The 54,396-nt window shown below is 71.5% G+C and carries 55 protein-coding genes (1 of these 55 only partly in view); 29 read left to right on the forward strand and 26 right to left on the reverse strand.

Annotated elements, in window-relative coordinates; translation table 11 throughout:
- The 4 genes from ACLBXX_RS15440 to ACLBXX_RS15455 all read left to right on the forward strand — a co-directional run.
- On the forward strand, positions 1-1,410 hold a 1,410-nt coding region (locus ACLBXX_RS15440), incomplete at its 5' end, for a dihydrolipoyl dehydrogenase family protein (RefSeq protein WP_447658751.1).
- A 71-nt stretch (positions 1,411-1,481) separates the two neighbouring features.
- Positions 1,482-1,976 (forward strand): DUF427 domain-containing protein, encoded by a 495-nt coding sequence (locus tag ACLBXX_RS15445; RefSeq protein ID WP_447658752.1) that lies wholly within the window; start codon positions 1,482-1,484, stop codon positions 1,974-1,976.
- A 125-nt stretch (positions 1,977-2,101) separates the two neighbouring features.
- Positions 2,102-2,659, forward strand: coding sequence for a PadR family transcriptional regulator (locus ACLBXX_RS15450; RefSeq protein ID WP_447658753.1), 558 nt, complete (start codon positions 2,102-2,104; stop codon positions 2,657-2,659).
- Between the two features lie 121 nt (positions 2,660-2,780).
- Positions 2,781-4,481: an ABC1 kinase family protein gene (locus ACLBXX_RS15455; protein WP_447658754.1), complete on the forward strand. Its 1,701-nt coding sequence runs from the start codon at positions 2,781-2,783 to the stop codon at positions 4,479-4,481.
- A 49-nt stretch (positions 4,482-4,530) separates the two neighbouring features.
- Here ACLBXX_RS15455 and ACLBXX_RS15460 read toward each other — a convergent pair whose 3' ends face one another.
- Positions 4,531-5,076 carry an AAA family ATPase gene (locus ACLBXX_RS15460; RefSeq protein ID WP_447658755.1) on the reverse strand — a complete coding sequence of 182 codons (546 nt, stop codon included), beginning with the start codon at positions 5,074-5,076 and terminating at the stop codon, positions 4,531-4,533.
- Here ACLBXX_RS15460 and ACLBXX_RS15465 point away from each other — a divergent pair.
- The 3 genes from ACLBXX_RS15465 to ACLBXX_RS15475 are packed head-to-tail and all read left to right on the forward strand — an operon-like array spanning position 5,075 to position 7,592.
- Positions 5,075-5,827 (forward strand): DUF1345 domain-containing protein, encoded by a 753-nt coding sequence (locus tag ACLBXX_RS15465; RefSeq protein ID WP_447658756.1) that lies wholly within the window; start codon positions 5,075-5,077, stop codon positions 5,825-5,827. The genes ACLBXX_RS15460 and ACLBXX_RS15465 overlap by 2 nt on opposite strands.
- Before the next feature lie 59 nt (positions 5,828-5,886).
- Positions 5,887-6,975 (forward strand): phosphogluconate dehydrogenase (NAD(+)-dependent, decarboxylating), encoded by a 1,089-nt coding sequence (gene gnd, locus ACLBXX_RS15470; protein WP_447658757.1) that lies wholly within the window; start codon positions 5,887-5,889, stop codon positions 6,973-6,975.
- Positions 6,972-7,592 (forward strand): GyrI-like domain-containing protein, encoded by a 621-nt coding sequence (locus ACLBXX_RS15475; protein ID WP_447658758.1) that lies wholly within the window; start codon positions 6,972-6,974, stop codon positions 7,590-7,592. Before gnd ends, ACLBXX_RS15475 begins: the two co-directional genes overlap by 4 nt.
- Before the next feature lie 3 nt (positions 7,593-7,595).
- Here ACLBXX_RS15475 and ACLBXX_RS15480 read toward each other — a convergent pair whose 3' ends face one another.
- The 3 genes from ACLBXX_RS15480 to msrB all read right to left on the reverse strand — a co-directional run bounded on the left by ACLBXX_RS15480 (position 7,596) and on the right by msrB (position 9,697).
- Positions 7,596-8,543 (reverse strand): hypothetical protein, encoded by a 948-nt coding sequence (locus tag ACLBXX_RS15480; RefSeq protein ID WP_447658759.1) that lies wholly within the window; start codon positions 8,541-8,543, stop codon positions 7,596-7,598.
- Between the two features lie 135 nt (positions 8,544-8,678).
- On the reverse strand, positions 8,679-9,233 hold the full coding sequence (msrA, locus tag ACLBXX_RS15485; RefSeq protein ID WP_310284961.1) for a peptide-methionine (S)-S-oxide reductase MsrA: 555 nt from the start codon (positions 9,231-9,233) through the stop codon (positions 8,679-8,681).
- Positions 9,230-9,697 (reverse strand): peptide-methionine (R)-S-oxide reductase MsrB, encoded by a 468-nt coding sequence (gene msrB, locus ACLBXX_RS15490; protein ID WP_447658760.1) that lies wholly within the window; start codon positions 9,695-9,697, stop codon positions 9,230-9,232. The genes msrA and msrB overlap by 4 nt, the downstream gene beginning before the upstream one ends.
- A 202-nt stretch (positions 9,698-9,899) precedes the next feature.
- On the opposite strand from msrB, the gene ACLBXX_RS15495 reads away from it, so the two are divergent.
- Complete coding sequence (locus ACLBXX_RS15495; RefSeq protein WP_447658761.1) at positions 9,900-10,364, forward strand: VanZ family protein; 465 nt, start codon at positions 9,900-9,902, stop codon at positions 10,362-10,364.
- Here the strand turns inward: ACLBXX_RS15495 and ACLBXX_RS15500 are convergent.
- Positions 10,339-11,841, reverse strand: a complete 1,503-nt coding sequence (locus ACLBXX_RS15500; protein WP_447658762.1) for a SulP family inorganic anion transporter — start codon at positions 11,839-11,841, stop codon at positions 10,339-10,341. The genes ACLBXX_RS15495 and ACLBXX_RS15500 overlap by 26 nt on opposite strands.
- A gap of 140 nt (positions 11,842-11,981) precedes the next feature.
- Between ACLBXX_RS15500 and ACLBXX_RS15505 the strand changes: the two genes are divergently transcribed.
- The 4 genes from ACLBXX_RS15505 to ACLBXX_RS15520 all read left to right on the forward strand — a co-directional run bounded on the left by ACLBXX_RS15505 (position 11,982) and on the right by ACLBXX_RS15520 (position 16,987).
- Positions 11,982-13,202, forward strand: coding sequence for an MFS transporter (locus ACLBXX_RS15505; RefSeq protein WP_447658763.1), 1,221 nt, complete (start codon positions 11,982-11,984; stop codon positions 13,200-13,202).
- 111 nt (positions 13,203-13,313) lie between these two features.
- Entirely contained in the window at positions 13,314-15,332 is a 2,019-nt protein-coding gene (locus tag ACLBXX_RS15510; RefSeq protein ID WP_447658764.1) for an acyltransferase family protein, read from the forward strand.
- Between the two features lie 73 nt (positions 15,333-15,405).
- Entirely contained in the window at positions 15,406-16,359 is a 954-nt protein-coding gene (locus ACLBXX_RS15515) for an NAD(P)-dependent alcohol dehydrogenase (protein ID WP_447658765.1), read from the forward strand.
- 283 nt (positions 16,360-16,642) lie between these two features.
- Complete coding sequence (locus ACLBXX_RS15520; protein ID WP_447658766.1) at positions 16,643-16,987, forward strand: DUF2200 domain-containing protein; 345 nt, start codon at positions 16,643-16,645, stop codon at positions 16,985-16,987.
- Here the strand turns inward: ACLBXX_RS15520 and ACLBXX_RS15525 are convergent.
- The 7 genes from ACLBXX_RS15525 to ACLBXX_RS15555 all read right to left on the reverse strand — a co-directional run bounded on the left by ACLBXX_RS15525 (position 16,918) and on the right by ACLBXX_RS15555 (position 23,226).
- Positions 16,918-17,775: an FAD:protein FMN transferase gene (locus ACLBXX_RS15525; protein WP_447658767.1), complete on the reverse strand. Its 858-nt coding sequence runs from the start codon at positions 17,773-17,775 to the stop codon at positions 16,918-16,920. The genes ACLBXX_RS15520 and ACLBXX_RS15525 overlap by 70 nt on opposite strands.
- Positions 17,772-18,344 (reverse strand): FMN-binding protein, encoded by a 573-nt coding sequence (locus tag ACLBXX_RS15530; RefSeq protein ID WP_447658768.1) that lies wholly within the window; start codon positions 18,342-18,344, stop codon positions 17,772-17,774. Before ACLBXX_RS15530 ends, ACLBXX_RS15525 begins: the two co-directional genes overlap by 4 nt.
- Positions 18,345-18,374: 30 nt before the next feature.
- Positions 18,375-19,793, reverse strand: coding sequence for a ferredoxin reductase family protein (locus tag ACLBXX_RS15535; RefSeq protein ID WP_447658769.1), 1,419 nt, complete (start codon positions 19,791-19,793; stop codon positions 18,375-18,377).
- Between the two features lie 29 nt (positions 19,794-19,822).
- The gene (locus ACLBXX_RS15540) at positions 19,823-20,356 is read right to left on the reverse strand and encodes a hypothetical protein (RefSeq protein WP_447658770.1); all 534 of its coding nucleotides are present in this window, start codon (positions 20,354-20,356) and stop codon (positions 19,823-19,825) included.
- Positions 20,357-20,440: 84 nt separating this feature from the next.
- The gene (locus ACLBXX_RS15545; protein ID WP_447658771.1) at positions 20,441-21,478 is read right to left on the reverse strand and encodes a sensor histidine kinase; all 1,038 of its coding nucleotides are present in this window, start codon (positions 21,476-21,478) and stop codon (positions 20,441-20,443) included.
- Positions 21,475-22,155, reverse strand: a complete 681-nt coding sequence (locus ACLBXX_RS15550; protein ID WP_447658772.1) for a response regulator transcription factor — start codon at positions 22,153-22,155, stop codon at positions 21,475-21,477. Before ACLBXX_RS15550 ends, ACLBXX_RS15545 begins: the two co-directional genes overlap by 4 nt.
- Positions 22,156-22,239: 84 nt before the next feature.
- The gene (locus ACLBXX_RS15555; protein WP_447658773.1) at positions 22,240-23,226 is read right to left on the reverse strand and encodes an aggregation-promoting factor C-terminal-like domain-containing protein; all 987 of its coding nucleotides are present in this window, start codon (positions 23,224-23,226) and stop codon (positions 22,240-22,242) included.
- 248 nt (positions 23,227-23,474) lie between these two features.
- Between ACLBXX_RS15555 and ACLBXX_RS15560 the strand changes: the two genes are divergently transcribed.
- Entirely contained in the window at positions 23,475-24,776 is a 1,302-nt protein-coding gene (locus ACLBXX_RS15560) for a M18 family aminopeptidase (RefSeq protein ID WP_447658774.1), read from the forward strand.
- Between the two features lie 96 nt (positions 24,777-24,872).
- Here ACLBXX_RS15560 and ACLBXX_RS15565 read toward each other — a convergent pair whose 3' ends face one another.
- Complete coding sequence (locus ACLBXX_RS15565; RefSeq protein ID WP_447658775.1) at positions 24,873-26,501, reverse strand: FAD-dependent oxidoreductase; 1,629 nt, start codon at positions 26,499-26,501, stop codon at positions 24,873-24,875.
- Between the two features lie 152 nt (positions 26,502-26,653).
- On the opposite strand from ACLBXX_RS15565, the gene ACLBXX_RS15570 reads away from it, so the two are divergent.
- On the forward strand, positions 26,654-27,391 hold the full coding sequence (locus ACLBXX_RS15570) for an NUDIX hydrolase (protein ID WP_447658776.1): 738 nt from the start codon (positions 26,654-26,656) through the stop codon (positions 27,389-27,391).
- Between the two features lie 10 nt (positions 27,392-27,401).
- Here ACLBXX_RS15570 and ACLBXX_RS15575 read toward each other — a convergent pair whose 3' ends face one another.
- Positions 27,402-27,977, reverse strand: coding sequence for a DUF2510 domain-containing protein (locus tag ACLBXX_RS15575; protein ID WP_447658777.1), 576 nt, complete (start codon positions 27,975-27,977; stop codon positions 27,402-27,404).
- Positions 27,978-28,222: 245 nt separating this feature from the next.
- Between ACLBXX_RS15575 and ACLBXX_RS15580 the strand changes: the two genes are divergently transcribed.
- The gene (locus tag ACLBXX_RS15580) at positions 28,223-29,896 is read left to right on the forward strand and encodes an ATP-binding cassette domain-containing protein (protein ID WP_447658778.1); all 1,674 of its coding nucleotides are present in this window, start codon (positions 28,223-28,225) and stop codon (positions 29,894-29,896) included.
- A 44-nt stretch (positions 29,897-29,940) separates the two neighbouring features.
- Positions 29,941-30,342 carry a PPOX class F420-dependent oxidoreductase gene (locus ACLBXX_RS15585; RefSeq protein ID WP_447658779.1) on the forward strand — a complete coding sequence of 134 codons (402 nt, stop codon included), beginning with the start codon at positions 29,941-29,943 and terminating at the stop codon, positions 30,340-30,342.
- Positions 30,343-30,406: 64 nt separating this feature from the next.
- On the opposite strand, the gene ACLBXX_RS15590 is transcribed toward ACLBXX_RS15585, so the two are convergent.
- Positions 30,407-31,282 (reverse strand): SDR family oxidoreductase, encoded by an 876-nt coding sequence (locus tag ACLBXX_RS15590; protein ID WP_447658780.1) that lies wholly within the window; start codon positions 31,280-31,282, stop codon positions 30,407-30,409.
- 111 nt (positions 31,283-31,393) lie between these two features.
- On the opposite strand from ACLBXX_RS15590, the gene ACLBXX_RS15595 reads away from it, so the two are divergent.
- The 4 genes from ACLBXX_RS15595 (at position 31,394) to ACLBXX_RS15610 (ending at position 34,815) form a co-directional block, all read left to right on the forward strand.
- The gene (locus ACLBXX_RS15595; protein ID WP_447658781.1) at positions 31,394-31,756 is read left to right on the forward strand and encodes a winged helix-turn-helix transcriptional regulator; all 363 of its coding nucleotides are present in this window, start codon (positions 31,394-31,396) and stop codon (positions 31,754-31,756) included.
- A 35-nt stretch (positions 31,757-31,791) separates the two neighbouring features.
- Positions 31,792-33,024 carry a glycosyltransferase gene (locus ACLBXX_RS15600; protein ID WP_447658782.1) on the forward strand — a complete coding sequence of 411 codons (1,233 nt, stop codon included), beginning with the start codon at positions 31,792-31,794 and terminating at the stop codon, positions 33,022-33,024.
- Positions 33,025-33,112: 88 nt separating this feature from the next.
- A complete protein-coding gene (locus ACLBXX_RS15605; RefSeq protein WP_447658783.1) occupies positions 33,113-33,730 on the forward strand; it encodes a dihydrofolate reductase family protein in 618 nt (205 codons plus the stop codon).
- The gene (locus ACLBXX_RS15610; RefSeq protein ID WP_447658784.1) at positions 33,727-34,815 is read left to right on the forward strand and encodes a DNA glycosylase AlkZ-like family protein; all 1,089 of its coding nucleotides are present in this window, start codon (positions 33,727-33,729) and stop codon (positions 34,813-34,815) included. Before ACLBXX_RS15605 ends, ACLBXX_RS15610 begins: the two co-directional genes overlap by 4 nt.
- A 37-nt stretch (positions 34,816-34,852) precedes the next feature.
- Here the strand turns inward: ACLBXX_RS15610 and ACLBXX_RS15615 are convergent, their stop codons facing one another.
- The 3 genes from ACLBXX_RS15615 to ACLBXX_RS15625 all read right to left on the reverse strand — a co-directional run bounded on the left by ACLBXX_RS15615 (position 34,853) and on the right by ACLBXX_RS15625 (position 36,645).
- Positions 34,853-35,188 (reverse strand): cupin domain-containing protein, encoded by a 336-nt coding sequence (locus ACLBXX_RS15615; RefSeq protein WP_116196053.1) that lies wholly within the window; start codon positions 35,186-35,188, stop codon positions 34,853-34,855.
- A gap of 81 nt (positions 35,189-35,269) precedes the next feature.
- Complete coding sequence (locus ACLBXX_RS15620; RefSeq protein ID WP_447658785.1) at positions 35,270-35,545, reverse strand: DUF7882 family protein; 276 nt, start codon at positions 35,543-35,545, stop codon at positions 35,270-35,272.
- A gap of 158 nt (positions 35,546-35,703) precedes the next feature.
- Positions 35,704-36,645, reverse strand: a complete 942-nt coding sequence (locus ACLBXX_RS15625; protein ID WP_447658786.1) for a helix-turn-helix domain-containing protein — start codon at positions 36,643-36,645, stop codon at positions 35,704-35,706.
- A 208-nt stretch (positions 36,646-36,853) separates the two neighbouring features.
- Between ACLBXX_RS15625 and ACLBXX_RS15630 the strand changes: the two genes are divergently transcribed.
- Complete coding sequence (locus ACLBXX_RS15630; protein ID WP_447658787.1) at positions 36,854-38,548, forward strand: Na+/H+ antiporter; 1,695 nt, start codon at positions 36,854-36,856, stop codon at positions 38,546-38,548.
- Between the two features lie 15 nt (positions 38,549-38,563).
- Here the strand turns inward: ACLBXX_RS15630 and ACLBXX_RS15635 are convergent, their stop codons facing one another.
- The 3 genes from ACLBXX_RS15635 to ACLBXX_RS15645 form a co-directional block, all read right to left on the reverse strand.
- Entirely contained in the window at positions 38,564-39,172 is a 609-nt protein-coding gene (locus ACLBXX_RS15635; RefSeq protein ID WP_447658788.1) for a TetR/AcrR family transcriptional regulator, read from the reverse strand.
- Between the two features lie 66 nt (positions 39,173-39,238).
- The gene (locus ACLBXX_RS15640) at positions 39,239-39,595 is read right to left on the reverse strand and encodes an SPW repeat domain-containing protein (RefSeq protein ID WP_447658789.1); all 357 of its coding nucleotides are present in this window, start codon (positions 39,593-39,595) and stop codon (positions 39,239-39,241) included.
- Positions 39,596-39,711: 116 nt separating this feature from the next.
- Complete coding sequence (locus tag ACLBXX_RS15645) at positions 39,712-40,743, reverse strand: LLM class flavin-dependent oxidoreductase (RefSeq protein ID WP_387138799.1); 1,032 nt, start codon at positions 40,741-40,743, stop codon at positions 39,712-39,714.
- A gap of 134 nt (positions 40,744-40,877) precedes the next feature.
- Between ACLBXX_RS15645 and ACLBXX_RS15650 the strand changes: the two genes are divergently transcribed.
- Positions 40,878-41,831: an aldo/keto reductase gene (locus ACLBXX_RS15650; protein WP_447658790.1), complete on the forward strand. Its 954-nt coding sequence runs from the start codon at positions 40,878-40,880 to the stop codon at positions 41,829-41,831.
- Between the two features lie 24 nt (positions 41,832-41,855).
- Here ACLBXX_RS15650 and ACLBXX_RS15655 read toward each other — a convergent pair whose 3' ends face one another.
- Positions 41,856-42,308, reverse strand: a complete 453-nt coding sequence (locus tag ACLBXX_RS15655) for a MarR family winged helix-turn-helix transcriptional regulator (RefSeq protein ID WP_376008368.1) — start codon at positions 42,306-42,308, stop codon at positions 41,856-41,858.
- 137 nt (positions 42,309-42,445) lie between these two features.
- On the opposite strand from ACLBXX_RS15655, the gene ACLBXX_RS15660 reads away from it, so the two are divergent.
- The gene (locus ACLBXX_RS15660) at positions 42,446-43,666 is read left to right on the forward strand and encodes an MFS transporter (protein WP_447658791.1); all 1,221 of its coding nucleotides are present in this window, start codon (positions 42,446-42,448) and stop codon (positions 43,664-43,666) included.
- Positions 43,667-43,685: 19 nt separating this feature from the next.
- Here ACLBXX_RS15660 and ACLBXX_RS15665 read toward each other — a convergent pair whose 3' ends face one another.
- Complete coding sequence (locus ACLBXX_RS15665; RefSeq protein WP_447658792.1) at positions 43,686-46,469, reverse strand: AAA family ATPase; 2,784 nt, start codon at positions 46,467-46,469, stop codon at positions 43,686-43,688.
- A 116-nt stretch (positions 46,470-46,585) separates the two neighbouring features.
- On the opposite strand from ACLBXX_RS15665, the gene ACLBXX_RS15670 reads away from it, so the two are divergent.
- From ACLBXX_RS15670 to ACLBXX_RS15690, 5 genes are all read left to right on the forward strand, one after another.
- A complete protein-coding gene (locus ACLBXX_RS15670; RefSeq protein ID WP_447658793.1) occupies positions 46,586-47,662 on the forward strand; it encodes a class I SAM-dependent methyltransferase in 1,077 nt (358 codons plus the stop codon).
- A gap of 104 nt (positions 47,663-47,766) precedes the next feature.
- A complete protein-coding gene (locus tag ACLBXX_RS15675) occupies positions 47,767-48,957 on the forward strand; it encodes a glycosyltransferase (protein WP_447658794.1) in 1,191 nt (396 codons plus the stop codon).
- A complete protein-coding gene (locus ACLBXX_RS15680; RefSeq protein WP_447658795.1) occupies positions 48,957-49,781 on the forward strand; it encodes an alpha/beta fold hydrolase in 825 nt (274 codons plus the stop codon). Before ACLBXX_RS15675 ends, ACLBXX_RS15680 begins: the two co-directional genes overlap by 1 nt.
- Before the next feature lie 111 nt (positions 49,782-49,892).
- Positions 49,893-50,384 carry a bifunctional nuclease family protein gene (locus ACLBXX_RS15685; RefSeq protein WP_387138789.1) on the forward strand — a complete coding sequence of 164 codons (492 nt, stop codon included), beginning with the start codon at positions 49,893-49,895 and terminating at the stop codon, positions 50,382-50,384.
- A 134-nt stretch (positions 50,385-50,518) separates the two neighbouring features.
- Entirely contained in the window at positions 50,519-51,913 is a 1,395-nt protein-coding gene (locus ACLBXX_RS15690; RefSeq protein ID WP_447658796.1) for an FAD-binding oxidoreductase, read from the forward strand.
- A 157-nt stretch (positions 51,914-52,070) separates the two neighbouring features.
- On the opposite strand, the gene ACLBXX_RS15695 is transcribed toward ACLBXX_RS15690, so the two are convergent.
- A complete protein-coding gene (locus ACLBXX_RS15695; RefSeq protein ID WP_447658797.1) occupies positions 52,071-52,784 on the reverse strand; it encodes an MBL fold metallo-hydrolase in 714 nt (237 codons plus the stop codon).
- 99 nt (positions 52,785-52,883) lie between these two features.
- Here ACLBXX_RS15695 and ACLBXX_RS15700 point away from each other — a divergent pair, with 99 nt between their 5' ends.
- Positions 52,884-53,408 carry a TetR/AcrR family transcriptional regulator gene (locus ACLBXX_RS15700; RefSeq protein WP_447658798.1) on the forward strand — a complete coding sequence of 175 codons (525 nt, stop codon included), beginning with the start codon at positions 52,884-52,886 and terminating at the stop codon, positions 53,406-53,408.
- A 10-nt stretch (positions 53,409-53,418) separates the two neighbouring features.
- On the opposite strand, the gene ACLBXX_RS15705 is transcribed toward ACLBXX_RS15700, so the two are convergent.
- Positions 53,419-53,982 carry a dihydrofolate reductase family protein gene (locus ACLBXX_RS15705; RefSeq protein ID WP_447658799.1) on the reverse strand — a complete coding sequence of 188 codons (564 nt, stop codon included), beginning with the start codon at positions 53,980-53,982 and terminating at the stop codon, positions 53,419-53,421.
- A gap of 55 nt (positions 53,983-54,037) precedes the next feature.
- Positions 54,038-54,396, reverse strand: partial view of an RNA polymerase subunit sigma-70 gene (locus ACLBXX_RS15710; protein ID WP_447658800.1) — the 3' end only. It continues 580 nt past the right edge of the window; the window shows 359 of its 939 coding nt (coding positions 581-939); the start codon falls outside the window, past its right edge; the stop codon is at positions 54,038-54,040.

Here is a 54,396-nt window from a genome sequence, read left to right on the forward strand (position 1 = left end):
GGGGAGTACGCCCCCCCGGACAGGGGCGGGGGCCCGGCGGGCGAGACCGCCCCCGCCAGGGCGACCCAGGGCGGCCTGTCGGTCGTCGTGGTCGAGAGCGAGCTCGTCGGCGGCGAGTGTTCGTACTGGGCCTGCATCCCCTCGAAGGCGATGCTGCGCGCAGGCGCCGCAGTTCGTGCCGCGCAGCGCGTGAAGGGCGCCGCCGAGGCGGTGACCGGCACCGTCGACGTGGCCAGGACCCTGGTGCGCCGCGACGAGCTGGTGCACAACTGGGACGACACGTCGCAGGTCGAGTGGCTCCAGGGCGCCGGCATCGATCTCGTGCGCGGGCACGGGCGCCTGACCGGCGAGCGCGAGGTCACCGTCACCGGTGCCGACGGCACCGAGACCGAGCTCGTCGCCCGCCACGCGGTCGTGGTGTCCACCGGTTCGGCGGCGCTCCTGCCCGACATCCCGGGGCTGCGCGACGTCGCACCGTGGACGAGCCGCGAGGCGACGGGCGTGCACGATGTCCCGGCATCGCTGGCGGTGCTCGGCGGTGGCACCGTCGGCACCGAGATGGCGACCCTGTACGCGTCGTTCGGCTCCACCGTGACCGTGATCGCCCGTTCCGGCCTGCTGCGAGGCGTCGAGCCCTTCGCGGGCGAGGCCGTCGAGAAGGCGCTGACGGATGCCGGAACCACCGTCAAGACCGGCGTCGAGGTCGAGCGGGTCTCGCGTGACGACGCCGGCGACGTGGTGATGGCGCTGTCGGACGGCTCCGAAGTGCGGGCTGCCGAGGTGCTGGTCGCGACGGGCCGGGTGCCGCGGACGGAGGATCTCGGGCTTGAGGCGATCGGGCTCGAGCCCGGTTCATGGCTCGACGTCGACGACACGCTCCGCGTGCGCGGCGTGGACTGGCTGTACGCGGTCGGCGACGTGAACCACCGCGCGCTGCTCACCCACCAGGGCAAGTACCAGGGCCGCGCCGCGGGCGACGTCATCGCCGCGCGCGCGAAGGCCGCCGACGTCGACGACGCCCCGTGGGGGAGGCACGTGGCCACCGCCGATCACGCGGCGGTGCCGCAGGTGGTCTTCACCGATCCCGAGGTCGCCGCGGTGGGGCACACCGAGAAGTCGGCGCGCGAGGCGGGTCTCCGCATCCGTGTCATCGATTACGACCTGTACTGGATCGCGGGCGCGAGCGAGGTCGCCGACGATTACCAGGGACGAGCGCGGGCGATCGTCGACGAGGAGCGCCGCGTGCTCGTCGGCGCAACATTCGTCGGGCAGGACGTCGGAGAGATGCTCCACGCGGCGACGATCGCGATCGTGGGCGAGGTGCCGATCGAGCGCCTCTGGCACGCCGTGCCGTCGTATCCGACGATCAGCGAGGTCTGGCTCCGGTGGCTCGAGGAGTACGGCCGCTGAGCCGCGCCTGAGGGTGCTCGGAGCGTCGCGGAGTACGCTGACCGCTCACCGCCACCGTGAGGAGGACCGCCATGCGACCCGAGCCCCTGCCCACCGGTCCCGGCCAGGAGTCGGTCTGGGACTACCCCCGCCCGCCGCGTCTGGAGCGGGTCGCACGCCGGGCGCGGATCCGGCTCGGCGGCGAGGTCATCGTCGACACCGACGACGTCGTCCGCGTCCTCGAGACGAGCCACCCGCCGGTCTACTATCTGCCGATCGAGGCGTTCGCCGAGGGGACGCTCACGCCCGGCGAGGGCTCCTCGTACTGCGAGTTCAAAGGCGGTGCCGCCTACTTCGACGTGCGCGGTGGCGACGAGGTGCGCCCCCGCGCGGCGTGGACGTACCCGCGTCCCTCCGCGGGGTTCGAGCAGCTCGAGGGCCGCGTGGCGGTGTACCCGCGCGAGATGGAGGGCTGCACGCTCGACGGCGTGGAAGTCGTGCCCCAGCCCGGGCGCTTCTACGGCGGCTGGATCACCCCAGACGTCGTCGGTCCGTTCAAGGGAGAGCCGGGTTCGCTCGGCTGGTGAGACACCCGGATGCTTCGGCATCCGTCCTGCGAACTGCACAGCGAACGCCCAGGCCCGACTCTTGTCTACCGATATATCGGTAGGTATCGTCAGTGTATCGGCACACGCTCGTTCAGGAGGTCGTCATGAGCGGTTCGTTCCAGGGATTCGGTTCGCGTCCATCAGGGCAGGGCTCGGGGCTTCCGAGCAGCTTCTGGGATGCGATGGACCAGTTGAAAGACACCTTCGAGCGCAGCTTCTCGCCGCGCGTCGCCAAGGGTGATGTGCGGGCCGCGGTGCTCGCGATCCTCGCCGAGAAGCCCATGCACGGGTACCAGATCATCCAGGAGATCGAGGAGCGCAGCGACGGTGCGTGGAAGCCGAGCCCCGGCTCGGTGTACCCGACGCTGCAGATGCTCGCGGACGAGGGCCTCGTCGCGGCCGAGGAATCGAACGGCAAGAAGACCTACTCGCTCACGGAGGCGGGTCGCGCGGCAGCGGCGGCCGCCGAGGGGCAGTCGGCCCCGTGGGAGGCTGCCGGATCACGCGACTCCGGACGCACGGCGCTCCCCAAGGCCGGCGCCAAGCTCGCCCAGGCGGCGGCGACGGTCGGTCGCAGCGGCACGCCCGAGCAGGTGGCCAAGGCCGTCGAAGTGCTCGACGAGGCGCGGCGTAAGCTCTACTCGATCCTGGCTCAGGACTGACGGCCGGCGTGCCGGCAGACGGCGTCGGCCCGAGTCCGCAGGTTCGGCGGGGCAGACGATCCCGGGCGACCGGGATCGCAGGCACTCCTAACCGCTGAACAGCACCGTCCGAGGAGCTTCGATGGCCGACGTCGGGAACCCGCGCGCCCGCTACCGCCGGATCCTGCGCTTCGCCGGCCGGTACATCGTGCAGGCGTGGTGGTTCGAGCTCGTGCTGCCGAGGTTCGGATTCGGCGCGCTCGCCGCGCGCGGCCGCACGAAACGCCTCCAGACCATCGCCCGCCGGTTCCACGTGCTCGCCGTCCAGTACGGCGGGCTCATGATCAAGGTGGGCCAGTTCCTCTCCTCGCGGCTCGACGTCCTGCCTCCTGAGATCACGAAGGAGCTGGAGGGCCTGCAGGACGAGGTCCCGCCCGTCGCCTTCCCCGCGATCCGTGCGCTCGCCGAGGCCGAGCTCGGCGTCCCCCTCGGTCGCGCGTTCGAATGGGTCGACGAGACGCCCGTGGCCGCAGCATCCCTCGGCCAAGCACATCGTGCGCGGCTGACGCCGGCCGATGCGGCCGAGACCGGGTTCGCCGACGTCGTCGTCAAGGTCCAGCGACCGGGCATCGAGGAGATCGTCGACGTGGATCTGGCGGCGCTGCGCCGCGTCGCCGGCTGGCTCACCCGGGTGCGGATCGTGCGCGATCACGTCGACCTGCCCGCGCTGGTGGAGGAATTCGCGCACACGAGCCGTCTGGAGATCGACTACCTTCACGAGGCGCAGAATGCGGAGCGGTTCGCGACGGACTTCGCGGGCGACCCCCGCGTCACGGTGCCCGAGATCGCGTGGGAGCGCACGACGCGCCGCGTGCTGACGCTCGCCGACGTCACCGCGATCAAGATCAACGACGTCGACGGGCTGCGGGCGGCGGGCATCGACCCGGCGGAGGTCGCGGTCGAGTTCGCGAACGTGATGTTCGACCAGCTCTTCCTGCGCGGGTTCTTCCACGCCGATCCCCACCCCGGGAACATCTTCGTGACGCCGGTCACGCGGGCGGCCGGCGACAGCCGGCATCCGTGGACCCTCACCTTCATCGACTTCGGCATGATGGGCGAGGTCCCCGACAAGCTGCGCCACAACCTGCAGCAGCTCATGATCGCCGTCGCCTCGCGCAACAGCGCACAGATGATCGACAGCATCCGGGCCGTCGGGGTGCTCCTTCCCTCCGCTGACACAGTGGAGCTCGAACGGGCCATGACGGCGCTGTTCGCGCGCTTCGGGGGCATGGGGTTCGCGGAGCTGCAGGAGGTCGACCCGCGCGAGTTCCGCCAGTTCGCCAAGGAGTTCGGCGACGTCATGCGGTCGCTGCCGTTCCAGCTGCCCGAGAACTTCCTGCTCATCATCCGCGCGGTCTCGCTCACCAGCGGCATGTGCAGCTCGCTCGATCCCGCCTTCAACGTGTGGGACGCCGTCGAGCCGTACGCCGCGCGGCTGCTGCGCGACGAGCGGGGCAACGCGGCGAAGGCGATCGCCCAGGAGGCGGTGTCGACCGCCGGTGTCATGGCCCGCCTGCCGCGGCGCCTCGACGACATGGTCACGCGCATCGAGGACGGGCGGCTCGTCGCCGACGTCCCGAAGCTCGACCGATGGCTGCGCCGCCTCGAGCGCCTGATCCGGCGTGTCGTGGCGGCCGTGCTGTTCGCCGGGCTGCTGATCAGCGGCGCCGTGCTGCGCGCCGAAGACCTCACGATCGGCACCGTGCTCATGATCGGCTCGCTCGTGCCGCTGCTGTACGCGCTGTTCGCGGGCTTCTCGGGCAGGCGCGGCCCGCACGACTGAGGTCACGTCGCCCCGGGAGATCGGGTGACGGATGCTGCGCCCCGGCGCGTCAGCGGCCGTCGATGTCTGCGATCGCCGTCTCGACCTGCGCCAGCCGAGCGCCCGGGTCGCCGGCGACCTCGATCACGCGAGCCCCACCGAGCAGGTCGGGGTCGTCGGAGAGCTCGAGCAGCGCGTCATCCATGGCCTCGCGCAGCTCCGGGTCCTCGTCCTCGGGCACCCGGATGTCTCCGTCGAGCGGCAGGAGCACGAGCAGATCCACGTGCGCCATCGCGGCCACGGCGAGGTCGACGGCTCGGGGCGGGTGACCGCCGGGGCGGGACGCGCGGCCGAGCTCGTCGAGGGCGGTGAGGTACGCGAGGAAGTCGAGCGGGCCGCGCTCGGCGATGACCTTCGCGCTTGGATCGAACTCGAGCAGGCGCCGGGCCGAGATGCCGAGCTGGGTGACGAAGAGTCCCGCATCGGGCTCGTCGCCCGCTTCATCCAGAAGTTCGTAGGGGTCCGACAGGACCTCGAACTCGGGGTGCGCCGCGGAGAAGTCGGCGATGAGGGTGCTCTTCCCGCTGGCATGGGTGCCGGAGACCACGATCCGCATGATCGGAGCATACGGGTGGAGCGCGTCCGGCTCGGTGGGCTCCCCACCCGCTACGGTGGCACGCAGGAACTCGTCCTCGGGGGTGCGTGTGGTCTGGGCGGTGATCGTGCGGGTCGCGGATCTGCTGGTGCAGCTCGCACTGATCTGGCTCGGGCTGCAGATCCTGCTGGTCGACGACGTCGAACTCACCCTCGATGCGCTCGCCGCATGGTGCGCGGTCGGCGGGCTCTACTGGCTCGCATCCGTGATCGTGGTCGGCGCGAGCGTGAAGCGCTCCCGCAGCGCCGCCCCGCGCTGGATCGGAGCGTTCGACGCGCACCCGGTCGTCGCGGCGGTCACCGTCACCGCGACCTTCCTGGCGAGCATCGTCGGGATCGTCGCCGCCACCGAGATCCTGGTGCTCCGCAACGATCCCGGCTGGGCGGGCTGGGTCGAGCCCGTCGGAGTGGTCGCGATGCTGCTGTCGTGGGCGCTGTACCACTGGGGCTTCGCGCGCATCTATGACCGCCGCTACCGCCTCTCGATCATCCCGCCGCTGATCTTCCCCGGCACCGAGAACCCGCGACTCGCCGATTTCGTGTACTTCTCGTTCACGAACGCGACGACCTTCTCCGTCTCCGACGTGCAGGTGGTCACGACGCGCATGAGGTGGACCGTGGTCTGGCACACGACGACGAGCTTCTTCCTCAACGCGCTCATCATCGTGCTGGCGTTCAGCACGATCATCAACGCGGGCCCGGTGGATCTCTAGACTTCGAGAACGAGCGCCCGGGCGCGGCGCTCCCGCCGGAGACGAGCGAAGGAGACGCGATGCAGCTGGGAATGGTGGGCCTCGGCCGGATGGGCGGCAACATCGTCCGGCGCCTGATGCGGGACGGTCACGAATGCGTCGTGTACGACGTCAGCCCGGACGCCGTGTCCGCTCTCGCGGGCGAGGGCGCCGTCGGATCTGAGGGCCTCGCCGACCTCGTGTCGAAGCTCGAGGCGCCGCGTGCGGTCTGGCTCATGATCCCCGCCGGGCTCACGGGCAAGGTCGTCGACGAGGTCGCCGCGCTGATGGACCCGGGCGACATCATCATCGACGGCGGCAACTCGAACTACCGCGACGACGTCCGCCGTGCGGCCGCGCTGCGGGACAGCGGGATCCACTACGTGGACGTCGGCACGAGCGGCGGCGTGTTCGGCCTCGATCGCGGATACTGCCTCATGGTCGGCGGCCCCGACGAGGCGTTCGCCCGCATCGAGCCGATCCTGCGCACGATCGCCCCGGGAAACGGCGAGGTCGAGCGCACGCCTGGCCGCGCCGGGGACTTCGCGCCGGAGGAACTGGGCTACCTCCATTGCGGTCCGTCCGGTGCGGGTCATTTCGTGAAGATGGTGCACAACGGCATCGAGTATGGCGTGATGGCGGCGCTCGCTGAAGGCCTCAACATCCTGGAGCACGCGGATGCCGGCGTGCAGGAGGCCGAGCACTCCGCCGAGGTCGCCCCGCTCGAGGAGCCGGAGTTCTACCAGTTCACGATCGACACCCCGAAGGTCGCGGAGCTGTGGCGCCGCGGATCGGTGATCTCGTCGTGGCTCCTCGACCTCACCGCGGCGGCGCTCCAGGGCAACCCCACGCTCGACGGTCTCGCGGGACGCGTCTCGGACTCGGGGGAGGGGCGCTGGACGGTCAAGGCCGCGGTCGACACGGGTGTTCCCGCGCCGGTGCTCGCAGCATCCCTGTTCGAACGATTCGCCTCGCGCGGCGAGGACCATTTCGCCAACCAGGTGCTCTCGGCCATGCGGCTGCAGTTCGGCGGCCACCAGGAGCTGCCCGCCGGTGACGTGCTCGAGGCGGGCTCGCGCAAGTCGGAGTCGTCGAGCGGCGGTCAGTCCCAGACCGACGGCGCTTCGTGACCAAGGTCGATCTCAAGAAGTCGATCGCGGCGTACACGGCGCAGCGCGGGTCGTTCGAGATCGTGGACGTCCCACCGATGCAGTACCTCATGGTCGACGGCCGCGGCGACCCCAACACCTCGGACGAGTACAGCGAGGCCGTGGCGGCGGTGTTCGGGGTCGCCTACAAGCTGAAGTTCCTCAGCAAGGCCGAGCTCGGCCGCGACTACGTCGTGATGCCGCTCGAGGGCCTGTGGTGGTCCGACGACATGGTGGCGTTCACGTCGGAGCGCGACAAGTCCCGGTGGAGCTGGACGATGATGAGCCTCGTCCCCGAGTGGCTCGACGGCGGGCACTTCGAACGAGCGCGGGATGCGGCCGCCGCCAAGGGCGCGTCACCCGCCCTGGATCGGCTGCGCGTGGCGGAACTCGCCGAGGGCCGCTGCGTGCAGACCCTGCACGTCGGGTCGTACGACGACGAGGCGCCGGTCCTCGCCGAGATGCACGAGCGCTTCATCCCCGAAGCGCGGCTGCGCATGCGCGGGCTGCACCACGAGATCTACCTCGCGGACCCTCGCCGCACGGCCCCCGAGAAGCTCCGCACGATCCTGCGCCAGCCCGTCGAGCCGTCGGGCTGACGTTCAGGCGGCCGGCGGCTTCGCGGCGTCGGGCGCGTCCTGTGCCGGGTGGCCGTGGGTGCCGTCCGCGGTGCTGCCCGGACCGCGCGAGATGAGGTTCGTGGCCCAGCGTTCGTTGAACCCTGCCAGGAATCCGACGGCGCCCCAGAAGAACCAGCTCGCGATGTGATCGTCGGGGACGGTGAAGATGCCCGCGAGCAGTCCGCTCTTCAGGAAGAACACCACGGCCGCGGCGAAGAACCAGCCGAGGAAGATGCGGTAGATCGCCGCGCCCCGGGCGGCCGACTCGATCGTGAGATTGTGCATCCGGTGCATGCGGAGCATGACGCTGACGCAGGCGCCCGCCGCGCCTGCTCCGACGGCGACGAGCACATCACGCAGGGCCTCGCTCTGGTCCACCGGCATCGGCCCCTGGCGCCACAGCGTGATGACGGCCGCGCCGCCGGCGCCGATGAGCAGGAGGAGGAAGAACGTCATCGTGACGCCGCCGAGCAGGCCTCGCGCGTACCGTCGGCGCGCGATCTCGCCCTCTCTGCGCTGGAGGAAGTCGGCCGCGTAGGTGATGCGGCCGTCCAGGGCGGTGAGCTCCGAAGGGTGGGGGCCCGGTCCGTCGAAGCCGATCGCGGCGATTCTCACCGCTTCGTGCACGAGTTCGTCGAGCGTGGCGACGTCTTCGCCGCGCAGGACGAACCGCCCGCGCAGGATGATCTCGTCCAGCCTGCCGAATTGCTGCGGGGCGTTCACGGCGACGATCAGGGCCGCCTTCTGGAACTGCGCGTCGTCGACGTGGAGGAGCCCGATCGGCTTCTTCCGCGAGGTCGCACGCTTGCGCGCGGCCGCGCGTCCTCGCGCAGCCTCCCGCATCCGTCCGATCTCGAGGGCGATCCATGACCTGCCCTCGGGGATCTTGATGCCGACGGTCGGTGGCGCCGGCAGCGTCGCATCAGCCACGATCGCTCTCCCTCAGCCTCGCGGCGCGGGTTGCGCCGCATGCTGTGAGGAGAGCGCACACGCGCCGCGTGATACCCCGGCGGACGAACGGATGCCGCGACCCGGCCGGGTCGCGGCATCCGTTTCTCGTCGTGCTTACGCCGTCGCGTCGGCGCGCTTGGGGAGCACCCAGCCGGCCCGCGGGAAGTGGCACGTGTAGCCGTTGGGGATGCGGATCAGGTAGTCCTGGTGCTCGGGCTCGGCCTCCCAGAACGGGCCCTCGGACTCGATGGTGGTGACGGCCTTGCCGGGCCAGAGACCCGAGGCGTCGACGTCGGCGATGGTGTCGCGCGCGACCTCGGCCTGCTCGGCGGACAGCGGGAAGATCGCGGAGCGGTAGCTCGAGCCGATGTCGTTGCCCTGGCGGTTCATGGTCGACGGGTCGTGGATCTGGAAGAAGAACGCCAGGATGTCGCGGTACGAGGTCTTCGTGGGGTCGAAGACGATCTCGACCGCCTCCGCGTGACCCGGGTGCTTGCGGTAGGTCGCGTGCGCATTCTCGCCGCCGGTGTAGCCGACACGGGTGTCGAGCACTCCGGGCTGGCGGCGGATGAGGTCCTCCATGCCCCAGAAACAGCCGCCGGCGAGGACCGCCGTCTCGGTGCCGGGGGTGCGGGTGATCTCGCCGGTGTCGAAGGGACCGCTGGTCATGATGCGTGCTCCTGGTTCTCGGTGGTGAAGAGGTGTCGGTAGGCGCCGTAGCCCTCGTCCTCGAGCGACGAGGCGGGCACGAAGCGCAGTGCGGCCGAATTCATGCAGTATCTCAGGCCCCCGGCCTGCCGTGGGCCGTCGGGGAAGACGTGACCCAGATGGCTGTCGGCGCCCGACGAGCGCACCTCGGTGCGTGGCAGCAGCAGCTTCCAGTCCTTCTTCGTCGAGACGGCGTCGGGCTCGATGGGCTTGGTGAAGCTCGGCCATCCGGTTCCGCTGTCGTACTTGTCGGTCGACGAGAAGAGCGGCTGGCCCGAGACGACGTCGACGTAGATGCCGGGGTCGTGGTTGTTCCAGTAGGCGTTGCGGAAGGCGGGCTCGGTGCCCTCCTCCTGCGTGACGCGGTACTGGGTGTCGGAGAGGCGGCTCAGCGCCTCGGGGGTCTTGCGGTACTCGTTGCTCACGATTCCTCCAGTTCGACGCGGCTGGCTGCGGCGTCATAGAGGAGAACGGATGCCTCACGGGTTTTGGTCCCGCGAACCTGGGAGCGAGCTTCGAGTTCTGGGCGACGGGTGTCTTCGGCCGTTTCGCATACGCCGACGAAACATCGGTTCGCGTGGACTGGTCCGGCCGGAGCACCCGATTCCCGGCCGGAAGGGGTCGACCATGAACGACCGCATCACCACAGGCCCGCGCGTCGTCGCCGGCGCCGTCGCCCTCCTCGGAGTGGCGGCACTGACGCTCGGGCCGCGTGCGATCGTCGCGCCGGCGCGCGGGGAGTTCCTGCGCGCAACCGAGGCCGTGGCCGCACCCGTGTCCGCCCTGCTTCCGCACGCGAGCATCGATCAGATCCTCAACACGCTCCTGTTCGTGCCGCTCGGTGCGGCCCTCGCGCTTCTCCTTCCGCGCAGGCTGTGGTGGGTGGCGATCGGCGGCGGTCTCGCGCTGTCGGCCACCGTCGAGTACCTGCAGGCCTCGATCCCCGGGAGGGTGCCCGATGTCGACGACGTGCTGTGGAACACCGTCGGAACGACGATCGGCGTGGTCGCGGTGACGCTCGTGGCTCTGGCCGTCGCGGCGGCGGGAAGCCTGCTGCGGCGTTCGGTCAGGCCGACCCGAGCTCGCCGCTGAGGCGGCGGTGGAAGCGGGCCGCAGCATCTGTCATCCCGTGCAGCTCGACGGTCGTTCCGCGCGCCTCGTACTTCGTGACGATGGCGTCGAGGGCGGCGACCGTCGAGGCATCCCAGACGTGGGTGCGCGAGAGGTCGATCACGACGTGCGGCGGGTCGGCGGCGTACTCGAACTGCGTGGTGAGGTCGTTGCTCGAGGCGAAGAAGAGCTCGCCGTCCACGCGGTAGCGGGCGGTGTCGCCGTCGACCTCGCGCGTCACGGTCGTGAAATGCGCGACGCGCCGGGCGAACAGCACCATGGCGGCGAGCACGCCGAGGATCACGCCGACGGCGAGATTGTGCGTCCACACCGTGGCCACGACGGTCACGAGCATCACGAGGGTCTCGCTCAGCGGCATCCGTTTCAGCGTCGACGGACGGATGCTGTGCCAGTCGAACGTCATGACCGACACCACGATCATCACGGCGACGAGGGCGGCCATCGGGATGAGTCCGACGATGTCGCCGAGGGCGACCACCAGGATCAGCACCCACACGCCCGCCATGAACGTCGAGATCCGCGTGCGGCCGCCGGACGTCTTGACGTTGATCATCGTCTGGCCGATCATCGCGCAGCCACCGGTGCCGCCGAAGAACGCCGAGGCGACGTTGGCGACGCCGAGGCCCCACGCCTCGCGGGTCTTGCGCGAGTGGGTGTCGGTGATGTCGTCGACGAGCTTCGCGGTCATCAGCGACTCGAGCAGACCGACCAGCGCGGCGGCGAACGCGTAGGGCGCGACGATCTGCAGCGTCTCCCAGGTCAGCGGGACGTTCGGGATGAGGAGCTCGGGAAGGCTCCGGGGCAGCTCGCCCTGGTCGGCGACGTTCGGCACCGCCGAGAGGCCGAACGCCACGACCACCACGGTGAGCACGACGATCGCGATGAGCGGCGCGGGGACGGCGCGCGTGATCCGCGGCCAGACGAACAGGATGCCGAGACCCACGGCGACGAGCACGTACACCGCCCACGGCACGTCGACGAGCTGCGGCATCTGCGACAGGAAGATCAGGATCGCCAGGGCGTTCACGAAGCCCACCATCACGCTGCGCGGGATGAACCTCATGAGCCTCGCGACGCCCAGCACCGCGAAGAGCACCTGGATGATGCCCGCCAGGGCGATCGTCACGATGAGGTAGTCCGAGCCGTACTCGCGCGCGACCGGTGCGATCACCAGCGCGACTGCGCCCGCGGCGGCGGTGACCATCGCCGGGCGCCCGCCGGTGAACGCGATGACGACGGCGAGCACGAACGAGGAGAACAGTCCCACCCGCGGGTCGACGCCGGCGACGACTGAGAACGCGATGGCCTCGGGGATGAGGGCGAGCGCGACGACGAGGCCGGCGACGACCTCACGGGTGAGCAGCCGCGGCCGGCGCAGCGCCTGCAGCACGGTCGGCTCGCTGCGGTAGCGATCGGCGGATTCGGCGACGGCGGACACGGCTGCTCCTCGGATTTCGCGCGCACCGTCGCGCCCGCAGGGGGTGGATGAGGGGAGGGATGCCGCGACCCGCGCGGCCCCACGACTCTACTCCGCGAGCGCACAGGGCACCCTTGGCATACGGAGTAACGTGGAGGCCGATGTCGGCCTCCGTGTTCACAGGGCATCTGCCCGGCGACCGGGCGTACCGCCGGCTCATCGCGGGGTTGTTCTTCGCGGGCGTCGCGACGTTCGCGCAGCTGTATTCGCCGCAGGCGGTGCTGCCGCTGATCGCCGCCGAGTTCGCCGTGCCGCCCGCGACCGCGGCGCTCACGGTGTCGGTGACGACGCTCGCGCTCGCCGTCACCGTCATCCCGTGGTCGGCCGTCGCCGACCGCGTCGGCAGGGTCCCCGCGATGACTGTCGGGATCATCGCGGCGACGGTGTTCGGCCTGCTCGCTCCGTTCAGCCCCGACTTCGGCACGCTGCTCGCGCTGCGCCTGCTCGAGGGTGTGGGTCTCGGCGCGGTTCCGGCGATCGCGCTCGCCTATCTCAGCGAGGAGGTGGATGCTGCGCACACGGCGGCCGCCGCGGGCAGCTACATCGCCGGCACCACGATCGGCGGGCTCGCGGGCCGCATCGTCGCCGGACCGGTCGGCGACTTCGCCGGCTGGGAGATCGGGGTGCTCGTCGTCGCGGTCGTGTGCGCCGTCTCAGCGGTCGCCTTCCTGATGCTGGTGCCGAAGGCGCGCGGGTTCATCGCGCTGCGCCATCGCCCGCACCCCGGGCCGTCGCTGCTGCACCGGCTGGCAGTGAACCTGCGGTCTCGGCGGCAGCTCGCGCTCTACGCGCAGGGGTTCCTGCTGATGGGAGGCTTCGTCGCGCTCTACAACTACCTCGGCTTCGCGCTCGCCGCGCCGCCGTACTCGATGCCGCACTGGGCGGTCAGCCTGCTCTTCCTCGCCTACCTCGCCGGCACCGTCGCGTCGCCCATCGCGGGAACGCTCGCGTCGCGCTTCGGGCGGCTTCCGGTCCTGCTGATCTCGAGCACCGTGATGGCGGCGGGAGCGGCGCTCACGCTGGTGCCGGCCGTCCCCGTCGTGCTGGCGGGCCTCCTCGTCTTCACGGCCGGGTTCTTCGCCGCGCATGCCGTGGCGTCGGGCTGGGCGCCGGCCGCCAGCACGCCGGACGCGCGGGCGCAGGCCTCGTCGCTGTACTACCTGGGCTATTACGGCGGCTCCAGCCTGTTCGGCTGGGCGCTGGGCCTCGTGTTCGTCGCGGCCGGGTGGGACGGCGTCGCCGTGGCGGTGCTGGCGCTGATCGCGACGGCGGTGCTGCTGGCGGTGGCGTGGCTGCGGCCGACGGCGCCGCGCGTACGGTGAGGGAGGAGCGGATGCTGCGGGTCGAGGCGTCCGTGGCCGAATGGTGGAGCGTCTGAGGCGTCGAGTCAAGGGGGTGTCAGCTGTTCACCCCGTCGACCTAAAGTCGCTCGAGTGGTGGACCGAGCCAGCGCCCAGCCCGACCACTCGGGTTTTCGCGCCGATATCCAAGGACTGCGTGCGATCGCAGTCGGGTCGGTCCTGCTCTATCACGCGGGCCTGCCGTTCCTGCCGGGCGGCTACGTCGGCGTGGACGTGTTCTTCGTCATCTCGGGCTTCCTCATCACGTCCCATCTCCTGGGTCAGCTGGAGAGCCACGGCAGGCTGAGGTTCGGGGAGTTCTACGCGCGACGGGCGCGCCGGATCCTCCCGGCATCATTCGTCGTGCTCACGCTCTCGGTGGCCGCTGCGCTCATCTGGTACCCGCCGCTGCTGATGAAGGACCTCTGGGCGGCGGCCGTCGCCACGGCGCTCTACGTGCCGAACTACTTCTTCGCCTCTGCGAACTCGGACTACCTCGCCGAGTCGTCGAACCCGTCGCTGTTCCAGCACTACTGGTCGCTCGGCGTCGAGGAGCAGTTCTATCTGCTGTGGCCGGCGTTGCTCGCGCTGGTGTGGGTGCTGGTCCGGTCGCGGCGCGCGCTCGTCGGGGTGCTCATCGTCGTGGTGGCCGCGTCGTTCGCGCTCTGCGTGTGGCTCACGTTCGCCGCCCAGCCGTGGGCGTTCTTCTCGCTCCCCTCGCGCGGGTGGGAGCTCGGCATCGGCGGGCTCGTGGCCGTGCTGCTGCAGCGGAGGCGCGGGATCGTGGGCGAGCGGTGGGCGGCGCCCCTGGGGTGGGTGGGCATCGCGGCGGTGGCGGCATCCGTCTTCTTCTTCTCGTCCGAGACGCTCTTCCCGGGCGCAGCGGCCGCGCTTCCCGTGCTCGGCACGGCTGCCGTGATCGCGGCGGGCGAGTCGCGGCGCGGACCGACACGGATGCTGTCGGCCCGGGGCATGGTCTTCCTCGGAACGATCTCGTACTCGCTGTATCTCGTGCACTGGCCGGCGCTCGTGCTGCCCGGCACCGCGCTTCCCGGGGAGCTGCCGCTGTGGATGACGCTCGGCATCGCGATCGCATGCGTGCCCGCGGCGTGGCTGCTGTACCGGCTCGTGGAGGACCCGGTGCGCCGGACGCCGCTGCTCACGAAGCGGCGGGCGCGCGTCACGCTGGCGGGTGCGCTGGCCGGCTCGCTCGCGTGCCTCGGGCTCGCCAGCGCCGCGTACGCGGTGGCCGATACCAGGTCCCTGCACGCCGAGCGCGCGGCGTCGAGCACCGTCATCGCCGACGCTCCGCGCGGCACCGACTTCGTGCCCGACAACCTCGCGCCGGCGCTTCGGGACGCGCGCGACAGCCTTCCCGAGGTCTACGACGACGGCTGCATGCTCGGCATCGCCTCGACGGATGCCGAGGGCTGCGTCTACGGCGATCCCGCGGCGCCGCGCATCGTGCTGTTCGGCGACTCGCACGCCGCGCAGTGGTTCCCGGCGCTCGAGGGCTTCGCGACCTCGGCGGGGTACTCCGTCGAGGTGCACACCAAGAGCTCGTGCCCCGCCGCCGACATCGAGTCGCTCCGCCGCGGTGCACCGTACCCGCAGTGCCCCGAATGGCGCGATGCCGTGATCGATCGCATCAACGCCTCGCCACCCGCCCTGGTGCTCATGGCGACGTTCACCGACCCCGAGCTCGCCCCGCGCGTCGACGACGATGCCAAGACATGGGCGGCGGCGTTCGGCCGCACGCTCGACGCGATCGACGCGCCCGTCGCGATGATGGCGGATACCCCCGACATGAGGGAGGACCCGGCGCCCTGCCTGTCGGCGCACCTGTCCGACGCGGCGGCGTGCGCGCAACCGCGGACGGTCGCGCTCGCGGGGGCCGCGCGTGAAGGTGAGGCGACCGCCGCCGAGAAGCGCGGCATCCCGCTCGTCGATCTCAACGAATACCTCTGCGACGCTGACGCCTGCCCGCCGATCATCGGCAACACGCTCGTCTACCGCGACTCGCACCACCTCACCGCCGCCATCAGCGCCGACATGGCCGACGTGCTCGGACGGGCGCTGCAGCCGCTGCTGCCACCCGCTTCGGGCGGCTGATCGGCGCGACGCCCAGCCGCCGCGCAAGGACGGCCGTTGCGCGCGGCCCCTCGCGCCCGGAACGATGGGGGACATGCGCGCGGTCGTGTACGAGCGATACGGGTCGCCCGAGCGGCTCGAGCTGCGCGACGTCCCCCGGCCGGTGCCCGGCGCCGGCGAGGTGCTGGTAGAGGTCGTCGCGACGTCGGTCAACCTGTCGGACTGGGAAGGGCTGCACGGCAGCCCCGCCTATGCCCGGCTCGGCGGGCTGTTCCGGCCCCGCCGCGGGATCCTCGGCTCCGACATCGCCGGCCGGATCGCGGCCGTCGGCGACGGCGCGACCCGCTTCGCGGTCGGCGACGCGGTGTTCGGCGACATCATGCCCCGCTACGGCGGGTTCGCCGAGTTCGTCGCCGTGCCCGAGTCGATGCTCGCCCCCAAGCCCGCACAGCTGTCCTTCGCCGAGGCAGCCGCTCTTCCGCAGGCGGCGGCGATCGCGACGCACGCGGTCGCGCTGGCGAAGCCGGGAGCACGGATGCTGCTCAACGGCGCCGGCGGAGGTTCCGGGAGCCTCGCGATCCAGCTCGCGGTCGCCCAGGGCGTGCACGTGACGGCGGTCGACAACGCGGGCAAGCTCGACTTCCTCCGCGCGCTCGGCGCGAACGAGGTGATCGACTACCGCCGTGACGACTTCACGCGGCACGGGCCGTACGACCTCATCGTCGACCTGGTCGCGCGCCGTTCGGTGTTCGCCTACGCCCGCGCGCTCGCGAGGGGCGGACGGTGTGTGATGGTGGGCGGAACGGCGAGGACCCTGATACGGATGCTGACCGCCGGCGCACTGCTCGGGGCCATGACCCGCACGCACCTGGGCGTGCTGTTCGTGCGCCAGGGGCCCTCCGCGTTCGTGCCGGTCGCCGACCGCTGCGCAGCGGGCGAGGTGCAGGTCCACATCGATCGCGTGTTCCCGCTCGACCAGGTGCCCGAGGCTCTCGTGTGGCACGGCGAGGGCCATGCCCTCGGCAAGGTCGTGGTGGCGGTGCGCTGATGCGGGGCTCGACGCCGTCCTCGAGCCGACGCGACTCGCGTGGGTATCAGTCCGACGCGCAGTGTGTCAACGGGCCGGCGGATCCGGGTGCCTCCGCATAACCTGGCGGAGCAACACAAGCAGTTCAGCGCGTAGCGGTCGAGCTTCGGCGTTCGGGTCGCCGTACCGTCTCCCGCGAACGCGTGATGGTCCCGGTGGGAGGGCAACCCACCGGGACCATCTTCTTCGTCGGGGAATCCGGATGCCGCGTGCCGAGGCATCCGTCCGGCATTAGCCTGTCGGCATGCACCGGATCTTCTCGATCAGCTTCGCCTCGGTCTACCCGCTCTACGTCACCAAGGTCGAGAAGAAGGGCCGCTCGACCGAGGAGCTCGACGAGGTCATCGAGTGGCTCACGGGATTCGACGACGCCGAGCTGAAGCAGCACATCGACGAGCACACGACCTTCGAGGACTTCTTCGCGGACGCCGACCTCAACCCGAACGCCTCGCTCATCACGGGAGTCATCTGCGGCATGCGCGTCGAGGAGATCGAGGACCCGCTGATGCAGAAGATCCGCTACCTCGACAAGCTCGTCGACGAGCTCGCCCGCGGCAAGTCGATGGAGAAGATCCTCCGCGCCGGCTGATCGACCGGATCGACGCCCACCTCGACGCCGTCGAGCCAACGGCGGACGCGCCCGGCGTCGTCGATGATCAGGCCGGTCGTCGGGCCGGCGCGTCCGATCCACGCGAGGTCGTCGAACCCTGCCACCACGGCCGCGGTCGCCCAGACATCGGCATGGGCGAGGCTCGCCGCCACCACCGTCGCCGACGCGGCTCCCGCCGCTGCGCGGCCGGAGCGCGGATCGATGATGTGCGCGCCGCGCTCCGCGCTCCCCGACGTGGCGACGGCTCCATCGCGCACGGGCACGGTGGCGAGCATCCGGGTGCGGTCGGAGGGATCGACGATCGCGACGTTCCAGGTCCAGTCGGCTCCCGGCGCGGTGAACAGCTGGAGGTCGCCGCCCGCGTTGATTCCCGCAGCGACCACGCCCGGGCGCTCGAGCAGCGGGGCGAGGTGCGCACGGGCCGTCCGCTCCGCGGCCCATCCTTTGACGTAGCCGGTGGGGTCGAACACACCGGCCCATGTCGCGGTGAACAGGCCGCCGGTGTCGGACTCGGCCCGGGCGCACGCCCTGGCGACCTCGGAGACCAAGGGCGAGGCATCCGCCATTGCGAGCGCGCCGCGCGCCACGCGCAGCAGGTCGGAGTCGTCGCGATACGGCGAGAACACCCGATCCGCGAGGCGAAGCTCATCGAAACAGGCGGCGGTGGCGGCGGCGAACACGTGGGGGTCGACGTCACCGATCACGTGCACGCTGATCGCCGTGCCCATGATGTCGGCGACCTCCACGCGCCGGGGCGGACGCCTCATGCCCGGGCCTGGTCGATCGCGCTCTGCAGCGACTGCAGGTAGCCCTGGCTGGTGTAGGTCGCGCCCGACACCATGTCGATGTCGGCGGACTGGGCGGCGGTGGTCTCGGCGACGAGCACGGGCAGCGCGCGCTGGTTGATCTGGCGGTCGCGGGGGTTGCCCGACGGGTACTCCGGCACCTGGACGTCGGTGATCTGTCCGGCCGAGACCGTGATCTGCACCTGGACCGGGCCGAAGCGGGTGTTCGCCGAAGAGCCCGTGAAGGTGCCGTCGGAGAGTCCGCTCGACGACCCGGCGCCCGGGTCCGAGCCCGTCGTTCCGGACGTCGCACCGCTCGAGCCGCCGGTTGAACCCGCATCGGTCTGGGCGCCGCTGCCGGTCTGGGTGCCGGTGTCGGTCTCACTGCCGGTGCCACTGCCCGTCGAGCCCGACGAACTCGAGGGGCTCGACGAGCTGCTCGTGGTTCCCGCGGCGACGGGCTGGATCGTGTCGACGTGCGAGGTGCGATAGCTGAACAGCAGCACCAGGCCGCTGACAGTGGCGAGGACGGCGTAGACGATCTTCTTCATCGCGGACTCCTGGAACGGTGCATGACGGCCTCAGATCGTGAAGGACTCGGAGTGGATGCGGGCCGGCGCGACGCCCGCCGCGCGCAGGTCGCGGGTGACGGCGTCCATCCACGGCTGCGGACCGCAGACGAACACGTCGTAGGCCGCGAGGTCGCGCGCAAGATGACGGAGGGCATCGGCGCCGTTCCAGGCGGCATGCGTCGCCGGGAGCCACGGCGTCGTGGACGACGCTCGCGGACCGGTGAGGGGAACGTGCCGCACCCCGCGATCACGCACGAGCGCGGCGATGGCGGCGCCCCGCAACGCGGCGTCGGGGGCCGAGTCACGGGTGACGAGCGTCGCGTCGCCCGGCGCGTACGGCTCGGACTCGAGCAGCGACACGAGTGGTGCGACCCCGGCGCCGGCGCCGACCAGGAGCAGCTTCCGCCCGCGGCGTTCGTCTCCGGTCATCCGACCGTACGGGCCCTCGATCAGCACCCTCGTGCCCGGGCGCAGGGCGGCGAGCCGGGCGGTGCCGTCCCCGACGATCCGCGCCGAGATGGCGAGCTCGTCGCCCCGGGGCGCCGAGGAGAGGGAGAACGGATGGCCGCGCGACCACCCCGCGCCGTCGAGAAACCGCCAGACGAAGAACTGGCCGCCGCGTGCGGCGAGGCGCTCGAGTCGGCGTCCGCGCATCCGCACGGTCACCCCGCCGGCGCCGTCCGCCTCGACCGCGGCGACCCGCAGGCCGTGCCGCCACGACCGAACCACCGGAACGCCGAGGCGGAACACGACGATCGCGGCGGCCGCGAGCGCCCACAGGGTCCACCAGTAGACGGTGGCCCACGGCGACGCCGTGAAGTCGGCGCCGGCCCACAGCTGGTGCGGCAGCGCGATGCCGACGCCGATGTACGCGTACAGGTGGAGCAGGTGCCACGACTCGTACCGCAGCCGGCGCCGGGCCCGCCGCATCGACGTCACTGCGACGAGCACGATGAGCGCGGCGCCTGCCGTCGCGAGCAGCATGCCCGGGTAGTCCCACACGAACTCCCACAGCTGCACGAACGGGTTGATCTGCGCGACCGCCGCGTAGCCGGCGACGAGCAGCGCGATGTGCGCGAGCATGAGCCACAACGACCAGAACCCGACGACGCGGTGCATCCGCGTGATGCCGTCGCGGCCGAACCCTCGCTCGAACAGCGGCACCCGCGCCATGAGCAGCACCTGGTAGAGCAGGAGGTTCGCCGCGACCAGGCCGCACAGGCGACCGACCGCATTGAGCGCCTCTGCGCCGCCCCCGAGAACCGCGTCGACTCCGCCACCCGACACCCACAGGGCCGCCACGAACAGGCTCGTCAACCAGATGACGACGATCGCTCCGGCATTCCACATGGCTGCGCGGCGCAGGCCCGTCGAGACGGACGGATGCCGCAGAGCGACCGGTGCGGTCGGTGACGCGATCGTCGACATGGCTGCTCCTCAGGTTTCGCGGGGAAGGCTCAGGACCCGTCGGAGTCGGTCCCGGAGCCGGAGTCGGAGTCGGAGTCGTCGCCGCGCGGGTCGCCCTGACCGGGGCCGCCACCGGGTCCGCCGTTCTGCCAGCCGTCGTCGGGGCCGCCGCGCTGCCCGGACCCGTCTCCGGGCCGGCCTGGCGCATTGCCGTCCTGGTTCCAGCCGACCGGGCCGCCGGCGGGTCCGCGCGAGCCGCCCGCGGCCCAACCGGTGCCGAAGCCGACGCCGAGGAGCAGGACGGCGGCGACCGCGGCACCGGTGATCTTGACCCACGTGCGCCGCAGGAACGGCGGCTTCTCCGTGGCGGGCGCGGGGGCGGCGGCCACGACCGGAGCGACTGGAGCGGCCGCTGTCGCATCCGACGCGGGGGTCGACGGCGCGACGGGTGGCTGCGGCGGGAGAGGCGTCGTCGCCTGGGTGGGCGCCGCAGGGGCGGGTGTGGTGGGCTCGGGCGTCACCGGTTCGGTGGAGGCCGCCTCGTCGGGCGTGCCGGCGGGCTTTTCAGGGGTGCTGTCGGACATGACCACACTGTCCCGCCGCGGTTCCAAGATTGCTCAAAGAGTCGGTCGATCTGGGCATTCTCATAGGTTCACGCCGCGTCATCCTCAGCGTTCGCGCGTGCGCCGGCCACCCGACGGCAGATCCAGCAGGAACGTCGTGCCGGCGGTCGACGTGCTCTCGACACGTACGCTGCCGTCGAAGCGCGTGACGATGTCGCGCACGAGCGCGAGGCCGAGCCCGAAGCCGCGTCGCCCGTCCTCGCCCGGCGCGTCGTTTGAGCGGGCGAAGCGGTCGAACAGTCGATCGGGATCGATGCCGGCGATGCCGCTGCCCTGATCGACGACCCTGATCTCGACGTGGCGACCGGCGGGTCGTGCGTGGACGGCGATCGTCGAGCCGGCGGGCGAGTAGCGCACCGCATTGTCGAGCAGCGCCATCAGCGCGCGCGTCAGCGACGTGTGGTCGGCGGCGACGTGCAGATCGGCGGATGCCTCGGCGACGAGCGCTACGCCGCGCTCGACGGCTCTCGGCTCGATGACGGCGATCGCGTCGTGCGCGGCGGCGGCGACCGATGCCACGGCGTCGTCGTCGCCGGCGCGGGCGCCGGCGGTCTCGGCAGTGAGCAGCAGGTCGGTGAGCACCGCGTCCATCACCGCCGCGTCGCGGCGCAGATCGGCCAGGACGGCGTCGACGTCACCACCGCGTTCCACCCGGTACTGCGCGAGCTGGATGCGGCTCGTCAGGGTGGTGAGGGGAGTGCGCAGTTCGTGGCTGGCATCGGCGACGAAGGTGCGCTGCACCTCGAGGGCGTCCGCCAGCGGCTGCGCCGCCCGCTTGGAGGCCCACCACGCGACGAACCCCAGCGCGACGACGCCGATCAGCCCGATGAGGATCGCGAGGGGAACGACGTCGTCGAGGTCGATCACCCGATCGCCCGGTCCGTCCCAGCCGCCACCACCCGGGCCGGGGTGCGGCGGACCGTGTTCGGGGCGTGAGGTCGCGAACAACACGGCGACGATGACAGTCGTGATGATCGCGACGACCGCCGCCGCGGCGACGGCCACCCACACCCCGGCACGCAGGGCAGCCTGCTGCACGCGCCGCCGGTCGGCGGCGGTCGCAGCATCCGTCCTCTCGCTCATCTGGGTGTCCCGCTGCGATACCCGCGCACGCGGACGGTCTCGATGATCTCGGGCGTCGACTTGCGGCGCACGTAGTGCACGTAGGTGTCGACGGTGGTGGCCGAGCCGCCGGGGAACACGTGCGCGAGGATCTCGTCGCGCGAGAACACGTGCTCGGGGCTCGAGGTCAGCAGTTCCAGCAGCTCGGACTCCGCCTGCGTGAGCGGGATGCGGCCGTCGGCGGGGGAGTAGAGCGCCTGCGAGGCCGGGGTGAAGACCCAGTCGCCGAGCTCGCGGCGATCGCCGGCTCCGCGCCCGCGGCGGAGCGCGCGCAGCCGCGCGCGCAGCTCGGCGAAGTCGAACGGCTTCACGAGGTAGTCGTCGGCGCCGGCGTCTAGCCCGGTCACGCGGTCGTCCACCGCGCCGAGCGCGGTGAGCATGAGTGCGGGCGTCGCGATGCGCGCCGTGCGGACCGCGCCGACGAGCTCGACGCCCGACATCCCGGGCAGACGGCGATCGACCACGATCACGTCGTACCGGCGACCGAGTGCAAGGCGCAGGCCCTCCTCGCCCGTCGACGCGTGATCGACGTCGTATTCGTCACCCAGCATCTCGACGACGATGCCGGCGATCTCGGCCTCGTCCTCGACGTACAGCAGGCGCGGCGCGAGCGACGGCGGAGACGACGAAGAGGGCACGTCCACAGTCTGGACGTGCCCTCTTCGAGGCTGTGAGGCGAGCGCTATGGATCGCCTATGAGGTTCGCGGCGGTGATCAGGTGATCAGTACCAGCCGGTCGACTGCGAGTGGCTCCACGCGCCGCAGGGGCTGCCGTAGCGCCCGGAGATGTAGCCGAGGCCCCACGCGATCTGCGTCGCCGGGTTGGTCTGCCAGTCGGCGCCGGCACTGCCCATCTTGCTGCCGGGCAGGGCCTGCGGGATGCCGTAGGCACCGCTGCCGCGGTTGTAGGCCTGGTAGTTCCAGCCCGACTCCTTGTTCCACAGCGACACGAGGCAGCCGAACTGGTCGTCGCCCCAGCCGTAGCCTCCGAGCATCGATCGGGCGGTCGCCTGGGCGTCGGCCGGGCTGGTGCCGCCCACGGCGCCACCGGTGGCGTACACCGGCGCACCGCCGCCGGAGGAACGCGGCGCCGACGACTTCTTCGCCGCGGCGGCCGCTGCGGCCTCCTCGGCGGCCTTGGCGGCCGCGGCGGCCTCGGCCTCCTTGCGGGCCTTCTCCTCCGCCTCGCGCTGCGCCTTGAGCGCGATCGCGGCGTCGAGCTTCCCGCGCAGTCCCTGCGCCTGCTCGTTGACCGACGCGGTGAGGGTGGCCACGGCATCCGTGACCTCCGTCGTGTACTCGGCCGGGAGCGCCTGCGCGCGCTTCAGCTGGGCCACGGCACCCTCGAGCTCGGTGGTGTCGACGGTCGTGTCGGGCGTGCCGACATCGAGGCCCGACGCGGCGATGTCGGACGAGATGGTCGTCGCCGCGGACATCGCGGCGCTCGCGTCGGCGACGGTCTTGTCGAAGTCGCTCGGCGCGGCGGCGGTCTCCGCAGTGACGGAGGCGGTGGAGTACGAGGCCAGCGCGAAATCGGTCAGCGAACCGGAGGCCTCGGCCTGCGAGGCGGGGGTCGCCGTGCTGAACGCGGCGGTGGCCAGCACGCCGACCGCGAGTGTCGCCGCGACCAGCACCGGGCGGCGGCGGAGGCGGCGTTCGGCGCGGCGGAGAGTGCGGCGGGCGGGCGGAAACGACGTGTGGGAGCGCATGTAAGACCGGGTTCCGTATCAGCGAAATGCGCCTTCGGGAGGCGCGTCGTGACCGTTCGGGCGGGCACAAGTCCCCGAGTCTCCCGGGCCTTTCTGGATGCTTCCGGTGCGTTACCTGAACGTTACATGTGAGTGGAATGTTCGAAAAGGCCAGATCAAAGGCTCGGATCCTGGTCCGCCGGGCCGCCTGGGAAGGTCCTCCGAACTACGATCGAAGCACCCGTCGCACGTCTACAGGAGGCTCATCCGTGCCCTCGTCCACCGCTCCCGCCCGCCCCGCAGCCCTCGCGCACGCCGACGATCTCGCCGCGTTCGTGGCGGCGTCGCCGTCGAGCTTCCACGCCGCCGCCGAGGTGGCGAGCCGACTCGAGGACGCGGGGTTCACGCGTCTCGATGAAGCCGCAGGCTGGCCGGCGCCGGCCGGCGGGAAGTACGTGGTGGTGCGTGACGGCGCGGCGATCGCGTGGGTCGTGCCGAAGGGGGCGACGGCATCGACGGGGGTGCGCATCTTCGGCGCACACAGCGACTCGCCGGGGTTCAAGCTCAAGCCGAAGCCGACCACGGGAAAGCTCGGCTGGCTGCAGGCCGGCGTCGAGATCTACGGCGGCCCGCTCCTGAACTCGTGGCTCGACCGGGAGCTGCGTCTGGCCGGCCGCCTCGTGCTCGACGACGGCACGGCCGTGCTCGCCGCGACCGGCCCGCTGCTGCGGCTGCCGCAGCTCGCGATCCACCTCGATCGCGAGGTCAACGACCACCTCGCCCTCGACAAGCAGTCGCAGACCCAGCCGGTGTGGGGCCTCGGTGAGGCGGAATCCGCCGACATCCTCGGCGAGCTCGCGCGCGAGGCCGGCGTCGACGCCGCGCGCATCCGCGGCTACGACGTCGTCACCGCCGACGCCGCACGCGGTGCGACCTTCGGCCGCGACGACGTGTTCTTCGCGTCCGGCCGCCTCGACGATCTCGCGTCGGTGCACGCCGGCGTCGTCGCGCTGGAGCGCGCGGCGGACGGGCACGACGCCGACCACATCGCGATGCTCGCCGTCTTCGATCACGAAGAGGTCGGCTCGGGCGCCCGGTCGGGTGCGGCCGGACCCTTCCTGTCCGATGTGCTCGAGCGGCTGTGGCTGTCGCTCGGAGCCGATCGCGAGCAGCAGCTGCGTGCGCTCGCCGCGTCCTGGTGCGTCTCGAGCGACGTGGGCCACTCGGTGCACCCCAACTACGCCGACAAGCACGACCCCGTTGTGCAGCCTGTGCTCGGCTCCGGCCCGATCCTCAAGATCAACGCCAATCAGCGGTACGCCACGGATGCCGCGGGCGCGGCTGCCTGGAACGGCTGGTGCGCCGCGGCGGGCGTCACGAGCCAGGAGTTCGTCTCGAACAACGCGGTGCCGTGCGGCTCGACGATCGGCCCGATCACGGCGACCCGGCTCGGCATCCGCACCGTGGACGTCGGCATCCCGATCCTCTCCATGCACTCGGCACGCGAGCTCGCCGGCGTGAGCGACCTGTGGGACCTCGCCCGCGTCGCGGAGACCTACTTCCGCGGCTGACCCGGCAACACAGCGTCGGAGGTTTTCGGCGACACGCCGGGAAATGGATGCTGCGCCCCGGCGCGTCGAGCAGGACCTCCGATTCTGTGCGCGCGGTCAGGTGCCGGCCGCGCCGAGCGCGAGGTACTGGTGCGTGAACGCGATCGCGGCGCCGCCCTCGCCCACGCCGGCGACGACGCGCTTGACCGACCCTGAGCGCACGTCGCCGATCGCGAAGACGCCGGGCACGGTCGTCTCGAGGGCGAACGGGCGGCGCGCCTCGCGCCGTGCGCCTGACTCCGCCGCATCCGCTCCGGTGAGCACGAATCCGCGCGCGTCGCGGGCGATCTCCGCCGGGAGCCACGCGGTCTCGGCGTCGGCGCCGATCATGACGAAGAGCACGTCCACGTCGCGCTCCGCGACGGCGCCCGTGCGCCGGTCGGCGATGTCGGCCGCCCGGAGCGCATCGGCGCCGTGCAGTCCGACCACCTCGCTGCGGGTCTCGACGAGGATGGCCGGGATCGCCGCGATCTGGTCGATGAGGTAGCGCGACATGCTCGCCTCGAGCGACTCGCCGCGCACGAGCATCGTGACGGACCGTGCGTGCCGGCTGAAGAACAGCGCGGCCTGCCCGGCCGAGTTCCCGGCGCCGATGATGCAGACGTCCGCACCCTGCGCCACCGCCGAGTCGCTGCGCGCGGCGCCGTAGTAGACGCCGCTGCCGAGGAACCGTTCGACCCCCTCGACGGGCAGCGTGCGCCACACCACGCCCATCGCGAGGATGACGACCTCGGCGCGCACGACGTCGCCGCCGTCGAGCGTCAGCTCGCGCGTCTCGGGGTCCAGTGCCTCGACCGTGCGCGTGACCACGATCTCGGCGCCGAGCCGCTTGGCCTGGGTGAAGGCCCGTCTCGCGAGGTCGTCGCCCGAGATGCCGAACGGGAAGCCTGTGTAGTTCTCGATCCGCGTCGAGGTGCCCGCCTGGCCGCCAGGGGCGAAGGTCTCCACGACGAGCGTCCGCAGCCCTTCGGCGGCGGCGTTCACCGCGGCGGTGAGACCGGCGGGGCCGGCACCCAGGATCACGACGTCGTAGTGGCCCGCCGCGGGCGTCACATCGAGCCCGACCGCCTCGGCGATCTGCCGCATCGTCGGATTCTCGAACCGCGCGCCGCTCGCGAGCTCCAGCACGGGGTACTGCGCGGCATCGGCGGCGGCATCCACGTCCACGCGCTCGAAGTCGACCTGGTTGCGCGTGAGGAACCCGACCACGCGATGCGCTCGGGCGCTGCGCCGTGGATGGATGAGCCGCACCTCGTACTCGTGCTGCTCGGCGGCCATCGTCTGCAGCGAGTCCAGGTAGCGCCGCGCGAGCCCCGCGACCCGGTCCGGCACCGACGGCGCGGCCGCGGCGAGGGAGTAGTAGACCGCGGGCTCGAGCTTGAGCACCCGCGTCGGCTCCCCGGCGCGGCCGCTCGCCGGAAACGGCGTGCTGAGGGTCATCGGCACCTCGCCGAAGAACTGGCCCGGCCGGCGAGTGCCGATCACGCGCTCCTCGCCGTTGACCATCTTCGTGATCTCGGCCAGCCCCTCGACCACGACGAACAGGGCCCGAGCGTCGCCCTCGTGCGCGAAGTACTCGCCCGTCACGAGCCGGATGTCTTCGACCGCGCCGGCGAGGTAGGCGAGGCCCGCGTCGGGCACCTCGGCGAAGACGTGCAGGGCCCGCAGGCCTTCGACGGTGATCATGCGGCTCCCCAGCAGCGCAGGCACACGGGGCGCGGTGCGCCCGATGGCGCCGGTGCGCCACGGGGCGAACGTAGCGGCACGGCCGAGCGGCGGTCAACAGGAGGTTCCCTCAGCAGCGACCGCGTGTCGTCGATGCGGCGTAGCCTGAACGGATGCCGCAGCCGTCGACTCCGCAGACCGGCGAGGCACGTCCGGGTCATGCCCTCGGTGCGCGTGCCCAGCTCGCCGCGCTCGCCGACGCGTCCGCGACCGGCGCGGGCGCGCTGCTCGATCTGCCCTCACCCGCCGATCCCCGCCCGGCGGCGGTGCTCATGCTCTTCGGGGTGCTCGACACGCTCCCCAGCGACCACGACGCGCAGGCCCACGCGGTGTCGCGAGACCTCGACGTCCTGCTCCTGTCGCGCGCGACCACGCTGCGCGCGCACCCGGGCCAGGTCGCGTTCCCAGGGGGCCGTCTCGATCCGGGCGACGACGGCCCCGTAGCCGCGGCGCTGCGCGAGGCGCATGAGGAGACCGGCCTCGACCCCGCCGGTGTGGAGGTGCTCGGCGAGCTCATCGACATCCCCCTCGCCTTCTCGCAGCACGTGGTGACTCCGGTGCTGGCGTGGTGGCGGCATCCGTCACCGGTCCGCGTCGTCGACGAGGCGGAGTCCGCCGACGTCTTCCGCGCGCCCGTCGCCGACCTGCTGAACCCGGGGAACCGGGGCGTCACGGTGATCCGCCGCGGCGGCGAGGAGTGGCGGGGCCCGGGATTCCTGGTGCGGCATGCGACCGGAGAGCACCTGGTGTGGGGGTTCACCGGCATGGTGCTCGACGCGCTGTTCGACCGCCTCGGCTGGACCGAGCCGTGGGACGAGGAGCGGGAGCTCCCCCTCACGGTTCCCGACTGACGACGGGCCGTCAGCGGTAGCGGTAGTGATCGGCGCTGCTGTTCACCCAGGTGATGAAGCGCCGCGCCTCGGCATCGCGCGCCGGCGGGAACGGCACGACCCACAGCTGCGAGCCGGCGACCACGAGGTGCGGCGCGGCACGGTTGATCGCCCGGTTGAGCGTGCGCGGCGTGATGGGCCCGGCCGGCCCGAACATCCGCCGCTCGACCGCCGCCTTCGTGAACTCCGGGCGTCGCAGCAGCGCATCGCCCGAGTCCGCCGAGGCGGCGACCTCTCTCACCGGCTGGCTCAGGTCGCCGAGGTGGATCCACCGGCCGTCGATGACCACGCCGGCGAAGTCCTGCTCCTGGCCGCTGTACCGCACCTCGCCGGTCCAGCGCCGGCCGTCCCACCAGCGGGTGCGCCCGCGCTGGTCGTCGTACCAGCCTGGCTGCGCCGGGCCGGAGGCGGCCGGGCCGGCGTCCGTCCGCAACTCGGTGTCGCGCTCGCGCAGGTCGATGTACTGGTCGGTCCAGTGCGTGCCGTCCCACCAGCGCTGCTTGCCTGAGCCGTCGTCGTACCACCCCGGTGCGGGCTGCGTCGCCATGGTCCGAGCGTAGTTCGTGCCCGGGCGGTGTCCAGCCGGGGCGGCTATGCTCGACCCGTGCATTTCTACTTCTTCATCTGATCCGACGGCGCGGCCACGCCCGCACGTCGCTCGTCGAGTCATCCGAGCGACGCGTGCCCGCAGCATCCGGCCCTTCCCGGGCCTTCCGTCAGATCATCCGCACGCGCGCGCCTCCGGGCTCGGCGTGCCCGCAGAGACCTCGGTCTCGGAAGTGGACACACCACATGCCTTCCCTCACGCACACTCCTGCGCGCGACCGCGCGCAGCTCACCGCCGCGCGCGTCTCGTTCTCGCGTGCGGACAACCGGATCCTGAACGACGTCGATCTCGTGGTCACGCCCTCCTCGCGCATGGCGATCGTCGGCGAGAACGGCCGCGGCAAGTCCACGCTGCTGCACCTGCTCGCCGGCGTGCTCGTGCCCGACGCGGGCGACATCGCGCGCGTGGGCACCCTCGCGCTCGCCGAGCAGGAGATGCCGAAGGGCGATCGTCGCACGGTGGGCGACGCCGTGGCCGAGGCCATCGCGGACGCCCTCGCCGCTCTCCATGCGTTGGACGAGGCATCCGTCGCCCTCAGCACGGATGACCCGACGGGCGCCGCCGCCGACGCGTACGCCGAGGCGCTCGACCGCGCCGTCGCGCTGGACGCCTGGGACGCCGAGCGGCGCGTCGAGGTCGCGCTCGAGGCGCTCGGTGCCGAGACGGACCGCACGAGGCCGCTTGCGGAACTCTCCGTGGGGCAGCGCTATCGCGTGCGTCTCGCGTGCCTGCTGGGCGCGGACCACGACTTCCTGCTGCTGGACGAGCCGACCAACCACCTCGACCGGCACAGCCTCGACTTCCTCACGGCGCAGCTGCGCGAGCGGGCCGGCGGCATCGTCGTCGTCAGCCACGATCGTGCACTGCTCGCCGATGTGGCCGACACGTTCGTCGACCTCGACCCGACGTCCGACGATCGTCCGCGCGTGTACGGCGGCTTCGACGCCTACCGCGAAGGGCGCGAGGCCGAGCGCGAGCGCTGGGAGCAGCTGTACGACCGCGAGCAGGCCGAGCGGACACGGCTGCAGGACGACCTGAGCGCCGCGCAGAACCGGCTCGTGACCGGCTGGCGGCCGGAGAAGGGATCGCCGAAGCACGGCCGGGCCACCCGCGCCGCCGGCATCACGCAGACGGTGCACCGCCGCCGCACCGCGCTCGAGGCGCATGCGGTCACCGTGCCTCCGCCGCCGATGCGGTTCGCATTCCCGGCGCTCCCGTCCCGCGGTGGGGCGGCGCTGCTGGTCGCCGAGGACGTGCATCTGGACGGACGGACGCCACGGCCTGTCTCGCTGGTGCTCCACAGCGGCGCGCGGGTCGTCGTCACCGGCCCCAACGGCGCCGGCAAGTCGACGCTGCTGGCGGCGCTGGCCGGCGCCGTCGACTCCCACGACGCGGACGCCGCAGCCCCGGAGGCGGGTGCCCTGGCGGGCGTGGTGCGCCGGGGCGGCAGCATCCGTCTCTCCCTGCTGCGTCAGGAGTCCGTGCTCGATCCCGACCGGCGTGCGTCGGAGCTCTACGACGAGCGGATCGGGAAGGCGGTCGCGTCGGGCGCGCTCGCGGCGTCGCAGGCGACGGGGCTGAGTGCGCTCGGGCTGCTCACGTCGCGGGAGACCGGGCGCCGCGTCGGGGAGCTGTCGATGGGGCAGGTGCGCAGGCTCGATCTCGCTCTCGCCCTCGCGGTGCGTCCGCACGTGCTGCTCCTCGACGAGCCCACGAACCACCTCTCGTTCACGCTCGTCGACGAGTTGACGGCGGCGCTGCAGGCGACGGATGCGGCCGTGGTCGTGTCCACGCACGACCGGCAGCTGCTCCGCGACGTCGGCGAGTGGGACCGGATCGACCTGGGGGTGCGCGTGTGACGTCGTTCGACCCGCGCCCGCCGGGGCCACGGCAGACTGGAGCCATGCCCCACGTCGACGACATCGTCCCCGCTGACCGCCGCCACCTGCTCGAGCTCCCGGTGTACGCGCACCTCGGGACCATCCGGCCCAACGACACCGTGCAGGTCAACCCGATGTGGTTCGAGTTCGACGGCGAGCACGTGCGCTTCACGCACACGAACTACCGGCAGAAGTACCGCAACCTGCAGCACAACCCGTCGATGTCGCTGTCGATCCTCGATCCCGACTCGCCGTTCCGGTACCTCGAGGTCGCGGGCACGCTCGTCGACGTCGTCCCCGACCCCGACGGAGCGTTCTACGTGCGGCTGCAGAACCGCTACGGCAACCCGAGCTCCACGCCGCCCCGCGACAAGGAGGACCGCGTGATCCTCGTCATGTCGATCGACCGCGCGACCCAGCAGTAGGGCGCGCAACGACGAGGGGGGTGGATCCTGCGGCTGCAGCAGCCACCCCCCTCGGGTGGTCGGGTCAGGCGTTGACGCGCGAGGCCTCCACGGCGGCGCGGAGACCATCGGCCACCGGCGTGGTGGGGCGGCCGAGGAGGCGCGCGAGCGTCGGGTCGGCGTCGGCCAGGACGCCGCGCGCGATGCCGGCCTCCATCTCGGCGACGAAGCCGACCGTGCCGCCATCGAGCCCCGCCTCGGCGAGGGCCGCCTCGAGCTGCTCGCGAGAGACCGGCACATAGGCGACCTCGCGGCCGAGCACCTCGGCGGCCGCCGCGGCGAGGTCGGCGTACGACACGGCGGTGTCGCCCGAGAGCTCGTACGTGCGGCCCAGGTGGCCGTCCTCGGTGAGCACGACGGCCGCGGCCTCGGCGTAGTCGGCACGGCTCGCGGCGGCGACGGTCGCGTCGCCGACGGACGCGGCGACCACACCCGTCTCGGCGGCGCGCAGCACGTCGGGCGTGTAGTTCTCGGTGTACCAGTTGTTCCGCAGCACGACGGCGGGCACGCCGCTGGCGGCGAGGTACTCCTCGGTCGCCTTGTGCTCGGGCGCGAGCACGAAGTCGACGGAGTCGGCGTGCGCGAGGCTCGTGTACACGACCTTCGCAGTGCCGGCGGCCTTCGCCGCATCGATCACGTTCACGTGTCCCTCGTAGCGGCGGCCGGGCTCGGATCCCGAGATGAGCAGCACGGCGTCGACGCCCTCGAGCGCAGCGGCGACGGTCTCGGGGGCGTTGTAGTCGAGCGGGAGGACACGGATGCCGCGGTCCACCAGATCCGCGACCTTCGAGGTCGTGCGGGCGCCGGCGACGATGTCCGCCGGGGCGACGCCGCGCTCGAGGAGCGCATCGATGACGAGGTGGCCGAGCTGTCCGCCGGCGGCGGTCACGAGGATGGTCATGGGTGTCCTTTCGGTGGGGAGGCGCTCGGGGCGCGCTCACCGGACGCCAACGTGCTCGGAGCCCGACCGCATTCCAGTCGGAGGGTACCCACTTTGAGGTAAGGTACCCACGTGGTGGTGAGTTTTGCGGAAATCCGGGCGGAGATTCCCGGCGTCTTCGACGAGGCGTGCCCGACGCGGGTCGTCCTCGATCACGTCATGAGCAAGTGGGGTGTGCTCGTGCTCATGGCCCTCACCGAAGGCACGATCCGGTGGGGCGAGCTGCGTCGCACCGTCGAGGGCATCAGCGAGAAGATGCTCGCCTCGACGCTGCGCACGCTCGAGAAGGACGGCTTCGTCGCGCGCACGTCTTATCCCGAGGTGCCGCCGCGCGTCGAGTACTCCCTGACATCACTTGGCGACGAGCTGATGGAGCGCATGATGCCGCTCATGGCGTGGATCGGCGTCCACGCGGGCGACATCGTCGAGCGCTGAGACGCCCCGGGCTGCCCGCCTGCCAGGATGACGGCATGGCGACCGTCCTCTTCTGCCCCGTGACGTTCAACCTCGCCGAGGTGACGCGCATGATCGAGGTGGCGCGGGCCCTCGATCCTGCGCATCGGCCCGTGTTCATGGGGTACGAGCCGGACTTCGCGCACCTGATCACCGACGCGGGCTTCGACTACCGCTCGACCGAGCCTTCGATGAGCGCCGCGCAGCGCGAGCAGCTGATGCGGTTCGACCAGGGCAAGACGCTGCGCAGTCCGCTCACCGACGAGCTGGTGTCCGCGCGGGTGGACGCCGAGCGCGCGCTGATCCGGCAGACGGATGCCGCAGCCGTCGTGATCGGATCGAACGTGACGTCGATGATCTCGGCGCGGGCGGAGAAGGTGCCGTTGTTCTATGCCGTGCCGTTCGCGCTGACTCGCCCGCAGGTCGCCCAGACCGCGCGACTCGGGATGGTGCGGGGGAGCGGCCGGATCGCCCACGCGCTCGACCGCGTGGCGACGAGCGCGCTGCGCCTGGCGTACAACCGGCTGCCGCTCGCGCCCCGGGCGTTCGGCCGGGTCGCGAAGGCCAACGGCGTGCCGCCTCTCACGACCGTGGTGTCGCTGCTCGAGGCCGACCACAACCTGCTCACCGTGATGCCCTGGGAGCTCGAGGGCTACACGCTTCCCGCCGCCTACCAGCGGGTCGGGCCGATCTTCGCCCATATCGACGCGCCGATGCCGCCCATCGTGACCGAGCTCGCGGAGCGGTCCGAGCCGCTCGTCTACCTCGGGCTCGGCTCGTCGGCGAACCGGGAGATGGTGCTCGCGGCCGCATCCCAGCTGGGGACGCTCTCCGTGAATGTGATCGCGCCGGTGCAGCACTACCTGCGGGACGACGACGCCCTGCCTCCGAACGTCCACGTGACCGGGCTCCTGCCGGCGCACCGCCTCGGCGGGCTCGTCGACGCGGCGGTGCTCCACGGCGGGCAGGGAACCGTGCAGACGGCCTGCGCTGCCGGAATCCCGTTCGTGGGCATGGGGCTCCAGCCCGAGCAGGTCTGGAACGTCGACCAGTGCGTCAGGCAGGGCAACGCGCTCGCGCTGACGCCGAAGCAGGCGGGCACGCCCGCGCTCGCGGACGCCGTGCGGCGGCTCCTGGCAGACGACGGGATGCGCACCGCGGCCGAGCGCGTGCGCGCCGCCTCCGCGAACGAGGACGGTGCTGCAGCATCCGCTCGCGTCATCGAGAAGAGCATCGCGACGCGGGCCTGACCGCCCGCAGGGTTGAGACGGGGGCTGTCGGGCTGTCGCCGCCGCGGGCTAGCGTGGGGCGCGACCGTACGTCCCATCGGAGGTTCGCATGCCCGCCGTCGTCGCCACGATGTCGCTCTCGCTCGACGGGATCGGCGCCGGAGTCCATCAGACCGAGGAGCGCCCGTTCGGCGAGGTGCCCGAGGACGCGCTGCACCGCTGGATGTTCGAGACGCCCGACGAGAACCGCCCCGAGATCGACGCGATCGTCGACGCCGGCGCGTTCATCATGGGACGCCACATGTTCGGGCCGGTGCGGGGCGCGTGGGACCGCGACTGGCGGGGCTGGTGGGGGCCGAACCCGCCCTATCACGCCCCCGTCTTCGTGCTGACGCACTACCCGCGGGCCTCGATCGAGATGGAGGGGGGAACCACCTTCCACTTCGTGACCGACGGCATCCACGCGGCGCTGGATCGCGCGCGCGACGCGGCAGGCGACCGCGACGTCCACGTTGCGGGTGGCGTGTCGACGACGAACGCCTATCTGGCCGCCGGGCTCGTCGACGAGCTGGCGCTGCAGATCTCGCCGAGCATCATCGGGGGCGGGCTGCGCCTCTTCGACGGGATCGGCCCGTACCGGCTCGAGCAGATCTCGGGCCGGACGTCATCGCTCGTCACGCATGTCCGGTACCGCGTGCTTCCGGCGGAAGCCGCGGACTCCGCGTGACGGCGCATCAGCTCACGCGGGATCAGGCGCGGCGCGTCGTGGTGCGCGCGCAGCTGCTCGACGCGGAGCGCCCGGGCGACGTCGTCGAGGTGGCCGAGCAGCTCGGCTACATCAAGATCGACCCGACCGCGACGATCGCGCCCTGCGAGCACACCGTGCTGTGGTCGCGCATCGGCTGGTCGTACGAGCCCGGGCAATTGCGCAAGGTCGTCGAGGACGACCGGCTGCTCTTCGAGTTCGACGGCACATTCCGGCCGACGAGCCTGCTGCCCCTCATGCTTCCGGCCATGCGCCGGTGGCCGCAGCGCGAGAGCAGCCGGCAATGGCTCGAGGCGAACGCCGGATTCCGCGCCGACGTGCTCGTACGGCTGCGTGCCGAGGGCCCGCTGCTCGCGAGCGACATCCCCGATACGGCGCAGGTGAGCCGCGCGCCCGACGGCTGGTCGGGATCGAACCAGGTGCCCCACATGCTCGACTTCCTGCTGCGCCAGGGCGAAGTCGCGGTCACCCGCCGTGAGGGTCGGCATCGCGTGTGGGACCTCGCCGAGCGCGTCTACCCGCAGGACCTGCCCGAGTACGCGGACGATGAGGCCGCGGCACTGCTGGCGGCGCGCCGGCTCCAGTCGGCGGGGCTCACGAAACCCCACTGGTACTGGAGCGGCGTCGCGAAGGACTCCGGTGAGCCCGCCGTCATCGAGGGCAGCACCACGAAGTACCGCGTCGACCCCGAAGCCCTCGCCGCGCTCGGCGAGGAGGACTCCGGCGGTCGTGTCGCCTTCCTGAATCCGTACGACAGCCTGCTCTTCGACCGGAAGCGCCTCGAGGAGGCATTCGAGTTCACCTACGTGCTCGAGCAGTTCAAGCCGAAGGCCCAGCGGCGGTACGGCTTCTTCGCCCACCCGATCCTGATGGGCGACCGGTTCGTCGGCATGCTCGACGCGGAAGTCGACCGCGAGCGCGAGGTGCTCAAGATCAACGCCCTGCACGAGTTCCTGCCGTTCGAGCCCGAGGAGTCCGAGATGGTGCGCGCCGAGATCGCCGAACTCGCGGAATGGCTCGGGGTGGCCGTCACGGGTCTGCCCTGACGGGTGGGCCCAGGCGGCGGGACGCCGGGGCCGAGAGTCAGGGCACGCGGTTCGAGACGGTCAGCAGCACGACCGAGTCCTCGAGCGCCGCGAGGCTGTGGCGCTGCGGCGGAACCGTGAGGTGATCACCGGATGCCCCGTCCCAGGCGTCGTCGCCGGCGATGAGGCGTACGCGCCCACGCAGCACCTGCAGCGTGGCTTCGTGCGGGCTCTCGTGCTCAGCGAGTTCGTGCCCGGCGCGCAGCGCGATGACGGTCTCGCGCAGGGCGTGCTCATGCCCGCCGCGGATGGTGCGTGCGGCGCGCCCGCTCGACGCATCGCGCGCCTTCGCGGTCAGGTCGTCGATCAGATCGGCCAGATCCGTGCTGTCCATCCGCGTCGCCTCCATCGCTCGACTGGCCGGAGTCTACCCGCGCAGGTCGTCGTGGAGACAGGGTTCAGTCCGGGATCAGGCTCAGCCGACCGATTCCGCCGAGCCCCCTTCGTCGGGAGGTTCGGGCACGACGTGAAGACCGGCCGGGGAGTTCGCGGTGCGCATCAGCGCCTCGAGCCACGTGCGGTTGGTCTTCGCCGGCCGCCCTCCGTAGAAGGAGAAGACGAGGCTGGCCCCCGCGTGCACCCAGATCGTGGTGCGGCCGCCGCCGGTGCTGACGTCGCCGGCCCACGTGAAGAAGAAGGGTTCGTTGCGGCGCAGTTTGGTGCCGATCGCGACCTGGAGGTGCGAGAGCACCCGATCATCGAACTCCGCCGGATGCCTCCTTCGTAGATGAACTTGCCCACGTGCCTCCTTCACGGGCCCTCCGCCCAGAGAGAGCCTCTCAGGCGGACCGACTGCGGCCCGGGGCTGCTGGTCGTCGCGCGAAAGCGCGGCACTCGAAACGAAACGGCTCAGTGACCGCGCATCGTCTGGCGCGGCGATCGTCCGTACGCGTCGCGGTAGTGGCGCGCGAACCGCGACGCGCTTGCGAATCCCCAGCGCTGGGCGATCTCGGCGACCGATGCGCCTGTCGCGACCTGCAGTTCCGCATGCGCTCCGGCGAGGCGCTGCGTGCGCAGATACTCCATCGGGGTCTGGTCCAGAGCGCGACGGAAGGCGTACTGCAGTCCGCGCGGGGAGATGTCGGCGGCCAGCGCCACGTCGTCGATGGTGATCGCCTCGTGCGCATGCTGCTCCATGTACGCGATCGCGCGGCGAACGGTCCGGGGCGCCGCGGTGCGCTGCGTGGAGCGCTCGAGAGCGGTCATGAACGCGGGGGAGAAAGCGGCGAGCGTGGTGTGCAGCGCATGGCGCCGCAGTTCCGCCTCGACGATCGCGGAGGTCGGCACGCCCGCGAACAGGGTGCTCGCGACGTGCTGGAAGACGCGCTCCCAGTGCGTGGCGAAATCGCGATCGACCGGGGAAGATCCCACCGTCGCCGACCGCAGGGAGAACCTGTCGTCGCCGGTCATGCGTCGGGCGTCGTCCTCGGCCTCCGCCCGGTCGAACACGAAGGCGCGCACATCGGCCTGCTGCCGCCAGCGAGCCGACGTCGGCCCGTCGAGGGCGAGCCACGGCAGGCCGGCGTTCAGGTCTCCGCGGGGTGTGCCCACCCACGCGCCGCGAGACGCGACGCGGCAGGCCATCATCTGATCGTCCGGTTCGATGGCGGACTGGACCGACGCACTCAGGCGATAGCTGACGAGGGAGAAGCCGGACAGCGCCGCCGACGTCCACGAGAAGCCGAACGTGCGCGGGTCGACCTTCTGCAGCGCGGCCGACGGCACGAAGCGGCGCCATGTCTCCTCGACGTCGCCGACCTCGCGCGACGCAAACTTCAGCAGCTCGCCCAACGTTCCCCCGTATCAGCGTGCAGGCGAGTGCCCGCTCCGCGCGTAGGGCGAGTACGCGGCAATCTCGCTACTCTATCCCGCCGCGTCGCGGTCGGCGGTCGGCGTGGGGCGGCCGGCGCCGGGTCACGCGTCGGCGCTGGATCGCAGCATCCGGGAATCCACACGCGGCGCTCGCGGTTGGAGGATCATTGCGCTGAAGGGAGCCCTCATGAACGGACTCGAGGTCACCGTCCTGCTCGGAATCACCGTCCTCACCGGCGCGATCCTCGCACCGAGGTTCCGGGTGGCGATGCCGCTGCTCCTCCTGGTCGCGGGGCTCGCGCTCGGGTTCATCCCCGAGGTGCGCGAGATCGTCCTGCCGCCGGAGACCGTCCTGCTGCTGTTCCTCCCGGTGCTGCTGTTCTGGGAGAGCATGACCACCTCGCTGCGGTCGATCCGCCGCGACTTCCGCGGCATCTTCCTCATGAGCACCGGGCTCGTGGTCGCCAGCGCCTTCGCGGTCGCGGGGATCGCGTACGCGCTCGGGCTGCCGTGGGACGCCGCGCTCATCCTCGGTGCAGCGGTGGCCCCGACCGACGCCACCGCCGTGGCCGCGCTCGGCCGCATGCTGCCCCGCCGCAACTTCATGAACCTCAAGGCCGAGAGCCTCACCAACGACGGCACCGCGCTCGTCATCTACGGCGTCGCCGTCGGCGTCGCGGTGGGCGGGCAGTACACGCCCCTCGACATCACAGGGCTGGTGCTGCTGTCGTACGTGGGCGGCGCGGCCGCGGGCGTCGTCGTGGCCGGGATCGCCTACCTGGTCATGCGGCGCCTCCGCAACACGCTCAACCTGAACATCGCGCTCCTGCTGGTGCCGTTCACGGCGTTCCTCATCGCGGAACTCGTCCACGCGTCGGGGGTTCTCGCGGTGGTCGTGGCGGGCCTCATCGTCGCGTACATCCAGCCGCGCATCAGCACGGCCGCCTCGCGCCGCCAGGCGGCGTGGACCTGGCCACTGGGCTCCTTCCTCCTCAACGGCTCGCTGTTCGTCCTGATCGGGTTCGAGGTGCAGGCGGTGGCCCACGAGATCCCCGGCCGCGAGATCGGCTGGCTCGTGGTGATGACCGTCGCCGTGTGGCTCGTGCTGCTCGTCGCGCGGTTCGTGTTCCAGACGACCTCCGTCATGATCATCCGCCTGCTCGACCGACGCCCGTCCCAGCGTCTGCGCCGCACGACCTACCGGGCGCGCATCGTGAGCGCCGTCGCGGGGTTCCGCGGCGCGGTGTCGCTGGCGATCGCGCTGTCGGTGCCGCTGACCACGGCCGCGGGGGAGTCGCTCCCAGGCCGCGACGAGATCATCTTCGTCACCGCCGGGGTCATCGTGCTGACGCTCCTCGTGCAGGGGCCGCTGCTGCCGGTGGTCGTGCGGTGGGCGCGTCTGCCCGACGACTCCGCGCTGCAGCACGAGCTGGAACTCGCCGAACGTGCCATCACGGGTGCCGCGCTGACCGCGGTCAAGGAGCTCGCCCACGACCACGGCATCAGCGAGGAGATCCGCGATCGCCTCACGCGCGACTACTACGAGTACCTCGAGCGCAACAACGAGCGTGTCCAGGCCCGCGAACAGGCCGAGGTCGACCGTCAGATCGCGGACCTCGATCGGAGGTTCGAGGGCACGGAGACGGCTGCCGAGGCATCCGCGACCGCCACGGCTCTCCTGGAGGCGCCTGCGCCGCTGCCCTCGCCCCGCGAGCGTGACGAGGAGTACTCGCGGCTGCGCATCGCGGTGCTCGACCGCAAGCGCGAGGTGCTCTATCGCCTCCGCCGCGAAGGCGCGGTCGACGATGCCGTGGTGACGCAGATCCAGACGCGCCTCGATGTCGAGGAGCTGCGGATCACCGGCATCGAAGTGCTCGACTGAGTCTGCTCCGGCGGGTCACGCCGCGGACTCGCGCAGGCCCGCCGTGATCAGGTCCGCGAGGGCGGGCAGGTCCGCCGATTCTGCGGAGTCGATAGGCGTCTCCTCGCCAGTGATCGGCTCATCGTCCCCGACGCGGTCGAGGAGCGTCGGCGTGGTGATGATCGCGACCCAGGCCGCAGCCGCGGTGCGCACCCGACGGGCGGCGATCGGGTGGAGGATGCTGGCGCCGAGCACACGCTCGACGATCGCCTGCAGCTGACTGCGGTAGTCGTGGAGCTTCTCGCGCACCTCCGGGTGCGTGCGGTGCTCGCGCCACACGATGACCCGCCGCACCGCCGAGTCCGCCTGCAGTTCGCGCAGCCGGTCCGTCACGTTCAGCAGGGTCTGTGCCGGATCCCCCCGCGCGATCAGTTCGGAGGTGTCGATCGGATCGAGGTCCAGACGCTCACCCACGAGCGCCCGCAGCAGATCGGTCTTGGTGGGGAAGTAGTAGAAGAGGAGCCCTTTCGGGACGCCGGCGAGATCGGCGATCGCCATCGTCGGCGTGGCATCGAAGCCGCGCTCCGCGAAGAGGCGCTCGGCCGCGTCGAGGATCAGCGTGCGGCTTTCGCGACTGCGGGTCATGTCGTGTCCTGGAGAAAGACGGCGGGGGCGTCGGTCTGATCCGGCGCCCCCGTCTCGGCTCGCACCTCAGTGCGGGATGGCCTGGTCGTGCATGTGCATGGCGGGTCTCACGGCGAGCGCGGCGACGATCACCGCGACCGCTCCGCCGATCCAGCTGACCCAGGCGGCGCCGGACTGCATGCTGGCGTAACCGCCGAGCCACGGAGCCACGAACAGCAGGGCGCCGAGCGCCAGCTGCACGTACTCCATCGCCACCATCCCCGGCATGGCGAGGTTGGCGACGCCCGCGGCGATCAGCAGAACGCCGACGATGAGCATCCAGGGCATCGAGGCGCCCATCTGCGGCAGCGCGAACGCGCAGACTGCGGCCACGAGGCCGACTCCGGCTGCGACCCAGTCCTCCCAGCGAGTCCACTTCTTCATTCGGATCTCCTCCTTCCGAGACCTGATGGCTCCCGATCGGGGGTCGATTCGAACGGTACGCCTGACTGACCGACCGGTCAAGAACCAAGCGGACGGATGGCGCGGATGCCCCGGATTCAGGCGCGCGTGGACTGCCAGCCGAGCTCGGGCGCGACGTACTTCGCGAACGACTCGACCACGCGCAGGTTGAACTCGACGCCCAGCTGGCTCGGGATCGTGAGCATGAGGGTGTCGGCTGAGGCGATCGCGGCGTCCTCCTTGAGCTGCTCGACGAGTTCGTCGGGCTCCGCCGCGTACGTCTTCCCGAAGGTCGAGCGGATGCCGTCGATCACGCCGATCTGGTCGCCGTCCTGGCGCCCGCCGAAGTACATCCGCTCTTCGGCGGTCGTGATCGGGAAGATCGACCTGCTCACCGACACGCGCGGTTCGCCGGCGTGCCCGGCTTCGCGCCACGCGGCGCGGAACGCGTCGATCTGCTGCGCCTGCAGCAGGTCGAACGGGGTGCCGTCGGCTTCGGTGAGGAGGGTGGACGACATGAGGTTCACGCCCGTGCGGCCGGCCCATTCCGCCGAGTCGCGATTGCCGGCGCCCCACCACACGCGAGAGCGCAGGCCGGGGGAGTGCGGCTCGATGCGCTGCAGCCCGGTGGCGCCGGTGCCGAAGGGGGACGAGGCATCCCGTTCCGCGAGGCCCTCGCCGTCGATCGCCCGGAGGAACAGATCGAAGTGCTCGCGCGCGAGGTCCGCGCCGCGCGGGTCCTCCGAGCCGGTGTAGCCGAACGCCTCGTAGCCGCGGACGACCGTCTCGGGTGAGCCACGGCTCACGCCGAGCGCGAGCCTGCCGTCGGAGATGAGGTCGACGGCGGCAGCCTCCTCGGCGAGGTAAAGAGGGTTCTCGTAGCGCATGTCGATGACGCCGGTGCCGACCTCGATGTTCTCGGTGCGCGCGGCGATGGCGGCCAGGAGCGGCATGGGCGAGGACTGCTGGCGCGCGAAGTGGTGCACGCGGAAGTACGCGCCGTTCACCCCCAGCTCGTCCATGCCCTGGGCGAGGTCGATCGCCTGCAGCATCGAGTCGGCGGCGGTGAGCTGCCTCCCGCCGCCGAGCGGGCCGTAGTGTCCGAACGAGAGGGTTCCGAATCGCTGCATGTCGTCTGCAACCGTACGCGCGCAGCATCCATTCCGGTGAATGCACTCTCGCTGCGGGGGTGGCGCGCCGATCGCGAGGCGTCATGTCGCGTCATCGGGGAAGCGATCGGCGCGCCGCGTGGTTGCCTCGAAGCATGACCTTCATCGGAACCAGCTCCCTCGACGTCCTTCCCCTCTCGCTCGGCGGCAACGTGTTCGGCTGGACGGCCGACCGCGAGGCGTCGTTCGAGATCCTCGACGCGTTCCACGCCGGCGGCGGGAACTTCATCGACACCGCCGATTCGTACAGCGCGTGGGTCGACGGCAACTCCGGCGGCGAGAGCGAGACGATCATCGGCGAGTGGCTCGCGGCACGGAAGCCCGGGAACGTCGTCGTCGCGACGAAGGTGAGTCAGCACCCCGAGTTCAAGGGCCTCTCGGCGAAGAACGTCCGGGCCGCCGCGGAAGCGTCGCTGAAGCGCCTGGGCGTCGACACCATCGACCTCTACTACGCACACTTCGACGACGAGACGGTGCCGCTGGAGGAGACCGTCGCCGCCTTCGGCGAGCTCGTCACCGACGGACTCGTGCGCTACACCGCGGTCTCGAACTACAGCGCCGACCGCATCCGCGAGTGGGTCGGTCTCGCCCAGGCTGCGGGCAGTGCGCTTCCGGTCGCGATCCAGCCGCACTACAACCTCGTGCACCGCAACGACATCGAGGAGCACATCATCCCGCTGGCGCAGGAGTTCGACCTGAGCCTGGTGCCCTACTTCTCCCTCGCGAAGGGCTTCCTCACCGGCAAGTACCGGACGACGGATGCCGCTGGCCAGTCCTCCCCGCGCGCCGGCGCTGCGTCGCAGTACGCGACCGCGCAGGGGCTCGAGATCATCGACGCGCTCGAGGGGATCGGCCGTACCCACGGCGCCTCGATCGCGGCGACGGCCCTGGCGTGGCTGCGCGCGCAGCCGACGGTGGCAGCGCCCATCGCGAGCGCGTCGCGCGTGGAGCAGGTCTCGGATCTGCTCGACGGCGCCCGCGTCGAGCTCACGGCCGACGAGGTCGAGACCCTCAGCCGCGTGTCGGAGTGGACGCCCGCCGCCGTCTGATCCCAGGTTGGGCCCCGCGCCGGCTCAGGCCGGTTGCGGGGCCACCGTCTGCAGCACCTCCACGACGGGCGCGAGCTCGGGCTGCTCCGCCGCCTCGGCGAGCACCCGGACGAGCGTCTCGTCGTGGATGGGGTGGGCGCGGTCGTACAGCGCGCGCCCGGCCGGAGTGAGCTCGGTGTAGATGCCGCGCCGGTCGTCGGCGCACAGGATGCGCGTGATGAGAGCGCGGTCCTCGAGGCGGTTCACGAGGCGCGTGGTGGCGCTCGGGCTCAGCGCGGTCGCGCGAGCAAGCTGCTGCATGCGCATGTGCCAGCCGTCCTGACGGCTGAGGGCGTCGAGCACGGTGTACTCGACCACCGAAAGCTCGACCGAAGCGGCGAGTGCGCGCTCGAGCTCGGCCTCGATGAGTCCGTGCAGGGCGGCGAGGGTGCGCCAGCCCTGAGCGCGCACCTCGACGGCGTCGTCTGCGATGCCCATGAGTCCTCCTGATCGATGCGACGGGTCGATGCGAACGCATAGTTGTTTGCGCGTTTATCTAGCGTGTGCAACTATTTATCTCGCTTACGCAATATCCCGCGTGTGCAACTAAACCCCAGCATACCAGGAGATCCCTCATGCCACTCGGACTCGTCGCGTTCGCCATGGGCGCCTTCGGCATCGGACTCACGGAGTTCGTCATCATGGGCCTGCTGCCCGAGGTCGCCCGCGACTTCGCCGTCAGCGAGGCGGCGGCGGGCTGGCTCATCTCCGGCTACGCCCTCGGCGTCGTCGTCGGTGCTCTCGGGCTCACCGCCGCCACGACCCGTCTGCCGCGCAAGCCCGTGCTGCTCGGCCTCATCGTGCTCTTCATCGCCGGGAACGTGCTCACGGCACTCGCCCCGGACTACGGCATCGCGATGACCGGCCGCATCCTCGCCGCCCTGTCGCACGGTGCCTTCTTCGGTATCGGCTCCGTGGTCGCGGCGAGCCTCGTGGCACCCGAGAAGCGCGCCGGCGCGATCGCCATCATGTTCACCGGTCTTACCGCGGCCAACGTGCTGGGCGTTCCGTTCGGCACGTTCCTCGGTCAGCAGTTCGGATGGCGGTCGACGTTCTGGGTCATCGCCGGCATCGGCGTCATCGCGTTCGCCGGCATCGCCGCTCTCGTCCCCGCCCCGTCGGGCGCGCAGGAGCGCATCAGCCTCCGCCGCGAGCTGCGGGCATTCCGCTCGACCCAGGTGTGGCTGTCGCTGGTCGTCACGGTCCTGGCCTTCGGCGGCATGTTCGGTGCCTTCACCTACATCGCCTACACGCTCACCGAGGTGAGCGGCTTCGCGCCCGGTGCCGTGCCGTGGCTGCTCGTGCTGTTCGGCGCCGGTCTCGTCGGCGGCAACTGGCTGGGCGGACGCCTGGCCGACCGGCGCCTGGACGCGACGCTGATCGCGTTCATCGCGGCGCTCGTGGTCGTGCTCGTCGCGTTCGCCCTGTTCGCCGGCTCTCAGGCCGCGACGATCGCCGGACTCGTGCTGATGGGCGCCTTCGGCTTCGGCACCGTGCCGGGGCTGCAGAGCCGCATCATGGACTACGCCGACGGCGCTCCGACGCTCGCCTCGGGTGCCAACATCGGCGCGTTCAACGTCGGCAACGCGCTGGGCGCGTGGGCCGGCGGCGTCGGGATCAGCATGGGACTGGGGTACACCGCTCCCGTCTGGATCGGCGCGGTCATCTCGGCCGCGGGGCTCGTCGTGATGATCGTCGCCGCTCTCCTGGCCTACCGCGCGCGACGCCGCGTCGTGCGGACCGTGCGATCTGTCGTGCCCGCGACCACGGGCACGGTCCCGATTCCCGTGGTGTGAGGGCTGCCTCCGCAGTCGTTCACTCCCGCGTCGCCCGGTCCTCGCGATGGGTCTCCGCTCCGGCAAGTGCCTCCGTGAGCTCGGCGCGCGATCCGATGCCCAGCTTCGTGTACACCTTGCGCAGGTGGTACTCCACGGTCTTCGGACTCAGGAAGAGCGCGGCCGCGGCCTCTCGCGTCGTGCGCCCCTCGGCGAGGAGCACGCTCACTTGGAGCTCCTGTGAGGTGAGAGCGCCGACGGCGTTGCCACCGGAAGCCCGGACGTGCTCGCCGGTGGCGGTGAGCTCGGCCGCGGCGCGATCACGCCACACCACCGCCCCCAGTTCGGTGAAGCCGCCGAGTGCCGCTCGCAATTGCGCGCGCGCATCGATCCGCCGACCCGACCGGCGCAGCCACTCGCCGTACGCGAGGCGGGTCCGAGCGGCCTCGAATCGATCGAGAGTCTGCTCGTGCCATCCGAGCGCCGACTCGAACCACCTCTCCGATGCACCGTCCTCGCCGGCGATCCCCATCGCGCGGTCCGCGCGGGCGCGCGCCCACGGCTGTCCCTTCGCCATCGCGCGCTCGCGATACGACGACGCGCTGGCTCCAGCCTCCGCGTGCCGCCCGACCCGTACGAGTGCGTCGGTGTGCTCCGGCCCGGGAGCGAGGTCGACGTCGTCCAGCCCGAGACGCTCGAGCAGGCCGATCAGCTCCGCGAAGAGTCCGACCGCGGCCTCGGGATGCCCCATCGACAGCTCGAGGTCGCCCAGCGCGTGCCCCACCCACACCTCGCCGACGTGGATGCCGCGCTCGGCGCACTGCGACCGTGCCGCGTCGCCGTGTGCGCGGCACGCATCGGCGCGCCCGGCTCGTGAATCCAGACGGGTGAGCCCCGCCAGCGACATGGCCAGTTCCGTGGTCTGACCGGTATCGCTCGCGAGCCGGATCGCCTCGGTGAAGTTCGCCTCGGCGTACACCCAGGTCGCGGCCGTCGTCGCCTGGTCGACGGCGACATGGAAGAGGAGCGCCGGCAGAGCGCCGATCCCGGCGGCTCCGCGCACCTCGTCGACGAGCTGACGAAGCCTCACGCCGCTCGTGGCGTCGCGAAGGTACAGCGGCGCCAGCATCAGCCACGACAGCCGGCGTGGATCCCCACTCAGGTCGGGGTCGGTCTCGAGGAGCGGCACAGCGGCGCGGATCTCGTCGGCGCCGCCGTGCCCCGCGAGGGTCTTCGCCATGCCCGATGCCATCAGCCCCAGCGCGTGGGCCCGCGTGGTCCGCACCTCTGGCCGGATCTCGGCGATCCTGTCGGCCAACGCCAGCGCCGTTCGGGCATCGCCCAGGTAATACGTGGCGTGTACGGCATCCGCGAGGGCGACGGTCGCGGCATCCGCCGAGGTCGCATAGTCGGCGGCGCGCAGCAGGATGTCGAGCGCCTCCCGCAGCGAGCCGGAACGGGCCGCGACCGACGCGCGCAGCTCGACCTCGCGCAGAGTGTCGGCCGCGGGTTCCGGGCTGGCGGCGATCACCTCGCCGGCCCGGCGATCGAGGAGGGCGACGGCGCGGCCTCCGTCGCCGGCCTCCCACGCGGCATCCGCGGCACGGAGCAGGCGTGCGCAGCGCGCGCCGGCGGCGGGGGTCAGCCGTGCAGAACGTTCGAACGCCCCGGATGCGACCGCATAGGCGGCGCGCGCGAGGGCATGGCCGCCGGCTTCGGAGAGGAGCGCGGCGACCGCCTCGTCGGGGTGGGACGTCGCTTCCGACAGATGCCACGCCCTTCGGTCGACGTCTCCGGGCGGCGCGGCGTCGGCGGCTGCCCGATGCGCCGCCCGTCGCGCCTGGGCCGACGCGCCCGAGTACACGGCCGCGCGCAGGAGCGGATGCCGGAAGCCGACCCGTCCGTCGTGCACGCTGATCAGGTCCAGGTCCTCCGCGGCATCGAGATCCGCCACATCCACGCCGTACGCCGCACACGCCGAGCTGACGAAGCGGTGGTCTGATCCGCAGACGGCCGCGATCAGCAGAGCGGCACGGCACTCGGCGTCCAGTTCGGCCACGCGCCGTCCGAACGCGTCGATCACGGCGCGGGGTACCCGCAGCGGCAGCCCCGTCTCGAGGCTCTCGACCACGTCGAGCTCGGCCGCACGCAGTTCGAGCATCGCGAGGGGATTGCCGTCGGTGGCGCGGTGCAGCGTGCGGACGCGGTCGTCCGAAACGGCCTCGCCGGCCGCCCGACCGAGGATCGTGCGAGCCGAGTCGAGATCCACTCCGCTGAGCGACAGCGTCGGGAGACCTGTGACGACCTCATCGCCCTCGGGACTGCGCACGCCGAACAGGGCGACGACAGGGTCTGCCGCGAGGCGCCGCACGGCGAAGACGAGCGCGTTCGATGACGGCACGTCGGCGAAGTGGAGGTCGTCGACGACGACGGCGACCGGCCCGTCCTCCGCGAACCGGCAGACCAGGCTCAGCACCGCGGCACCGATCGTGAACCGGTCGATCCCGTCGACGGAACGCGCGGCGCCGGGGAGCGACAGCGCCGCGGCGATGGCTTCCGCCTGCACCGGCGGAATGCCGTCGAGCGATCCCAGCGCCGGCCGCAGCAGCTGCAGCAGCGTGGCGAACGGGATCTCGCGCTCTGATTCGAGGCCGGTCGCGTGCAGCACGCGCATCCCCTCGAGCCGGGACACCGAGTCGTCGAGGAGTGCCGTCTTTCCGACGCCGGCTTCCCCGCGCACGACCAGGACGCCGCTCGTCCCCAGACGCGCGGCGGCCCCGAGCCGATCGATCGTCTGCTGCTCGGCCTGCCGACCCACCAGCATGGCCCGAGTCTACGACCGGGCCGACGACCAGGGGGGTCCACGGATGCGCCGGTGACCGGCGCATTTCTAACGTCGAGACAGCTGCTCAGCGCAGCCCACGACCGAAGGAGCCGCTGATGTCTCTCACCGCACCATCCACGCAGATCGACACCGACAAGCTGATGAGCTTCGTCTTCCGCGCCGTCGACGAGGTCGGCGCGACGCTCAACGCCGCCCTCGTCGTGATGGGCGACAAGCTGGGGTACTACAGGGATCTGGCCGACAACGGCCCGAGCACGCCGGCCCAGCTCGCCGAGCGCACGCAGACGGCGGAGCCGTACGCCCGCGAATGGCTGAACGCCCAGGCGGCGGGCGGCTACGTCGCATACGACCCCGCCACGAGGCGCTACACGCTTCCCGCCGAGCACGCGCTCGCCATGACCGACCCCGAGAGCGCCGCGTTCCTCCCCGGCTTCTTCCAGATCGCCCTCGGGACCGTGCATGATACCGAGCACATCGTTGACGCCGCACGCAGCGGCGCCGGGTACGGCTGGCACCAGCACGGCGAGGACGTCCACCTCGGCTGCGAGCGGTTCTTCCGCCCGAGCTACCACGCGAACCTCGTCGATGCGTGGATCCCCGCGCTCGACGGGGTCCGCGAGAAGCTCGAGGCCGGCGCTCTGGTCGCCGATGTCGGCTGCGGGCACGGGGCATCCACGATCCTGCTCGCGCAGGCCTTCCCGAACTCCACCTTCGTCGGTTCGGACTATCACGCCGAGTCGATCGAGACGGCGCGGGTACGCGCTGCCGAGGTCGGGATCGAGAACGTGAGCTTCGAGGTCGCCTCGGCCCAGGAGTTCGGCGGCAGCGGCTATGACCTGGTCGCGATGTTCGACTGCCTGCACGACATGGGCGACCCGGTGGGCGCCGCGCGCCGCGTGCGCGACGCGGTCGCCGACGACGGCACCTGGATGATCGTCGAGCCGATGGCAGGCGACAGCGTCGAGGACAACCTCAACCCGGTCGGCCGCGCCTACTACGGCTTCTCGACTCTCTTGTGCACGCCGTCCTCGCTCTCGCAGGACGTGGGCCTCGCCCTCGGTACGCAGGCCGGACCCGCGCGCATCCGCGATGTGACCGCCGCGGCCGGCTTCACCCGGTTCCGCACGGTGGCCGAGACGCCGTTCAACCGCGTGATCGAGGTGCGGCCCTGACGGGGAGGGGATGAGGGGAGCACACTGGGCGTGAACGCGAGGAGATGGCCGCCATGGGGAACCGCCAGACCTGGGTGAGGGCGCAGCGTCGCCCGCGGAGGGCCTTGTACCTCTCGTCCCCGATCGGCCTCGGTCACGCGCGGCGCGACGTCGCGATCGCCCAGGAGTTGCGACGCATCCACCCCGACTTGCAGATCGACTGGCTGGCGCAGCATCCGGTCACCCGTGTGCTGGCCGATGCCGGAGAGCGTGTGCACCCGGCATCCGCTCTCCTCGCGAACGAATCCGCGCACATCGAGGACGAGTCCGCCGACCACGATCTGCATGCGTTCCAGGCGATCCGCCGCATGGACGAGATCCTCGTGAACAACTTCATGGTCTTCAACGACGTCGTCGACGAGACCTACTACGACCTCGTGATCGGCGACGAGGCCTGGGACGTGGACTATTTCCTGCACGAGAACCCCGAGCTCAAACGGTTCGCGTTCGCCTGGATGACCGACTTCGTCGGGTGGCTGCCGATGCCGGGCGGCGGGGATGCCGAGGCCGCCCTCGCCGCCGACTACAACGCCGAGATGCTCGAGCAGCGCGCCCGATACCGGCGGCTCCGGGATCGCTCGATCTTCGTCGGGAACCCCGATGACATCGTGGATGCGGGCTTCGGGCCGGGTCTGCCCCGGATCCGGGAGTGGACGGAGGCGCATTACGACTTCGCGGGGTACGTCACCGGCTTCTCGCCGCCGACCGACGACGACCGCGCACGGGTTCGCGCGCAGCTCGGCTACCGGCCCGACGACGTGCTGTGCGTCGTCACCGTCGGCGGCTCGGGCGTCGGCGACGCGCTGCTGCATCGCGTGATGGATGCCGTGCCTCTGGCACGACGGATGCTCCCGCAGCTGCGGTTCCTGGTGGTGACCGGCCCGCGCATCGATCCGTCGTCAGTGCCTCGGCGACAGGGAGCGCGCGTGCGCGGATTCGTCCCCGACCTCTACCTCGCCCTGGCCGCCTGCGATGTCGCGGTGGTGCAGGGCGGTCTCACCACGTGCATGGAGCTGACCGCCGGTCGCCGGCCGTTCCTCTACGTGCCGCTGGAGAATCACTTCGAGCAGAACTTCCACGTGCGCCATCGGCTGGACCGGTACGGTGCGGGACGCTGCCTGCGGTACGCGGAGGCGTGCGATACGGCCGTGCTCGCCGAGGGTCTCGTGGCGGAGGTCTCCCGCGAGGTCGGCTACCGTCCCGTCGAGTCCGATGGCGCCGCACGGGCCGCGGCGATGCTCGGGGAGCTGATCTGATGCGCGCCCTCCAGCCGACCATGACCGGCGACCTCGACCGTGGGGGTATCCCGGTGCACTACGAGGTGTACGGCACCGGCTCGCCGACCGTCTACCTGCTCATGCCCGACGTGATCGTGCACAGCAGGGCGTGGAAGGCGCAGATCCCGTTCCTCGCCCGCTCCTTCCGCGTGGTCGTCAGCGATCCGCGAGGCAACGGTGGCAGTGGTCGCCCCGACTCGCCGGATCAGCTGGGTGACCGGCTGCTGCTCGACGACGAGTGGGCGGTGCTCGACGCCGTCGGCGCCGAGCAGGCGGTGCTCGTCGGCGTGTGCACGGGTGCGGGGCATGCGCTGATGATGGCGGCCGAGGCGCCCGAGCGTGTCCTCGGAGTCTGCGCCATCAATCCCGGCCTGCTCCTCACCGAGCCGCTGCCGCACCGGATCGCGTTCGACTTCGACGAACCCCGGGACTCGTACGAGGGCTGGCAGCAGCAGAACCGCCACTTCTGGCAAGAGGACTGGCCGGCGTTCTCCCGCTTCTTCTTCGGCGAGATGTTCCCGGAGCCGCACTCCACCAAGCAGCGCGAGGACTGCGTCGAGTGGTCGCTGGGGGCGGGCCCCGAGACGATGCTGCTCGAGTACGACTCGCCCCCGTACCTCGCGAACGCGGTCGACACGGCCACCGCTGTCTGCAAGGCGGTCCGCTGCCCTGTGCTCGTCATCACGGGCTCTCTCGACCAGTGCCAGAACCCGCTGCGGGGTCCGATCGTGGCCGATCTGACCGGCGGCGACCTCGTCGTCATCGACGGGCCGGACATCTGCCGCAGGCGCGCGATCCTGTGAAGGTGAACCTCCTGCTGCGCGACTTCATCGCCCGCGTGTAACCCTCTGTCAGACCCCAGCCGGCCGTGCCACCATTGCGGAGACGGATGCCGCGAGCCGAGGGGGTGTGCAATGGTCCAGGTCCGCGTGGCCGGTGTGGCCCTCGACGCGTCGGGGCAGCATGTACTGCTGCTGAAACCCGTCGACCAGATTCCCGGCGACGGGCTCGTGCTCCCGATCTGGATCGGCCAGCTCGAGGCGACGTCGATCCTGGTCGCCGTCGAGAACGCCGATGTGCCGAGGCCGCTCGCGCACGACCTGATGGGTCTCATCCTGACCGCGCTCGACGCGGTGGCGACGAAGGTCGAGGTCACCCGCATCGAGGACGGCACGTTCTACGCCGAGATCACGCTCTCGACCGCGCTCGGGGACCGCATCGTGGATGCCCGCCCGTCCGATGCCGTCGCGCTCGCCTCGCGCGTGGGTGCGCCGATCTGGGTCGCCGACGCGGTGCTCGCCGAGGCGGGCGTGCCCGACGTGCTCACCGAGACCGATGCCGCCGAGCGGCTCGACGAGTTCAAGCGGTTCCTCGACGACGTCGAGCCGGAGGACTTCGAGAGCTGAGCCGGATTCGCGCCGCCATGTATCTGGGGCGGTGGAGCCCGCTCTTTCGTGGGGTGGCCGCCGCGTGTGGCGCGGTCACGCGGACGGAGCCCGTCGTGATGCTCCGTCGCGCTCCCTCATCGAAAGGCATCTCCATGTCCCTCAACGACCTCGCCCTCGACGTGCCCCACGCCGCCGTGGCCGCCGCCGCGGCCGAGCTGCGGGCCACGCTCGGTGACCGCGCCCTGCTGCGCGGCGACGCCGGCTACGACGCCGCCCGGACGCCGTGGAATCTCGCCGTGGCGCAGCATCCGTTCGCCGTCGTGATCCCCGAGTCCGCGCAGGACGTCGTCGACGTCGTGCGCGCAGCGACGCTCTCGGGGCTGCGCATCGCGCCGCAGTCGACCGGCCACGGTGCGGGGGCACTCAGCGACACCGACCTCGCGCACACCGTGCTGGTGTCGCTGCGATCCCTGCGCGGCGTGACCGTCGACCCGGAGGCGCGCACGGCGCGCGTGCTCGGCGGCTCGCTCTGGAACGACGTGCTGGAGGCAGCCGCCCCGCACGGGCTGACGGCCCTGCACGGCAGCGCCGGCGACGTGTCGGTCGTCGGGTACTCGCTCAGCGGCGGGCTGTCGTTCTACGCCCGCGCGCACGGCCTCGCCGTGAACGCGGTGCGCGCCGCCGAGGTCGTGACGGCCGACGGCTCGCTGGTGCGCGCGACGGCCGACGAGCACCCCGACCTGTTCTGGGCGCTGCGCGGCGGATCAGGCTCGTTCGGTGTCGTCGTCGCGATCGAGATCGACCTGCTCCCGCTCGCCGACGTCTTCGCCGGCATGCTGCTGTGGGACGCGTCGCGCGCCTCGGAGGTCTCGCACGCGTGGGCGCAGTGGACGCAGTCCGCGCCCGAGTCCGCGACCACGACCCTGCGCATCCTCCACATCCCGCCGATGCCCGAGCTGCCGCCGTTCCTGTCGGGCCGTTCGGTGGTCGTGATCGACGGGGCGATCGAAGACACGGATGCCGCGGCATCCGCTCTGCTCCAACCGCTCCGTGCCCTGCAGCCCGAGGTCGACACGTTCGCCCGCATCCCCGCGCCCGCTCTCGTCGGCGTGCACATGGACCCGCCCGAGCCGTCGCCGTCGGTGACGTGGCACGCGGTGCTGGGAGAGCTGCCGGCACGTGCCGTCGACGCCTTCGTCGAGGCGGCTCAGACCCCGGGGATCTTCGTCCAGGAGCTGCGTCATCTCGGCGGCGCCGTGAATCGGCGGCCGGCGGGCGGCGGCGCGATCGCCTCGCTCGACGGCGAGTACCTCGTGCACTCGGTAGCGATGGTGCCCGCGCCCGAGGCCGCGGCCCCGGCGACAGCCGCGGTGCGGGCGGGCGTCGCCGCCATGATGGCCTGGCGGATCGATGCGCTCGCCCTGACCTTCGTCGACGCCCCCGGAGCGGACCGCTCGGTGGCGTTCGGCGCGGCGTGGGCGCGACTGCGTCAGCTCAAGCTCGACTACGACCCCGCGAACCTCTTCGCCGCCGCCCGGCCTGTCTGAGTCCGCGCGTTCCGTCGAGACCGGGATTTCTCGCCGAGACGAGGGGCGACGTCCCCGGTCTCGGCGAGAATCCCCGGGTCTCGGCGCTCGGCGTTCGGCGTTCGGCGCTCGGCGCTCGGCGTTCGGCGTTCGGCGGTGGATGTCGAGGCGGTGGGGCTCAGGCCGCGCCTGCGCGGACGGCTGCGGCGGCCTCGGCGGGGGAGCCCTTCCAGGGCGCGCCGTGACCGGGGAGCACCCACGAGGCCCGCAGCCCAGCGAGGTGTTCGAGCGACGTCAGCGCCTCGGCGGGATCGTCGGTGAACGGCGCCGGCTGGATGCCCTCGCGACCGGTGAGCACGTGGCGCGTCGTGAGCGCATCGCCCACGAACACCGCGTCGGCGAGGGGGATGTGCACCGCGATGCTGCCCGGCGAGTGGCCGGGCATGCCCACGATCACGGGTGAGCCCGGCAGATCCAGAACATCGCCGTCGTGCACCTCGACGACCTCCGACACGTAGGTGGTGGGCATCGCGCGCTTGCGCAAGGCGTAGGCGAAGAACCCGAGCGTCGCCCCGAGCTTCATCGGCCCGGTCGACACCTTCGGCTTCTCGCCCGTGCGGGCGCGCTCGGCGTCGGCCTCGTGCACGTACACGGGCACGCCGTGGTCGCGGCGCAGGCGCTCGGCGAAGCCGATGTGGTCGCTGTCGCCGTGGGTGAGCACGACGCCCTTCACGTCGGCGGGGGAGAGGCCGAGTCCCTCGAGTTCGCGCACGAGGTCCTTCCAGTGGCCGGGAAGCCCGGCGTCGACGACGGTGACGCCGTCGTCCGTCACGACGAGGTATGCGGCGACGATGTCGTTGCCGATGCGGTGCAGGTGGGGTGCGAGCTTCATAGGGGATCCTTCGCGGGAGCCGTCGGTGTCTCCGAACTTGGCATGGCTACGATACGTAGCTATCATGGCTACTGTCAATAGCCATCGAGGGAGGCTCGCATGCCGACGCCGGAACGCACGTCGTACGCCGAGATCGTCGCGGCGGGGCGCGACATCCTGGAGGAGTCCGGCCCCACGGGTCTGACGATGCAGAGCGTCGCGCAGCGCGTGGGGGTGCGGGCGCCGTCTCTGTACAAGCGCGTGCGGGACCGCGATGCCCTCCTGGAGGCTGTCGCCGCCGCCACCGTGGACGACCTGACCGGTCGGCTCGAGGCATCCGATCGCTCTCTGGAAGGCCTCGCCCGCGCCTACCGGACGCTCGCGCACGAGCGCCCCGAGGGGTTCCGGCTGATGTTCGCGGCCGCCGCTCCTCAGGAACTGCTCGACCGCGCGGGACTCACGATCGTCGACAGTGCGGCGGCCATCACCGGTGAGGACCACGCTCTCGACGCCGCCCGTCTCGTGACGGCGTGGGCGACGGGCTTCATCCACATGGAGCTCGCCGGCGCCTTCCGGCTCGGCGGCGACGTCGACGGCGCGTTCGACTACGGGCTCGCCGCCCTGCGCCGCGGCCTCGCCGCCTGAGCCGATCCCGTCAGGCGGTGCGGCCGGGGACGCGGTGGATCGTGAGGCTCGCAGGTCCTGTCATCTCGGACGACACGAGTTCGAGGTCGACGGCGTCGGGGAAGAGCCGGCGCCCGGCGTTCACCGCCGTCGGGAACGCGATGAGCCGGTACTCGTCGACGAGGTCGTGCTCGCGCAGGGCTTGAACGACGGATCCGCTGCCGATCACGACCACGTCGCGCGTCGTGACGGTCTCGGCGATCCACTCGGCGAGGGGTCCGTCGACGGCTCGCGAGTGGGTCCACCCGTCCTCGGGGAGTGCGTGGCTCGTCACCACCTCCTTGTCCGCCGCGTTCATCGCGCGCGCGAACGGGGTGTCGCGGCCGGGCCACAGCTCGGCGAAGTGGTTCCAGGTGCGGCGTCCGAACAGGAGCACCCCTGTGTCCAGCATGCTGCCGAGCCGGAACTTGTCTCCCGCGACGCCCTCTGGCCCATAGCGCATGGCCCATCCGCCGAACGGCGTGCCGCCGCTGCCGTCGGGGTCCTCGACCACGCCGTCGAGCGTGATGTACTGCACGACGATCACTCGTCCCATCGTCTCCTCCTCGTGAAGTGGGTTCACAAAGACATACGGATGGGATGCCGCGAACTCATCGCTCTGCGGAGAACTCCTTCTCGAAGAGGGCGAAGAGCCGCGGGTCCTGGTAGACGAGCACGTGCGCGATCGTGCCCGACTCATCCGCATCGAAGATCTGCACCGTGTGCGGTTCGCGCTCATCGGGAGTGAGCCGGTAGAGCAGGATCCCGGGCTGGCCGTTCGCCGAGATCGGCATCGTCGCCCAGTCCTCGCCGCGCCGCACGAAGAAGTCCGCCATGAAGTCGCGGTAGGTGTCCCGGCCGCGCGACCACGCGGGCACCGGCGGCATCTCGAAAACGAGGTCGTCGGCGACGAGGGCGGCAAGGGCGGCGACATCCGCTCGTTCGATCGCCCGGGCGTACTGCTCGACGG

It is taken from the genome of Microbacterium sp. C23T, from assembly GCF_053345975.1.

Bases quoted from the DNA above. Each gene is read 5' to 3' on its own strand.
- ACLBXX_RS15650 (WP_447658790.1), top strand. From the start codon at position 40,878: ATGACCTTCATCGGAACCAGCTCCCTCGACGTCCTTCCCCTCTCGCTC.
- ACLBXX_RS15580 (WP_447658778.1), top strand. From the start codon at position 28,223: ATGCCTTCCCTCACGCACACTCCTGCGCGCGACCGCGCGCAGCTCACC.
- ACLBXX_RS15695 (WP_447658797.1), bottom strand. From the start codon at position 52,784: ATGAAGCTCGCACCCCACCTGCACCGCATCGGCAACGACATCGTCGCC.
- ACLBXX_RS15465 (WP_447658756.1), top strand. From the start codon at position 5,075: ATGATCGGAGCATACGGGTGGAGCGCGTCCGGCTCGGTGGGCTCCCCA.
- msrA (WP_310284961.1), bottom strand. From the start codon at position 9,233: ATGACCAGCGGTCCCTTCGACACCGGCGAGATCACCCGCACCCCCGGC.
- ACLBXX_RS15505 (WP_447658763.1), top strand. From the start codon at position 11,982: ATGTCGGCCTCCGTGTTCACAGGGCATCTGCCCGGCGACCGGGCGTAC.
- ACLBXX_RS15545 (WP_447658771.1), bottom strand. From the start codon at position 21,478: ATGAGCGAGAGGACGGATGCTGCGACCGCCGCCGACCGGCGGCGCGTG.
- ACLBXX_RS15690 (WP_447658796.1), top strand. From the start codon at position 50,519: ATGTCCCTCAACGACCTCGCCCTCGACGTGCCCCACGCCGCCGTGGCC.
- ACLBXX_RS15495 (WP_447658761.1), top strand. From the start codon at position 9,900: ATGAACGACCGCATCACCACAGGCCCGCGCGTCGTCGCCGGCGCCGTC.
- ACLBXX_RS15590 (WP_447658780.1), bottom strand. From the start codon at position 31,282: ATGACCATCCTCGTGACCGCCGCCGGCGGACAGCTCGGCCACCTCGTC.
- ACLBXX_RS15640 (WP_447658789.1), bottom strand. From the start codon at position 39,595: ATGAAGAAGTGGACTCGCTGGGAGGACTGGGTCGCAGCCGGAGTCGGC.
- ACLBXX_RS15570 (WP_447658776.1), top strand. From the start codon at position 26,654: ATGCCGCAGCCGTCGACTCCGCAGACCGGCGAGGCACGTCCGGGTCAT.
- ACLBXX_RS15665 (WP_447658792.1), bottom strand. From the start codon at position 46,469: ATGCTGGTGGGTCGGCAGGCCGAGCAGCAGACGATCGATCGGCTCGGG.
- ACLBXX_RS15660 (WP_447658791.1), top strand. From the start codon at position 42,446: ATGCCACTCGGACTCGTCGCGTTCGCCATGGGCGCCTTCGGCATCGGA.
- ACLBXX_RS15605 (WP_447658783.1), top strand. From the start codon at position 33,113: ATGCCCGCCGTCGTCGCCACGATGTCGCTCTCGCTCGACGGGATCGGC.
- ACLBXX_RS15615 (WP_116196053.1), bottom strand. From the start codon at position 35,188: ATGGACAGCACGGATCTGGCCGATCTGATCGACGACCTGACCGCGAAG.
- ACLBXX_RS15655 (WP_376008368.1), bottom strand. From the start codon at position 42,308: ATGGGCATCGCAGACGACGCCGTCGAGGTGCGCGCTCAGGGCTGGCGC.
- ACLBXX_RS15680 (WP_447658795.1), top strand. From the start codon at position 48,957: ATGCGCGCCCTCCAGCCGACCATGACCGGCGACCTCGACCGTGGGGGT.
- ACLBXX_RS15705 (WP_447658799.1), bottom strand. From the start codon at position 53,982: ATGGGACGAGTGATCGTCGTGCAGTACATCACGCTCGACGGCGTGGTC.
- ACLBXX_RS15460 (WP_447658755.1), bottom strand. From the start codon at position 5,076: ATGCGGATCGTGGTCTCCGGCACCCATGCCAGCGGGAAGAGCACCCTC.
- ACLBXX_RS15525 (WP_447658767.1), bottom strand. From the start codon at position 17,775: ATGAGGCGTCCGCCCCGGCGCGTGGAGGTCGCCGACATCATGGGCACG.
- ACLBXX_RS15520 (WP_447658766.1), top strand. From the start codon at position 16,643: ATGCACCGGATCTTCTCGATCAGCTTCGCCTCGGTCTACCCGCTCTAC.
- ACLBXX_RS15535 (WP_447658769.1), bottom strand. From the start codon at position 19,793: ATGTCGACGATCGCGTCACCGACCGCACCGGTCGCTCTGCGGCATCCG.
- ACLBXX_RS15685 (WP_387138789.1), top strand. From the start codon at position 49,893: ATGGTCCAGGTCCGCGTGGCCGGTGTGGCCCTCGACGCGTCGGGGCAG.
- ACLBXX_RS15565 (WP_447658775.1), bottom strand. From the start codon at position 26,501: ATGATCACCGTCGAAGGCCTGCGGGCCCTGCACGTCTTCGCCGAGGTG.
- ACLBXX_RS15455 (WP_447658754.1), top strand. From the start codon at position 2,781: ATGGCCGACGTCGGGAACCCGCGCGCCCGCTACCGCCGGATCCTGCGC.
- ACLBXX_RS15540 (WP_447658770.1), bottom strand. From the start codon at position 20,356: ATGTCCGACAGCACCCCTGAAAAGCCCGCCGGCACGCCCGACGAGGCG.
- ACLBXX_RS15555 (WP_447658773.1), bottom strand. From the start codon at position 23,226: ATGCGCTCCCACACGTCGTTTCCGCCCGCCCGCCGCACTCTCCGCCGC.
- ACLBXX_RS15450 (WP_447658753.1), top strand. From the start codon at position 2,102: ATGAGCGGTTCGTTCCAGGGATTCGGTTCGCGTCCATCAGGGCAGGGC.
- ACLBXX_RS15700 (WP_447658798.1), top strand. From the start codon at position 52,884: ATGCCGACGCCGGAACGCACGTCGTACGCCGAGATCGTCGCGGCGGGG.
- ACLBXX_RS15600 (WP_447658782.1), top strand. From the start codon at position 31,792: ATGGCGACCGTCCTCTTCTGCCCCGTGACGTTCAACCTCGCCGAGGTG.
- ACLBXX_RS15515 (WP_447658765.1), top strand. From the start codon at position 15,406: ATGCGCGCGGTCGTGTACGAGCGATACGGGTCGCCCGAGCGGCTCGAG.
- ACLBXX_RS15635 (WP_447658788.1), bottom strand. From the start codon at position 39,172: ATGACCCGCAGTCGCGAAAGCCGCACGCTGATCCTCGACGCGGCCGAG.
- ACLBXX_RS15630 (WP_447658787.1), top strand. From the start codon at position 36,854: ATGAACGGACTCGAGGTCACCGTCCTGCTCGGAATCACCGTCCTCACC.
- ACLBXX_RS15530 (WP_447658768.1), bottom strand. From the start codon at position 18,344: ATGAAGAAGATCGTCTACGCCGTCCTCGCCACTGTCAGCGGCCTGGTG.
- ACLBXX_RS15670 (WP_447658793.1), top strand. From the start codon at position 46,586: ATGTCTCTCACCGCACCATCCACGCAGATCGACACCGACAAGCTGATG.
- ACLBXX_RS15645 (WP_387138799.1), bottom strand. From the start codon at position 40,743: ATGCAGCGATTCGGAACCCTCTCGTTCGGACACTACGGCCCGCTCGGC.
- ACLBXX_RS15445 (WP_447658752.1), top strand. From the start codon at position 1,482: ATGCGACCCGAGCCCCTGCCCACCGGTCCCGGCCAGGAGTCGGTCTGG.
- ACLBXX_RS15575 (WP_447658777.1), bottom strand. From the start codon at position 27,977: ATGGCGACGCAGCCCGCACCGGGGTGGTACGACGACGGCTCAGGCAAG.
- gnd (WP_447658757.1), top strand. From the start codon at position 5,887: ATGCAGCTGGGAATGGTGGGCCTCGGCCGGATGGGCGGCAACATCGTC.
- ACLBXX_RS15585 (WP_447658779.1), top strand. From the start codon at position 29,941: ATGCCCCACGTCGACGACATCGTCCCCGCTGACCGCCGCCACCTGCTC.